Source organism: Lactiplantibacillus sp. ME-2, from assembly GCF_022549155.1.
GTDB lineage: Bacteria > Bacillota > Bacilli > Lactobacillales > Lactobacillaceae > Lactiplantibacillus > Lactiplantibacillus plantarum.
The window spans coordinates 1-49,883 of sequence record NZ_JAKZEQ010000026.1 but is presented as its reverse complement, the minus strand read 5'-3'; the positions used below and the strand labels follow the sequence as shown (position 1 = coordinate 49,883).

The 49,883-nt window shown below is 45.3% G+C and carries 39 protein-coding genes and 1 pseudogene; 14 read left to right on the top strand and 26 right to left on the bottom strand.

The genetic code is table 11. The features are described from left to right. Nucleotides 1-270: 270 nt before the first annotated feature. Nucleotides 271-495 (bottom strand): hypothetical protein, encoded by a 225-nt coding sequence (locus tag MMY95_RS10330; protein ID WP_003641655.1) that lies wholly within the window; start codon nt 493-495, stop codon nt 271-273. A 91-nt stretch (nt 496-586) separates the two neighbouring features. Next, nucleotides 587-787 carry a cold-shock protein gene (locus MMY95_RS10325; RefSeq protein WP_003643615.1) on the bottom strand — a complete coding sequence of 67 codons (201 nt, stop codon included), beginning with the start codon at nt 785-787 and terminating at the stop codon, nt 587-589. A 197-nt stretch (nt 788-984) separates the two neighbouring features. Between MMY95_RS10325 and MMY95_RS10320 the strand changes: the two genes are divergently transcribed. The 4 genes from MMY95_RS10320 (at nt 985) to pgmB (ending at nt 5,232) form a co-directional block, all read left to right on the top strand. After that, on the top strand, nt 985-1,140 hold the full coding sequence (locus MMY95_RS10320) for a pyridoxamine 5'-phosphate oxidase family protein (RefSeq protein WP_236722129.1): 156 nt from the start codon (nt 985-987) through the stop codon (nt 1,138-1,140). Between the two features lie 85 nt (nt 1,141-1,225). Then, a complete protein-coding gene (locus tag MMY95_RS10315; protein ID WP_229103174.1) occupies nt 1,226-1,435 on the top strand; it encodes a hypothetical protein in 210 nt (69 codons plus the stop codon). A gap of 387 nt (nt 1,436-1,822) precedes the next feature. Beyond that, nucleotides 1,823-4,543, top strand: coding sequence for a glycosyl hydrolase family 65 protein (locus MMY95_RS10310; RefSeq protein WP_241277633.1), 2,721 nt, complete (start codon nt 1,823-1,825; stop codon nt 4,541-4,543). A 17-nt stretch (nt 4,544-4,560) separates the two neighbouring features. After that, nucleotides 4,561-5,232, top strand: a complete 672-nt coding sequence (gene pgmB, locus MMY95_RS10305; protein ID WP_003641651.1) for a beta-phosphoglucomutase — start codon at nt 4,561-4,563, stop codon at nt 5,230-5,232. 151 nt (nt 5,233-5,383) lie between these two features. On the opposite strand, the gene MMY95_RS10300 is transcribed toward pgmB, so the two are convergent. From MMY95_RS10300 to dnaA, 24 genes are all read right to left on the bottom strand, one after another. After that, a complete protein-coding gene (locus MMY95_RS10300) occupies nt 5,384-6,151 on the bottom strand; it encodes a Cof-type HAD-IIB family hydrolase (RefSeq protein ID WP_003641650.1) in 768 nt (255 codons plus the stop codon). A gap of 332 nt (nt 6,152-6,483) precedes the next feature. Beyond that, the gene (locus MMY95_RS10295) at nt 6,484-8,301 is read right to left on the bottom strand and encodes a glycoside hydrolase family 13 protein (protein WP_003643613.1); all 1,818 of its coding nucleotides are present in this window, start codon (nt 8,299-8,301) and stop codon (nt 6,484-6,486) included. 17 nt (nt 8,302-8,318) lie between these two features. After that, nucleotides 8,319-10,715, bottom strand: coding sequence for a glycogen/starch/alpha-glucan phosphorylase (locus MMY95_RS10290; protein WP_241277632.1), 2,397 nt, complete (start codon nt 10,713-10,715; stop codon nt 8,319-8,321). Between the two features lie 19 nt (nt 10,716-10,734). Then, the gene (gene glgA / locus MMY95_RS10285; RefSeq protein ID WP_016511086.1) at nt 10,735-12,174 is read right to left on the bottom strand and encodes a glycogen synthase GlgA; all 1,440 of its coding nucleotides are present in this window, start codon (nt 12,172-12,174) and stop codon (nt 10,735-10,737) included. Beyond that, nucleotides 12,167-13,339 (bottom strand): glucose-1-phosphate adenylyltransferase subunit GlgD, encoded by a 1,173-nt coding sequence (gene glgD, locus MMY95_RS10280; protein ID WP_003641646.1) that lies wholly within the window; start codon nt 13,337-13,339, stop codon nt 12,167-12,169. Before glgD ends, glgA begins: the two co-directional genes overlap by 8 nt. Next, nucleotides 13,336-14,475: a glucose-1-phosphate adenylyltransferase gene (locus MMY95_RS10275; protein WP_241277631.1), complete on the bottom strand. Its 1,140-nt coding sequence runs from the start codon at nt 14,473-14,475 to the stop codon at nt 13,336-13,338. The genes glgD and MMY95_RS10275 overlap by 4 nt, the downstream gene beginning before the upstream one ends. Continuing rightward, complete coding sequence (gene glgB / locus MMY95_RS10270; RefSeq protein WP_033609716.1) at nt 14,465-16,348, bottom strand: 1,4-alpha-glucan branching protein GlgB; 1,884 nt, start codon at nt 16,346-16,348, stop codon at nt 14,465-14,467. The genes MMY95_RS10275 and glgB overlap by 11 nt, the downstream gene beginning before the upstream one ends. A 351-nt stretch (nt 16,349-16,699) precedes the next feature. Then, nucleotides 16,700-18,316, bottom strand: a complete 1,617-nt coding sequence (locus MMY95_RS10265) for a peptide ABC transporter substrate-binding protein (RefSeq protein WP_104795456.1) — start codon at nt 18,314-18,316, stop codon at nt 16,700-16,702. A gap of 33 nt (nt 18,317-18,349) precedes the next feature. Next, the gene (locus MMY95_RS15970; RefSeq protein WP_016526821.1) at nt 18,350-18,478 is read right to left on the bottom strand and encodes a hypothetical protein; all 129 of its coding nucleotides are present in this window, start codon (nt 18,476-18,478) and stop codon (nt 18,350-18,352) included. A 299-nt stretch (nt 18,479-18,777) separates the two neighbouring features. Next, nucleotides 18,778-20,016, bottom strand: a complete 1,239-nt coding sequence (locus MMY95_RS10260) for a glutamate-5-semialdehyde dehydrogenase (protein ID WP_012778280.1) — start codon at nt 20,014-20,016, stop codon at nt 18,778-18,780. Between the two features lie 18 nt (nt 20,017-20,034). Beyond that, nucleotides 20,035-20,832, bottom strand: coding sequence for a glutamate 5-kinase (proB, locus tag MMY95_RS10255; RefSeq protein ID WP_003643611.1), 798 nt, complete (start codon nt 20,830-20,832; stop codon nt 20,035-20,037). A 21-nt stretch (nt 20,833-20,853) separates the two neighbouring features. Further along, nucleotides 20,854-22,077 carry an MFS transporter gene (locus MMY95_RS10250; protein WP_003641639.1) on the bottom strand — a complete coding sequence of 408 codons (1,224 nt, stop codon included), beginning with the start codon at nt 22,075-22,077 and terminating at the stop codon, nt 20,854-20,856. A 221-nt stretch (nt 22,078-22,298) separates the two neighbouring features. Next, on the bottom strand, nt 22,299-23,723 hold the full coding sequence (dnaB, locus tag MMY95_RS10245) for a replicative DNA helicase (protein ID WP_003641638.1): 1,425 nt from the start codon (nt 23,721-23,723) through the stop codon (nt 22,299-22,301). Between the two features lie 15 nt (nt 23,724-23,738). Then, nucleotides 23,739-24,191 (bottom strand): 50S ribosomal protein L9, encoded by a 453-nt coding sequence (rplI, locus tag MMY95_RS10240; RefSeq protein WP_003641637.1) that lies wholly within the window; start codon nt 24,189-24,191, stop codon nt 23,739-23,741. Nucleotides 24,192-24,203: 12 nt separating this feature from the next. Further along, nucleotides 24,204-26,216, bottom strand: a complete 2,013-nt coding sequence (locus MMY95_RS10235; protein WP_003643610.1) for a DHH family phosphoesterase — start codon at nt 26,214-26,216, stop codon at nt 24,204-24,206. 180 nt (nt 26,217-26,396) lie between these two features. Beyond that, nucleotides 26,397-26,633 carry a 30S ribosomal protein S18 gene (gene rpsR / locus MMY95_RS10230; RefSeq protein WP_003641635.1) on the bottom strand — a complete coding sequence of 79 codons (237 nt, stop codon included), beginning with the start codon at nt 26,631-26,633 and terminating at the stop codon, nt 26,397-26,399. 38 nt (nt 26,634-26,671) lie between these two features. Then, nucleotides 26,672-27,253, bottom strand: coding sequence for a single-stranded DNA-binding protein (gene ssb, locus MMY95_RS10225; protein WP_003646183.1), 582 nt, complete (start codon nt 27,251-27,253; stop codon nt 26,672-26,674). Between the two features lie 36 nt (nt 27,254-27,289). Further along, nucleotides 27,290-27,589, bottom strand: coding sequence for a 30S ribosomal protein S6 (rpsF, locus tag MMY95_RS10220; protein ID WP_003637271.1), 300 nt, complete (start codon nt 27,587-27,589; stop codon nt 27,290-27,292). A gap of 621 nt (nt 27,590-28,210) precedes the next feature. Then, entirely contained in the window at nt 28,211-30,772 is a 2,562-nt protein-coding gene (gene gyrA, locus MMY95_RS10215) for a DNA gyrase subunit A (protein WP_277602003.1), read from the bottom strand. A gap of 164 nt (nt 30,773-30,936) precedes the next feature. Next, nucleotides 30,937-32,883, bottom strand: coding sequence for a DNA topoisomerase (ATP-hydrolyzing) subunit B (gyrB, locus tag MMY95_RS10210; protein WP_003641632.1), 1,947 nt, complete (start codon nt 32,881-32,883; stop codon nt 30,937-30,939). Further along, nucleotides 32,880-34,004, bottom strand: a complete 1,125-nt coding sequence (recF, locus tag MMY95_RS10205) for a DNA replication/repair protein RecF (RefSeq protein WP_003641631.1) — start codon at nt 34,002-34,004, stop codon at nt 32,880-32,882. The genes gyrB and recF overlap by 4 nt, the downstream gene beginning before the upstream one ends. After that, complete coding sequence (yaaA, locus tag MMY95_RS10200) at nt 34,005-34,238, bottom strand: S4 domain-containing protein YaaA (RefSeq protein ID WP_003641630.1); 234 nt, start codon at nt 34,236-34,238, stop codon at nt 34,005-34,007. Nucleotides 34,239-34,762: 524 nt separating this feature from the next. Next, complete coding sequence (gene dnaN / locus MMY95_RS10195; RefSeq protein WP_003641629.1) at nt 34,763-35,902, bottom strand: DNA polymerase III subunit beta; 1,140 nt, start codon at nt 35,900-35,902, stop codon at nt 34,763-34,765. A 177-nt stretch (nt 35,903-36,079) separates the two neighbouring features. After that, entirely contained in the window at nt 36,080-37,447 is a 1,368-nt protein-coding gene (dnaA, locus tag MMY95_RS10190; RefSeq protein WP_003641628.1) for a chromosomal replication initiator protein DnaA, read from the bottom strand. Between the two features lie 505 nt (nt 37,448-37,952). Here dnaA and rpmH point away from each other — a divergent pair. The 10 genes and pseudogenes from rpmH to MMY95_RS10140 all read left to right on the top strand — a co-directional run. Then, nucleotides 37,953-38,087, top strand: coding sequence for a 50S ribosomal protein L34 (gene rpmH, locus MMY95_RS10185; protein WP_003640225.1), 135 nt, complete (start codon nt 37,953-37,955; stop codon nt 38,085-38,087). Between the two features lie 110 nt (nt 38,088-38,197). Further along, nucleotides 38,198-38,542 (top strand): ribonuclease P protein component, encoded by a 345-nt coding sequence (gene rnpA / locus MMY95_RS10180; protein ID WP_003640224.1) that lies wholly within the window; start codon nt 38,198-38,200, stop codon nt 38,540-38,542. Nucleotides 38,543-38,557: 15 nt separating this feature from the next. Then, the gene (gene yidC / locus MMY95_RS10175; RefSeq protein WP_003641627.1) at nt 38,558-39,391 is read left to right on the top strand and encodes a membrane protein insertase YidC; all 834 of its coding nucleotides are present in this window, start codon (nt 38,558-38,560) and stop codon (nt 39,389-39,391) included. A gap of 714 nt (nt 39,392-40,105) precedes the next feature. Further along, the gene (locus tag MMY95_RS10170; protein WP_241277630.1) at nt 40,106-41,743 is read left to right on the top strand and encodes a peptide ABC transporter substrate-binding protein; all 1,638 of its coding nucleotides are present in this window, start codon (nt 40,106-40,108) and stop codon (nt 41,741-41,743) included. 132 nt (nt 41,744-41,875) lie between these two features. After that, nucleotides 41,876-43,129, top strand: coding sequence for an amidohydrolase family protein (locus tag MMY95_RS10165; protein ID WP_003646187.1), 1,254 nt, complete (start codon nt 41,876-41,878; stop codon nt 43,127-43,129). A gap of 485 nt (nt 43,130-43,614) precedes the next feature. Next, nucleotides 43,615-44,583 (top strand): RNA-binding cell elongation regulator Jag/EloR, encoded by a 969-nt coding sequence (gene jag, locus MMY95_RS10160; protein WP_003646188.1) that lies wholly within the window; start codon nt 43,615-43,617, stop codon nt 44,581-44,583. Between the two features lie 231 nt (nt 44,584-44,814). Next, complete coding sequence (gene mnmE, locus MMY95_RS10155) at nt 44,815-46,206, top strand: tRNA uridine-5-carboxymethylaminomethyl(34) synthesis GTPase MnmE (protein ID WP_003641622.1); 1,392 nt, start codon at nt 44,815-44,817, stop codon at nt 46,204-46,206. An 18-nt stretch (nt 46,207-46,224) separates the two neighbouring features. Continuing rightward, entirely contained in the window at nt 46,225-48,135 is a 1,911-nt protein-coding gene (gene mnmG / locus MMY95_RS10150) for a tRNA uridine-5-carboxymethylaminomethyl(34) synthesis enzyme MnmG (RefSeq protein ID WP_241277629.1), read from the top strand. Between the two features lie 255 nt (nt 48,136-48,390). Further along, complete coding sequence (locus MMY95_RS10145) at nt 48,391-49,128, top strand: WxL domain-containing protein (protein ID WP_003641620.1); 738 nt, start codon at nt 48,391-48,393, stop codon at nt 49,126-49,128. Nucleotides 49,129-49,310: 182 nt separating this feature from the next. Then, nucleotides 49,311-49,829 (top strand): annotated as a pseudogene (locus MMY95_RS10140) (DUF916 domain-containing protein); the annotation flags it as partial. Nucleotides 49,830-49,883: the final 54 nt, after the last annotated feature.

The following is a 49,883-nucleotide window of genomic DNA, read 5'->3' as shown; positions in this document are numbered from 1 at the left end:
AAGCCAAGGGTAAAAAGCTTCACGTGAAACACCGCATAAGCACTGGTTTAATAGCGTTTATGTTTCAGTTGGGTTCAAACCCCTGACTGCCCATCATATAACCACACTAATCAGTTTTCACGCCGTGATAATCCACCGTGAAAGCTGATTTTTTTATTCCTACAAAAAAGCCTCAGGAAGCACAACGCAAAGTGCGTATGACGTCCCTGGGGCTTTTTCTAACGATCTAATGTTTACCATCAGCGTAGCTAAGTAACTCAATTGCTAGGGTTATTCTTGATCAATATGGAAATAACCTTCAGGAGCTGCACTCGGCTGTGCTTGATGCCAATGTTGGCTACTACTTCCATATTTAGTTGGTTGTGGATCCGGTCCCATTGCAACAAAGCGCCGGCCCAATGCGTCCATAAAAATAACGACCCGCTGATATTCACGCGCAGGTGCAACTAACGTACAATTCTCATGCTTAATGCCGTAAACATCTACAAAATCCATTCCGACCACTTAGCTTTCTTGTTTAGCTGACAACCCGTCACTTCAAATAAAAACCGAACCAGTTAATGATAATGGTTCGGCCCAACAGTTACTATTGTGGTTGAACGTTCGTTGCTTGGGGGCCACGATCGCCCTGTTCTTCATCATAAGTTACTTTTTGACCTTCATCTAAGGTTTTAAAGCCATCAGTTTGAATCGCTGAAAAATGAACAAAGACATCGGTACCGTCTTCACCCGTAATAAAACCAAACCCTTTATCCGCATTGAACCATTTTACTGTACCATTCTTCATTATTAGATAAGTCCTCTCAGAACTGACTGCAGTAACAACATCGTTAACCTTGGGAGCGCCAATCAATCATAACGTTCCACGCGTTAAGTGGCTTAAGTATATCACATCCCTAGTTTTTAATCGCTGAAAACGGTGTGCATAACGTATGACTTTCCCCCATGATTCCTGCATACTGAGGTGTAAAGGGGTGACTAAGTATGCAACACACGACTCGTCAGGCAGCCCTACATATGATCCAAACCGCCCCCGTCTTCACGTTAGCAACTGTTGATGCGGACGGCTTTCCGACCATGGTAGCGCTCAGTCCCTTACCTATCAAACGGAGCCTAGAAGAACTTTACTTCTATAACTAGTCGTCAAACTTCAACAACGCAGAACATTCAAAACTGGCGTCAAGCTAGTTTATTCTATTACCAACTGTCAGACTATGCGTCAATTATGCTTCGGGGAAAACTCTCATTAGTCGGTACCAACGTTTTTGAACAAGATTGGCGGGCTGAACTAACGGACTTTCAGCAGCAACTAAATTACAAAGACCCCGTCATTCTCAGGTTTCAGACAAGTTCAATCAAGATTCGCCAGATGATGACGATCGACCATCTCGAACTCGTTGATCAGCCCACTGACGGCCCCGCTCACTTAGATTAGCCGTTACAAATTGGGCCTTCTCAGAAAGACACAACCGAAGCGCCACGACTAGATTCTACGCAAATTCTAGTTGTGGCGCTTCGTGCTTTGGTCACCCAACAACTAGCATGGCTCGAAGCGTGATATCACTTTCAAACCAGTTATTAATGCAAGCACGTCCGACTATTCCGGACGTGCATCAAAGACCAAGTATCATCAGCACAAGCCAGAACACTTTGTTCATTCACCTTCGAAAACAACGCCACTTTCAACCTCGTCAGCCCCTACTTTCATCACCAATATTTGCGAGTCTTGTAAAAAGAGACTAGGCTGTAGTTATGGTTAATATTTTTATATTTAGGATTACTTATTGCAATTTTTAATGACCGAACTAAGGAGTGTGGACTTATGAAACTTATTAGATTGCGAATTGAAAATGACGCGATGGATATCGCTTATCATCCAGTATCGGGGCAAGCCGCAACGGCCCATTACCTGATTGCCTATAATTCTGACCAAACAATTGGTGAAAATCTAGAGAACATCAAGGTTCGCTTAGCCGGACTTCAATTCGATGCTGCTATTCTTGAAAACGGACTGTCCTATCCATTCTCAGACACAATCGTCGGTGTCAACTATGATCGCATTGATGTCGGGCTAGCTTTGACTAATTTGCTTAATATCCCAGTCGTTAGCCAAGCTGCCGTTGATCAACTTGGACTAGTAGCCGCAGTTAAAGCTAAAAGTGCCTATTTAAAATGGCATTTGGATTACTACGGCCAATACCACGGTGTCCGTAATAATGGTCAAGAAGCCATGTTGACCATTGGTAACGGTTATTTTGGTCTACGGGGCACCTTTTTGGAAAGTCACGCCGACAAGGACAATTATCCTGGGACATACGTTGCCGGGGTCTATGATCAAACCACCACGACTGTTCATGACCACCAAGTGAAGAATGAAGATTTAGTCAATTTACCGAACGCTCAGTTCATGACTTTCGGTATTGATCATCAGACTCCCTTTACACTCAACAAACATGATTTACAAGATGCTTATCGGAGCCTTGATTTGAAAACGGGACTCTTGACGACCACTAAATTGATTCAGCTCGCTTCCGGACATCAACTCAGAATCCGGTCGCAGAAAGTCGCCAACATGCGTGATTGGCACCGTTACAGCATTCGTTACCAAGTCACCCCACTCAACTTTGCGGGTAGTCTACAAATCTATACCGAAATCGACGGTAGCGTCGTGAATAGCAACGTTAGCCGCTATAACGTCTTCGATCAGCATCATCTGAAGACTATGGGCATCGAAACGGCTGCTAATACCGTCTACCTTTCTGGTCAGACCAAATCATCACATATCAATTACACGATTGGGGCCAAACTAACTAGCCCAGACGTTCCTGCAATTGAGAACTTTAATAGCACGCAACAACCTCAGGGCGTTCAGCAAACCGTTTCACTGGCGGTAGAAGCTGGTAAAACGTATACCTTCGATAAGAACGTCGTTATTGCAGCTAGTAATGACCATAGTGATCCCCAGTTGACCCACGTCCAAGCCGAGCTCGACCAGTCCAGTTTTGACAATACGGTAACCACTAGCAAGGACTATTGGGAAGCGACTTGGCGAGCCACAGATATTAAGATCCGTGGCGATATTACAAGCCAACGCTTACTGCGCGTCAATATTTACCACAGTTTCGTTTCTGCTGCCGCAATTGAAAGCGGCCAATTAGACGCTTCCGTTGGTGCTCGGGGGCTCCACGGAGAAGCTTACCGGGGACACGTCTTTTGGGACGAAATGTTCATTTTACCATTCTACACGTTGCACCGACCGGAACTAGCCAAACAACTCTTAGCTTATCGTTACCGGCGACTACCAATGGCGCGTAAAAATGCCGAAGCAGAAGGCTACGCGGGAGCCATGTACCCCTGGCAATCAGCATCCAAGGGTGATGAACAATCTCAATTCACTCACTTAAATCCCATTACTAAAACCTGGGATCCAGATAATAGCCGGCTCCAGCGACACGTCTCGTTAGATATTGCCTACAACGTCTGGTTTTACTACCACGTTACTCAGGACCGTGATTTCTTAACTCATTACGGTATGGAAATGTTGCTATCGATCGCAGCCTTTTGGATCAGTAAAGCAGATTATGACCAAGCTAATGGCCGTTATAACATTAGTGGGGTCATGGGACCAGATGAATTCCATGAAAACTATCCAAACAGCACGACCGCTGGATTGAAGAATAACGCCTATACCAATATCATGGTTGCGTGGCTCTTTGACACGATTACCACGCTTCGGGCGCAGATGCCCCAAGCTGCTTTTCAAGCGGCAGCTCAGGCCGCACAATTTGACTCAACGGCTGAGCAAGCGTTAACGACGATCAGTCATCAATTAACACTTGAAATCAACCGTCGGGGAATCATTGCTCAATTTGAGGGGTACTTCAACCTACCGACGCTTGACTTTCAAGCTTACCGGCAAAAGTACGGTGACATCGCCCGGATGGACCGGATCTTGAAAGCAGAGTCTAAGACACCCGATGCTTACCAAGTGGCCAAACAAGCAGACGCCTTGATGGCCTTTTATAACTTCGATGTCACAACTGTTCAGAAGATTATTGAAAAAATGGGATATCAACTTCCTAAAGAGTATCTGACCCATAACATTCAATACTATTTAGCGCGCACAACGCATGGTTCCACTCTCTCGCGGATCGTTTACGCCGTTTTGAATCAGCTTGACGATAATGACGATGACGCCTGGAAGCTTTTCTCAGAGGCCCTCGCATCCGACTATTACGACATTCAAGGTGGGACGACCGCTGAAGGGATTCACCTCGGCGTCATGTGTGCGACCTTAAACCTGACGACACGGAACTTTGGCGGGGTCAATCCACTAGGTGCCCACTTACAGGTGAACCCACGGCTACCTGAACACTGGCAAACATTGAAATTCAAGCATCTCTTTCGGGGTGTTCACTATGTTTTCGTTATCGATCATCAACGGGTAACCGTCACTGCGGACCAACCCAGCACGATTATGATTGGAAAACAGCATTACCAATTACAAGCTAAGAAACCACTTTCCGTCACTTATACCGATTAATCTAGGAGGCAATCAACATGGTTAAATTTGCAGCAATCAAGGGATTTGTCTTTGACCTCGATGGCGTTATCACGGACACATCTACTTTTCATAGCCAAGCTTGGCACCAGATCGCCGATAAAGTCGGGGTCAGTTGGAATGATCAATTAGCTGACGCGCTCAAAGGTATCAGTCGGATGGATTCACTCAACCTCATTCTAGCTCAAGGGCACCGAGAAAATGACTTCACACCGGCCCAAAAACAAGCGCTAGCTACGGAAAAGAACACCAATTATTTGCAGCTCGTTAACCAAATGACCCCAGCCAACATTCTACCAGGCATCACCGCCTTTTTGACTGAATTAACAACGGCTGGCTACGCATTGTCACTCGCTTCAGCATCAAAAAATGCTCCGCTTGTGCTACGTAAACTCGGTCTTAGTGACTACTTTACGAAGGCCGTCGACCCCGCTAGTCTCAAACACGGTAAACCTGATCCCGAGATTTTTCGGCGCGGTGCTGAGATTTTAGGCCTTAATCCAGCTGACTGTATTGGTGTCGAGGACGCGGCGGCTGGCGTACAATCGATCAAAGGCGCTGGCGAAACTGCCATCGGTATTGGTGACCCGACCGTTTTAGCGGCGGCAGATATCAATTTTACCGATACGACTCAGCTCACACTCGCCAATATTAAGGCACAACTAAACTAACGTATTTCCATTAAACTCATCACAAAACAAACCGGATTTGGCGACCACGTCATGGTTACCAAATCCGGTTTGTTTTGTTTAAGCCAGTCGCTAATCTCACCAGTTGGACTGCTCACTGGAAGCTTATAATTATCAGACTAGCTGTCAATTCTCAAATCAAATCAAAATGTTGCAATCCTTGGGCAATCCCGCCGTGCATGTTGTCAGCGGTCACGTACCGCGCGAGTTGTTTGACCTGCGGATGACCATTGCCCATTGCAATCGGTGTCTGGATCATTCGGAACATCTCAATATCATTTAATTGATCACCAAACGCATAGGTCGGTACCTTAGTTAAATGCGCCTTGGTTAAGATATCCTGAATTCCAACCGCCTTGGAGACGCCCCATTGCATAGTGTCCAGCGCACGCGGATTATTACGAACAAAATGTAGTCGGCCTCGATATCGCTGCCGATATTGCGCCGCATTCAACGGATCAAACGTCAGTAAGAAATTAATATGTTGATGTTCATAAAAGTGCGGTGCGACCCGGGCCGTCTGTCTGAGTGCCCGATAATTACTGGTTGTCAATGCATCACGATGGCTTAACGCAAAACCGGCGTTATTATAATAAGCTAGCGCATTCTGTTGGCGATTGGCAAAATGAGTAATATCGGTCAAAAGCTCCTTATCCAGTTCGTGCGCACTCAAAAACTGCCCTTGATACGCGACGTAACTCCCATTCGCACTGACGATTGAATCGATCCCCGTCGTTGTCATCACGTCTTGAACTTCGAATACATTGCGACCCGTGGCAATGACGGGTAGGACGTGGTTAGCTCGTAATTGCTGGATTGCCCGCACACTGCTGGCCGCAACCGTCTTATCGTCCTGCATTAACGTTCCATCCAAATCAAAAAACACTACTGCTTGGTACAACCAATTACCCCCTAATTAATCAGTCACTGGCCAATAACCAGCGCCACCAATACACTAATTACCTTCGTGATGACGTCTATTTAAAACCATCCGAAAAGGTGCTTTAGTGTTTACCTTTATTATAAGCACCTCGTCTGAACAACGCAGACATTCTGCTTATAAGCGCACAAAAATGCGTGGCCAATCAAGGAAAGCCACGCACTAATGTGCCTACGTCTCATTAAGGATCGATGAGTACTTCGTAATACATAATCAATAGCGGGGTGCTATTAAAAAGTACAATTATACTATACGGCTGAACCGTACTAACAATCATCAAGTTCCTGTAAAATTTAGGTAAAGTTTTCAATAAGGCGCAACTGTTCACCACCCAGCGTCTGCGTCACAAGGCAGCGTTGAATCGCTTGTGCTAATTTTATGGGCACACCACTCAACTTTAAATCGTGACTCGTCATGGTTCGCGGTTCAGTAGTCACATTGACAATCACCATCACGGTTTGATCAGCCTGCCAATAAAGGTAGCCAATGCCATAATCTGCCAAGTAAAACGGCACAAAGTGGGCTGTGTTTAACCACGGGTGCCGTTGACGCCAATTCGCCCAGTCAGCGACAAACTGAACTTGCGCCTGATCTGCGTCCTGCCACGGATAAAACGCACGGTTATCAGGGTCTTTCCCCCCCATCATCAACGCCTCATCACCGTAATACAGGCACGGTACACCTGGAAGCGTCAAGAGTAGTTGGACGGCCAAACGTAGGCGTTGGCGATCTTCGGCTAACATAGTCAGGATTCTGGGCGTATCATGGCTACCGATGTTATTGAAGTTAAAGCGAAACGTCGTAGCGGGATAATTTTCCTTGAGGGTCATTAGTTCACGCCACCATTCGGCCGGTGTTAGCGTGCCGTTTAAAACGTGAATAATCAAGCGGCGGAGCGGATAATTCATGACAGCCTGTAAGCCGCCGCCCTCTAAGTAGTGCCGGCGCATCCCATACGCTAATTTATGAGAGGCATCCTCCCAAACTTCACCGATCAAAACCTTATCCGGATAACGGTCAAGGGTCCGTCGAATTCCAGCAATGAAATCGTCTGGCAACTCATCCGCGACATCTAGGCGCCAGCCATCCACACCGCGTTGCGTCCAATAATCAATGACCGAATCGGGTTTACCAAAGATAAAATCGCGGTATGTTGGATCGTCTTTATCAACTGTCGGCAGATCACGGATGCCCCACCAGCTATCGTAATCGTGGGGATAATGAATGAATGTGAACCACGGGTAGTACGGACTCGTGGTCGACTGAGTTGCCCCAACCGTCGGGTAATGGCCCGCCTGATTGAAATACTTAGAATCCACACCAACATGGTTAAAAACACCGTCTAAGATCAGTCGCATACCGGCCCGGTGTACGGCCGCGACCAGGTTATCAAAGTCCGTCAAATCGCCGACGACCGGATCAATCTTCAGATAGTCACCCGTATCATACCGATGATTACTGCTGGCCTCAAAGATCGGCGTCAGATAAATAATTGTCACACCGAGTCGCTGTAAATATGGAATCTTAGCACTAATACCGCGCAAATTACCACCGTAAAAATCCCAGCGTAAAATCGCCCGGTGTTCATCACGCACGTATAGTGGGCGATCCGTTAGTTGACCATAAATAAAGCTATTTGGCTTGGGCGCATTAACGTGGCCATCCGCGTTGCCATTATTGAAGCGGTCAACAAAGATCTGATAAGCAACCCCTTCACGATACCATTGTGGCAATGTTTCTACTGCTTTCAAGATTGTCAATTGATACATTTGAACATGCTCGCGCAAGACGTATTGAACGCCCGGGCCACCATAACCACCATCAACGCAACCATAATAAGCGGTCATGGTCGCCGTTTCAATCCGAAAATAGTAGAAGTACAGGCCAACCTGGGTCGGTATAAACGTGGCCGTATACATTGTGGGACTGATTGGATGTAACGGTAAGGCCTGTTCATCATCCCACTGACCATCATGAGCCACGCATAAATCAATCTGCTTAACCGGCGTTACTGTCTGAACACTGATTGTGAATTGAACGGGTGTCTGGCGGGTCACGGCACCAAAGGGCGTCTTATACGTGGGTAAAAATGAGTTATACGTTACCTGCATCCGTCACCCTTCCTTTCTTAATTCAGTCGTTCGTGGGACACTTGCCAAATATCGTCAGCATACCGCGCCACTGCTAAGTCCGCGGCAAAGTGTCCAGAAGCGGCAATGTTGGCTAACGAGCGCTGTTGCCAAGTGGGTTGATTTTGAAAATCACGACTGATCTGCTGTTGTTGGGTGACATAAGCCCGGTAATCGGCTAAGACAAAGAATTCATCGTTATACCGCAGTAATGAATCATAGATTTCCCGACCAACCGTTGGAATTCCCGGAATCGTGCCATCAATCAAACTATCTAAGAGCCGTTTTAATTCAGGATCAGCATCGTAAAAGTCAGCGGCGTGATAGTTGCCGCGATGGTAATAGTCGTACACTTCATTGACCTTAAGCCCAAACGGATATTCATTTTCAGCACCCGCCGCTTGCATAATGTCAATATTCGCGCCGTCATACGTTGCCAATGATAATGCACCGTTGGCCATCAGTTTCATGTTACTAGTCCCCGACGCTTCTTTGGAGGCCGTTGAAATCTGCTCGCTAACGTCGGCGGCGGGAATGATCAGTTCGGCAATGGAGACCCCGTAGTTCGGAATAAAGACGATCTTTAACCGATCACCAATCGCCGGGTCCTGATTCACCATGTCAGCGACGACATTAATAAGTTTGATAATCGCCTTGGCATAGTGATAACTAGGAGCCGCCTTGGCACCGAAAATGTGTACTCGCGGCACGACTGGCTGTTGCGGATGATCCTTAATGGCAAAATACTCGCGCAAGATTTCAAAGACGTGTAGGAGTTGCCGCTTATAAGCATGCAACCGTTTGATTTGAACATCGTAAATCGCGTCGGTGCGAATCTTGATCCCCATAGTACGCTGAACGTACGCGGCTAAAGCTTGCTTGTTAGTCAGTTTAACTTGACCTAACTGATACAAAAAGTGGTCATCTTGTTGATACGGCAGTAGCGTCTGTAATAAATCTGGTTGCCGCCGCCAGTCCGAACCAATCGTCTGATCAATCAGTTGCGCTAGTGGTTGGTTCGCCAATTGAACCCACCGCCGGGTTGCAATGCCATTCGTCTTATTATTAAACCGCTCCGGATAAACTTGATACAGGCCCCGTAACACATCCGTTTTCAGTAATTCCGTATGCAGTGGCGCGACACCGTTCACACTGTGACTCCCAATCACAGCTAGGTAGGCCATCCGTACTTGTCCGTTGCCTAAAGGCGCCGTCTGATCAACGAGCGCTTTGCCAAAAATCGGCGTTTGTTGTTCCCGGTAGCGCCGGTCGATTTCCGCAATAATCTGATAAATCCGAGGTAGCAGGTTTTTAAACATATCGATTGGCCAAGTCTCGAGGGCCTCTTGTAAAATCGTATGGTTCGTGTAACTCATGACTTGCGTCGTTAACGTCCACGCAACTTCCCATGAACAGTGATGTTCATCCATTAATAGCCGCATCATCTCAGGGATCACCAGCGTCGGGTGCGTATCGTTAATGTGAATCGCGACCTTTTTGCCTAACAATTTGATGCCATGGTGCGTCGCACAAAAATCACGCACGATACTTTGAACACCCGCAGAAGAGAAAAAGTATTCTTGGCGTAAACGCAGTTGTTGCCCGGCCGAGTTAGAATCGTCAGGATACAAGACCTTGGTAATCTCACTGATTCGATCACGCTGATCCTGCGAAGAATAGGTCGCACTGGGTGGTAACTCCGCGGACCACAAACGCAAGGTGTTCGTAATATCGTTGTGATACCCGACGATACCAACGTCGTAAGGAACCGCTAGCACGTCTTCCGTATTTTCAGATTGCGGTTGTAAACTACCATCCGCTTGCGGTTGTAACCACACATTGCCGCCGAACTGGACAATGCAGCTCTTGTTATCGCGCCGGGTCTCCCACACGTTGCCATGATGGAGCCAATCATCGGGTAATTCTACTTGATAGCCATCCATGAAAACTTGTTTGAACAAGCCGTAACGATAGCGGATGCCGTTACCGTTGCCGGCAATTTTCAAACTAGCCATCGCGTCCATATAACAGGCTGCCAACCGACCTAATCCTCCGTTACCAAGCGCCGGATCAGGTTCAGCCTGACTGATTGTCTCAAAGTCTAAGCCTAATTCCGTTAGCCCTTTTTTTACCGTCGTCAATAAGTTGAGATTCAACAAATTAGAAGCGAGTAAGCGTCCCGGCAAGAACTCGATGGAAAAATAATAGACTTGTTTCTGATGATGATCGCGGTAAAATTTAGCTGTTCGTGTCCAACTCTGACTGTTATAGCGCCGAACTAGCTGTCCCAGTGCAATAAATTGCCCAATCGTCGAGGTGTCACTCAGCGATGTTGAATACAAGGTCTCAATTTCACTTAGAAAGTCCTTTTTAAATTGCGCACACGTTAATTTCAAATTCACACCCCCATCAAACCTAACGCATTAGCTTCTGATAAGTCGCACGGTACTGCTGTGCAGAATGTTCCCAGCCAAAATCACAAGTCATTGCTTGGTGCTGCAGCTGCCGCCAAACCAGTGGATGCTGCCGATATAAGGTCACGGCTAGAACCATAATTTTACGTAGAACCGCTGGCTGGTAGTCGTCAAAGCTAAAGCCGGTTCCCTGATCGGTATAGCGATTGTACGGAATGACCGTGTCCCGCAACCCACCGACCGCGTGCACGATCGGTAACGTCCCGTAATGCATCGCCATCATCTGCGACAAGCCACACGGTTCAAAGGCAGAAGGCATAAGAAAGATATCACTGGCCGCATAGATTTGCTGAGCTAGCTGCGTATCAAATTGAATCGCGGCGACCACCTTTTGCGGATACGCCGACTGATAGGTGCGTAACGCGCGTTCCAATGCTGGGTCACCCGTTCCCAAAACAATGAGTTGCACATCTTGTTGCTGCAAGAATGGATTCAATGCATCCAGCAAGAGGTCGATACCCTTTTGCTTCGTTAACCGAGAAACGACTGCCAATACCGGCACGTTTTTGACAGGCAACCCTAATCGGCGCTGTAAAGCACGTTTATTCTGACGCTTAGGTTTCAAATTCTTAGCCGAATAATTCGCCGTTAGTGCCAGGTCGGTTGCGGGATCGTATAATTGCATATCAATGCCATTAAGAATCCCACTCAGTTTGTACCGATTGGCCCGCAGTACCCCGTCGAGACGTTCCCCAAAAGCTGGTGTTTGAATCTCTTGTGCGTAGGTCGGTGACACCGTATTAACGGCATCTGCAAAGTTAATACCGCCCTTCAGCCAGTTCACTTGATCGTAAAACGCCACGCCGGCTTCGGTGTAGGTCTCAGTTCCGATTCGAAAGAGACTATCCAAAATAATCGGATCGTAGACACCTTGAAACTGTAAGTTATGAATCGTCAGCACCGTTTTAATATCACGATACGCTTCGATCCAATAGTACTTTTCAGCTAGCAAGACAGGAATAAACGCTGTATGCCAATCATTGAGTTGTAAAATATCAGGGATATAATCGATCCGCTCCATCATTTCACAAACGGCCATTTGAAAGAAGGCAAAGCGTTCACCATCATCCCAATAACCATATAATCCTTCACGGCCAAAATAATCTAAATTATCAATTAGATAATACTGAACGTGCGCGACTGTCAGAGTTTTAATACCGCAATACATCGCATGTTCACCCACTTGAACAGTAAAATGCGTCACTGGCACTAACTGCTGCTGATATTCGGTCGGCATCTGGTGAGGGTAATACGGAATCACTACACGCGTCTCAATTCCTTCCGCTTGCAAGGCGCGCGGTAACGCCATACTAACATCGCCTAAGCCACCAGTCTTATAAAAAGGGGCCGCTTCTGCCGCCGCGAATAATACCCTAGTCATGCACAGCCACCTCCGCTTGTTGAAAAACGTGCTGCCCTTTGCTGATGACTAACGGTGTCGTTGAAGTTCCTTTAAGCACTAGGTTGGGCCCGATTACGGCGTCTTTATCGATAATGACGTTTTCTAACTTACAACCGGCACCGATCCGGGCCCCCTGCATAATGATGGCATTTTTAACTTGGCTATCACGATTAATCAGTACATCCCGAAAGATGACGGAGTGGTCAAGTTGCCCTTCAATATAGCCCCCAGTACCACATAAACTATCACGACACTGTGAACCAGTCGCAAAGAACGTCGGGATTTCATTTTTGACCTTGGTGTAAATACGGCGCGAACTGTAGAATAACGCTCGGAAATTAGCTTCATCCAAAACGGCCATATTGGCCGCAAAGTAGCTGTTGATATCATGAATATTCGCCTGAAAGCCCGTATATTCAAAAGCATTAGCGTTATGTTGGATGACTGCTTGCCGCATCAATTCCTCTAGGCTGATCATGTCACCCCGTTGATTGGCCGACTGCAATAATTCGATTAAATCGACCGTACTCATCAAGTAAATAGCCATGCTCTTGGCAACTTGTTTCGTCTTCGGGCTAATCTTGGCCTTGCTCATCGGAACGACCGCCGTTGCTTCTCCCTTAGCAGTCAATTGTAAGATTGTATTTTCGGGAATCAAACTAGCTGGATCAACGCGCTTATAAACCGCCGTCACGGGACTGTTACGTTCCTCGTGATACCGTAGTAGCGCCTTTAAATCAATATTACCAACATTGCGAGTACTCATCACTACCGAGTACTCACTCTGGCTGCATTTCAGAAACTGAATCGAATTATCATAGTAATGGTGCAGTAATGCGGCCTTCTTTTCTGGCGCCACTAATTTCAAGTCATTGTATGGGGACAAGAATAGGCCGCCGCGAATTGTGTTCAGGCTCCAGTCACGCCCACTACGCAAATGATCAGCCACGGAACGCCCTGACCGCGGGACCGTCACCATCACATTTTGAATCCCCGCATTGATGACACTCGATAATTGAAAATCAACCAACCGATAACGACCACCAAAGGGTAACATTCCAACTGGCCGAACTGCAGTCAATGGTTGTAACGCGTCACTTGGTTCCAGTAAATTAATAATGGCACTCACTTGTTCACGTCTCATGGTTGTTCCACCCCCATCGTTTCGTGATACCCAACAACTGCAATCTTATCAGTCGTACCAATAATCTGGGCATCATCACCAATCACTGCATCTTCGCCAATCAATGCGTGGTCAATCACCACATTTTTTCCAATCGTTGCACCGGGCATAATCATACTGTCAACCACGCGACTACCCATCCCAACTGACACGCGTTGCGATAAGATTGAATGATCAATTTCGCCCGCAACGTAACAACTATCAACGACCATGGCATTATTGACCTGGCTCGTTTCCGTCAAAAACATCGGTGGTAGCACCTCTGCTTTAGAGTAAATCCGCCAGTAACGATCGCCGATATTTAACCGGTTATGGGGCGATAGGAATTCCATATTGGCTTGCCACAGACTCTTAATCGTTCCAACATCTCGCCAGTAACCCTTAAAAGCATAAGCGTAAACGGATTCATTATTGGCTAAGTATGATGGAATGACATTTTTACCAAAGTCTTCAAGTGACTTATCGGTAGCATAACTCTTAACTAAGTAATCCCGCAAAGTCGGCCAATTGAAGATATAAATGCTCATCGAGGCTTTATCACTCTTAGGATGTGCCGGTTTTTCCTCAAACTCAATGATTCGATCCGTCGCATCCGTATTCATCATGCCAAAGCGTTTGGCTTCTTCGTTAGTCACGTGGATCACCCCAACGGTCAACGAAGCCTTCTTCTCCTGATGATATTTCAGCATAGCGTCATAATCCATCTTATAAATATGATCGCCAGATAAGACGAGCAGGTACTTGGGGTCTTGTTGATCAATATATTCGATATTTTGATAAATGGCGTGCGCCGTCCCTTGAAAGAACTTCTCACCTTCACTAGACGAGTATGGTTGTAAAACCGTCACCCCACCATTTAAGCTATCAAAGCCCCAGCTCGCACCGCTACCAATATGTGCATTCAGTTCTAGGGGTTGATATTGCGTGATAACCCCAACGGTATTCACACCCGAGTTAGCACAGTTGCTGAGTGTAAAATCAATAATTCGATAACGACCGCCGAATGGCACGGCGGGCTTAGCCGTATCCTTCGTCAACTTACCAAGCCGGGTGCCCTGACCGCCCGCTAAAATAATACCTAACATTTCATCTTGCATGCTTAACTCCCCCTATCACTTTAACTGGTCGAATCAACAATGCACCCATCGCCGGCAAGGTCACGGTAAAACTAGCTGGTTGCCCCCGATACGGCTTATCGACCGCCGTAAACGTTGTTTCTAGCTTTGTCCACGTGCCGCCAAAAGCCTGCGCTTCAGTGTTGAGTAACAACTCATAACGGCCACGATACGGTACGCCGATACGGTAATCTTGACGTTCAACAGGAACAAAATTGAAAGCAACGACCACAAAACTGTATTTCCGTTTGGCCTGCCGGATAAACCCCATGGTCGAACTGTCAGGATCATCGGTATGTGTATAAATAATCCCCGCAGGATCATCGTCCTGCTCCCACAACGGCCGATTGTGCCGATAGACCGCGTTCAGTTGCGTTGTGAACTGTTGCATCCGATGGTTGAGATCATCCTTTAAGTCAACCCATTCCAACGCACTCCAGTCCCGCCACTCTAGGAACTGCCCCCACTCTGAGCCCATAAAATTCAGTTGTTTTCCTGGGAAGGCAGCCATATAAGTTAGCATCGTCCGCAAATTTGCAAACTGATTATAGCGGTCCCCCGGCATTTTATGCATTAATGATTTCTTGCCGTGCACGACTTCATCATGTGAAAACGGTAGAATAAACCGTTCATCGAACATGTACACGAATGCAAATGTCAGTAGATTAAAGTGGTCGTGCCGATATAACGGATCCATCATGAAGAAATCCAGGGTATCGTGCATCCACCCCATGTTCCACTTATAGTTAAATCCCAATCCGCCATTGGCCACCGAACCCGTAACCTGCGGATAGGCGGACGACTCTTCCGCAATCATCAAGATATCGGGATGGTGGGTTAAGACCGTGGTGTTCAACTTTTGTAAAAAGGCGATGCCTTCTAAATTACGATTATCCCCATACTGATTAACCTGCCCTTCGCGCCCTTCATCATAGTCGCAATACAACATGTTAGAGACAGCATCCACTCGCAAGCCATCTAGATGACACTGGTCGAGCCAATATTCGGCGCTTGAAATCAGAAAACTCTGAACCTGTGTTTTACCGAGATCAAAATTCCATGCCCCCCAACGACGGTTATTCGCGCGCTCAGGATCAGCGTATTCAAATGTCGGCGTACCATCATACTGGTACAACGCATCATAATTGCGAATAAAGTGACCCGGTACCCAATCAACGAATACCCCGATATTCGCTTGGTGACACTGGTCAACAAAGCTGAGAAAACTGTCACGCTTGCCAAAACGACTGGTTGGCGCAAAATACCCTAATTGCTGATAACCCCAAGACGCATCTAACAAATGTTCCATCACGGGCATTAATTCAATGTGGGTATAGCCCCGTTGTTTTACATAGGGAATCAGTTCAGCGGCTAATTCCGCATAAGTGTAGTAGCTACCATCAAGATGACGGCGCCACGAACCTAAGTGCACCTCATAAATGTTAATTGGCCGATTGGCAGCGCGCGACTTCTTCCGGCGAGCTAGCCACAAACTATCGTGCCAACGCATCGTCATCGGCTCAACAACTACGGCCGCATCCCCCGGTTTTCGTTCGAACTGTTGTGCAAACGGGTCAATCTTTAGTTGCACTTGGCCAGTTGGTGTTGTGATCTGAAACTTGTATAACTGACCCGCATGAACGTTCGGAACTTGTCCTTGCCAAATCCCCGTCGCCCCTAATAACTTTAGTGCGCTTGGTTGCCAGTCATTAAAATCGCCAACAACCCCGACAGCCTTAGCATGCGGCGCCCAGACGCGAAATACCGCCCGACCAGATGCGCCCAAATGACAGCCTAAGTAATCCTGACTATTAAATCCTGCGCCGGTATTAAATAAGTAACTTGCATCATTCATTTCCGTAGTTTGTTTAACCAAAGCATCACACCCCCTATGTGATTAACTGAGCAGATTATAAAATTAATCTTATTATAAGAAGGTGACAGGGTGTTTGCCTATCCTTGATAAGGTCGCCTTACTTAGTGATCAAACAGGGCACAAACCCCTAAAAGATAACGATTATTATGACTAGTCACCCAGACCGCTGCAAACTGATTCAGGACAACTATTCACAGTTAAGCCCGTGGTTATCCGTTTTATTGCGCCGTTTGCCAAAACATCAAAAAAAGCCCGAAAAAACGCGTTTTTTCGGGCTAGTTGATTTATTCAATTACATTTCTATCAAATTAATAATATTTATCTGACTGATTACTTCCAGTAGGCATAGCGATAAAGGGCGTCTCGCAACAATGTGAAGTGAACCCCACCAACCTTGTTACTGATCAAGTGAGCAGCAGCAGTTTGATAAATCGGTGTGACCCCCTGTTGCTGAGCGACTAGCTTAGCCGCTTGCTGCATCGTCTGATATCGGGCCTTAGTTGACTGCTTATCGGCCGTAATCGTCGAGATTAATTGCTCATATTTCGCATTGTTAAACTTCCCAAAGTTGACAGAATTAGTTATCGAAGCCTTATTCAAGAAATCAACTGGATCTTGGAAATCACTCGACCACGACAACGTGGCAAAGTCAAAATCACCCTTGCTTAAAGTTGAAATCTCATTTGTCAGTGGTACTGACTTGACATTGACCGTGACACCACTAAGATTTTTCTCAATTGCAGCTTGAATATATTCTGCCACCGACTTATTAATATCATTATCGTTCGTCAATAATTGCAGTGTTAACTTTTGCTTTCCTAAGCTCGCCTGAGCCTTCTGCCAATACTGTTTAGCCTTTGCTGGACTGTATGGATACAAATTTCCGGTATCCGTATTAAAATCTTTCCCTGTTGTCGGGTTCTTGGTATTGCCAGCAGGAACTAATGACGTCGCCGCTACTGAGCCGTCTTTGAGAACGTTCTTAACCAATGACTGGCGATTCAAAGCGTAACTCACAGCACGCCGCAAGTCAGTATTCTGCAATGCTGAGCGCTTCTGGTTCCACAACATGAAGTAGAGTTGATTTAACTTCGTAACCTTCATCTGACTTTTTAGTGACCCTTGCTCAGCTGCCGATACTTGGGTGCCCGTAATCTGGGTGACTTGGACCTCATTGCTTTGGAAGAGGTTCTCGGCCGTACTGTTATTTTTGACCGTCTGCACCTTAATATTCTTGATTCGGACCTGTTTACGGTCATAATAATACGGGTTCTTCACATATTTCCACGTGTCATTCGTCCCATTCCAACTCTTCAAGACATAGGGACCATTAGAGAGCGTTCGCTGTGCCGATGTCCCATACTTATTCCCGTATTTCTCAGTAAATTGTTTGTTTAACGGATAGATCTCTGTGGCTAGCCGATAATTAAAATACGGCACGCGCTGTTGCAATGTAATTTGTAACTTATACTTACCCAACGCTTTAACGCCTAAGGTCTTCACCGCCTTCTTACCAGCCGTGATTGCTGTTGCATTCTTGATTTCAGCAACGTGTCCGACTTCCTGTGACTTGGTATTCGGATCGACCTGGCGTTGCACGGAATAAACAAAGTCAGCGGCCGTGACCTTTTTTCCATTCGACCACTTGGCATTGTGCCGCAAATTAAAGGTATAAGTCTTCCCATTATTAGTCGGTTTGACGACTTTCTTGGCAATTGCCGGCACGACTTTCCCCTTTTGATTAGTTGTATACAAGCCTTCCATAAACTGAGCAATAGCGGCCTGACTAGCGATATCGTCGGCCTTATTAGGATCAGCGGTCGCAATCGACTGGGTCGCCGTTACGTTCAACGTCTTCTGCTGACTACTCTGCTGGCTACCGCAGCCAGTTAAGAATAATCCTAGGGCTACAATACCAATACTGCTGATCCATATTCTTTTTTTCATGAATGATGACTCCTAACTTAACGATGATGTCGGTTACTGGCAACGATACTTCGATTGGCGCCGACAACAACACATCAACGGTAAGCCTCCGTTATCCGTGGTAAACCGGTAATTACCGGTTTTCACGACTACAATAACGTTTTGCAATCCTGCGTTCATCATCATGATTCCTCCCCTTAGATTAAAAACTAATTAAGATAAGATTAGCTTTTAAGTTTACATCTGTCAACTAAAAGTTTCGCTCAACATTCTAAGTCACCATGGTATTATGCCTTCACTATTCAGGCCGAAACCAGCTTGCTGCTTTTGAACCAAACGTATGGTACGCGAGCTTAAAACTAGACCGGCTATGGTGGGTTATCAAATCAAGAAGTCAAAAATCGGATAAACACTTGTCCCCCCAATCGGCAATAAAAAAATCGCTATTAGCCGATATAATGACTAATAACGATACTTGCTCATCAATGGCGAATCTGACCATTGCCATCAATGACATATTTATAAGATGTTAATTCCGCTAATCCCATCGGACCGCGAGCATGTAACTTCTGCGTTGAAATCCCGATTTCAGCGCCAAACCCAAATTCAAAGCCATCCGTAAACCGGGTGGAAGCATTGATATAAACACACGCTGCGTTGACCCGTTGCTGGAAGAGCTTCCCAGCTTGATAATTATCCGTCACAATAGCTTCGGAATGTTGGGTATTGTAACGATTGATGTGCGTAATGGCTGCTGCTTCTGAATCAACAACTTTCACTGCAATAATTAAATCATTATATTCCGTTCCCCAGTCCGCATCCGTTGCTGGAACCACATCAGGAACAATGGCTTGAGTTGCGGCATCCCCGCGTACTTCTACGCCTTGTTCACGAAGTGCCTGAATCATGCTAGGTAAATAATCGGCCGCAACCTCACGATGAATTAGAAGCTTTTCAGTGGCGTTGCAAACCGATGGTCGCTGAACTTTCCCATTGATCACGATATCGGTTGCCATTTGCAATTGCGCGTCTTTGTCCACATATACGTGACAATTACCGGCTCCCGTTTCAATAACGGGTACCGTTGCTTTAGCCAACACCGTTTGAATCAAACGGGCGCTCCCGCGTGGAATTAAGACGTCCACGTAATCAGTGAGCTGCATGAACTTAGCCGCAGTCGCATGCGACGTATCCGTAATCAGTTGAATCGCATTCTCATCGACCGCTTCGGCCCGTAATGCACCACGTAAGACTTGGACAAGTGCTTGATTAGAGTGAAGGGCTTCCTTACCACCACGTAAGATTACAGCGTTTCCGGTTTTAAAACACAGTGCTGATGCATCCACCGTCACATTGGGGCGCGCTTCAAAAATCATGCCGATAACACCTAGTGGTACCCGTTCCTTGGCAATCATCAACCCGGCCTCGTTGCGCCACGCGCGGTCCACATTTCCAATTGGATCTGGCAAACTCACGACCTGTTTGAGTCCGGTCGCCATATCCTGGATGCGGTCTGCTGTTAGCCGGAGCCGGTCAACAAACTTAACTGGTACTTGCGGGTTCTCTAAATCCTGCGCATTAGCTGCCAATATCTCATCTTGATGGCTCGTTAACGCCGTTGCCATTGCGGTCAACACTTGATTTTTTTGCGCCGTTGAAAGTAACCCCAGCGTATAGCTAGCTTGTTGAGCCTGCTGACCCAACTGTTCTAAATCTACCATTTTGATAACCTCCCCAACTTAACCGAATAGCGTTCCGACTGGTTCGCCTGCTAAAATTTGAAAAATAATTGTGGGATCCGCACCATTGGCTAAAATCATTTGACCATTCGCATCGATCATCCGTTCTGCCGCTTTTAGCTTAGTGACCATCCCACCAGTACCAAACCGACTGCCACTACCGCCAGCTAGCTTATAAGTATGTTGATCAACCTTCTCAATGTGCCCTAATAACTGGGCTCGGGCATCCGCATTGGGATTACCATCATAAAAGCCATCGATGTCGGATAGCATGATTAACAAATCCGCCCCGATATTCGTGGCCACGATTGCGGATAGTTGATCGTTATCACCGAACTTTGTTTCATGATCCAATTCATCGACCGCGACCGTATCATTTTCATTAACAATTGGGACCACGTTTTGTTTTAATAGCGCCTCAAATGTATTCAACACATTATGGTGACTCTTAGGATAAACAAAGATATCACGTGTTAATAACAACTGGCCAATTTTTTGTTCATAAATGGCGAAACGTTCTTTGTAAATCGAAATCAATTCAGTTTGCCCAATCGCCGCAATCGCCTGTTGTTCAGGAATTGCTTTTGGACGTTGCTTGAGTCCCATATAATTCAAGCCAACACCAATAGCCCCTGACGAAACCAAGACAACTTCACGCCCACGGTGTCGCATTGCGCTAATAACAAAGGCTAATTGATCGATTGCCCGTAAGTTGATCGATCCATCTGGATAAACTAGCGTGCTTGTCCCGACTTTAATCACGACTCGTTTAGCCTTTAGTTTTCGTATCACTTTCACTACTGCCACCAACTTCTCTAATTATTTTGTTTCACGTGAAACATCGGTCTGAACGTCCGTCTTCATATAATTAACGGCCTTGCGTAAATTAAAGTGAACGACACCGATATTAACTGCCAACACGATCAATAAAACCACAAATGCCAACAAAAACAGCACCTTATAAGACCAATTATCGATAATCACACCACCAAATAACGGCCCTAGCGAGCGCCCTAACGCACAAAAGGCTTGTACTAGTCCTTGGTAACGCCCCTTAGCACTAACTGGTGATAACTGACTCACTAGTGTTGGCATGGCTGGTGACCAAGTTGCTTCACCAATCGTCAATAAAATCATGGCAAAGATAAAGTGTGGGTAATCATGCGCAATCACAAGTGATAGAAATGATAAGCCCACGAATAGCATGCCGAAGAAAAATTGATTATATAAATTTTTAATCCGATTCCCCAGCAAACTTAAAATACTCTGAATAAGGACTAGTAAGCCCGCGTTGATTGTCCATAGAAAACTGTAATTCCGCAGCGGCATCCCCAAATTCGTCATGTAGACGGATAAATTGCTGACCCACTGTTCGTATAGCAACCAGATAATGAATAAACTAATAAAGAAGGTCCAGACAATGTGAAAATTGGCCCGTGGCAAGTGCACATCTTGTCCTTGGCGCGGATCAACCCCGGTCACGTTCGACGAATCCACATTGTATTCAAATAATGCAATAATCAAGAAAATCACGAAGAGGCTCGTGGTCATCGAGAATAGCAAGGCCATCCCCATGCTATACACGATACCAACCAGCATCGTGCCGAAGACAACTCCGAGATTGGCAGCGAGATACATCAACGTAAACGTTCGCCGCACTTTATCGCGGGGGACACTGGCAGCCAAAGCATTAAACATCGTATTTAGCCAGCCACTAGCAAACCCGGTCACGACTAACAACATCGGATACCACGGCCATCCATGAAAAAAGATCAGAGCAAAGTTCGCGAGGCCATTCAACGTGATTCCCATCAGTAACAGGTGATAAGGATTACCTCGATCAAATATACGCCCACCAATCGTACTTGCCAAAACGTTGGCAACTGAATTGAGCATCAGGACAATTCCAGTCTCCGTCAACGACTTACCTAACACATTGTGCATGTAGATCGTCGTTAACGGCCAAATGAAACTCATACCAATGTTATTCATAAACTGCCCGGCAATTAGCCACGGCGTTTTAATGAGTTGCTTTTGTGCCACGCCATCACCACCATTATTAAATCTGTCTACTTTTCATCATAGCAAAGTTTATTTAAAATAACAGGGACATTTATCTCACTAACTCATTATTATCACGGCCAAATTGGTGCATCAGCCCAACCAATTGGCGGAAAACAAGTAGCCTCGGCACGTGATAAACAAAAAATTCCTCTTAATTAGTTTAAGAGGAATTTGATAACAAATTTATTGATCGACTGCAATTAAGCTTGGGGATCCTGCGCATAAGAGACTGAGGAGAACTTATTAAATGGTTTCACAAATAATAGTTTGACCGTTCCCCGCGCCCCAGCACGGTTCTTTTCGATAATCACTTCAACTTCACCAACATCCTCAGAAGCATCTTCGTCCCGCGGATCGCCGCCATTAAAGTCACCACCGCCACCAAAATTACCGCCATCATCATCGTCGCCGCCTTCGCGATCATAATAATCTTCCCGGTATAGGAAGGCAACGATGTCAGCATCTTGTTCAATTGAACCCGATTCACGAATATCGGAAAGCACTGGCCGCTTATCTTGACGCTGTTCAACACCACGAGATAGCTGTGATAAGGCAATGACTGGAACACCTAGTTCCTTAGCCAGTTTCTTCATTTGCCGCGAAATTTCGGAAACTTCCTGTTGCCGACTTTCTGTGTTACTACCTTCGATCAGTTGCAAATAATCGACCACAATCAAGCCGAGGTTACCTTGCTCTTTCGCTAAGCGGCGACTTTTGGCCCGGATTTCTGACATCTTGATTCCGGGGGTATCGTCAATAAAAATACTAGCTTTAGACAAACTCCCCATGGCAACCACCAAGTGTTCCCACTCTTCTTCGTTCAGTTGCCCCGTCCGTAAATGCCCAGCGTCAATACTACCTTCTGCACACAGCATCCGGTTGACTAAGGATTCGGCACCCATTTCCAAACTGAAAATGGCCACTGTCGTATCCGTTTTAGTCGCCACATTTTGGGCAATATTCAGGACAAAGGCTGTCTTACCAACGGCTGGCCGGGCAGCCAAAATAATCAGATTATCCGGTTGTAAGCCGGCGGTCATTTTATCCAGCTCCGCAAAACCAGTCGGTAAACCGGTAATGTCATCATCATTTTGATACAAGCGGTCAATTTCTTCAATCGACGCGTTCAACACATCTGAAATCGACTTAAACCCACTCTGATTACGCTGTTCAGACACGTTCATAATGTCGCGTTCCGCGTCATCTAATAACGTGGTCACGTCATCATTTTCCGTATAGGCCTTTTGCGTAATCTCCGTGGCCGTCTTGATCAACCGCCGCACCGTCGCCTTTTGCGCCACAATCTTAGCATAGTAGCCAGCGTTAGCCGCAGTCGGTACGGACCCAGCTAATTCAGCAATGTAACTCATCCCACCAACATCATCCAATTGATTTTGGGCCGTTAATAAATCACTAACGGTCACCGCATCAATAGCCTCGTCACGGTCATTTAAAGTCACCATGCTGGCAAAAATGATCTGATGTGCGCGCCGATAGAAATCTTGCGCTTCGACAAACTCCATCGCTTCCACGAGGGCATCACTGTTTAAGAAAATAGCCCCCAAGACTGCCTTTTCAGCTTCAATATTTTGTGGTGGGGTTTGATCCAGCACATCGTTGTTCATTTGTGATCCGTCCTTTTACTTTTCGACAACGTGCACGCGAATTTTCGCCGTTACTTCTGGATGTAACTTAACAGGCACGTTTGTGTAACCTAATACCCGAATTGGTTCTGGTAATTCGATCTTACGTTTATCAAGCTTAACTTGGTATTGGTCAGCTAACGCCGTTGCAATTTGTTTGCTAGGAATTGACCCAAACAACCGACCATCAGTACCAGCTTTGGCCTTCAATTCAACAACCGTTTCATCAGCTTCCAAAACTGTCTTGACTTGCTTAGCTTCGGCTAATTCCTCAGCGGCACGTGCTGCTTCAGACTTCTGTTCAGCCTTCAACGTATTGATTGCCGCTTTAGTGGCTTCCTTGGCCAATCCCTTTTTAATTAAAAAGTTCTGTGCGTAACCATCCGGGACATTCTTGATTTGGCCCCGCTTGCCCTTACCACGGACATCATTCAAAAAAATAACTTGCATTTAGACTCACTCCTAATTAGATTCTGTGGTCGGCTCATCAGTTGCCGTTAACAAATCAATCAACGATTGTTTGACGGCTTCAACTGACTGCCCTTCAATCTGGGTTGCAGCATTCGATAAATGACCGCCACCACCCAATTTTTCCATATAAACTTGTACGTTGATCTCGCCAAGTGATCGTGCCGAAATTCCGACCCGTCCATCTTCACGACGTGTAATCACGAATGATGCGTCGACACCAGACATAGATAATAGTGAATCAGCAGCTTGAGCCGCCGTTACTGGGTCATAGACCTGATCATCTTCACCAACACATAATGCCATATCCTGGTTAACAAATTCAACGGTTTCAATCAGATGATTGCGTTGTAGATAACTATCAACGTTCTCCTTCATAAATTGTTGAACGAGTAACGAGTCCGCACCGGCTGATCGTAGATAACTAGCAGCATCAAACGTCCGCGATCCTGATCGTAATGAAAATGACTTCGTATCGATAACGATTCCGGTCAACATTGCGGTCGCCTCAATCTTATTGATTGGTTCGGCATCGTGCGATTGATATTCAAACATCTCGGTAATCAGCTCACAAGTCGACGAAGCATACGGTTCAATATAAACCAAAACTGGGTTTTCTGGAAATTCTTCGCCCCGTCGATGATGATCAATAATCATAACGCGATTTTCGAGCCGCTCATAAAGGGCCTGTGACATTGAAATACTTGGCTTAGAATGGTCAGCCATAATCAATAAACTTTGGTCAGTGGCCTTCTCAAGTGCTTCTTCCGGCGAGATAATCGCTGACTCGATGTTCTCATCAGACTTCAACTGGTCCAGTAAACGCTGAATGTCTGAATGCACATTTTGCTCATCCAAGACGATCCAACACTGTTTACCATTCATTTCAGCAATTCGGCGAATCCCGAGACAGGCCCCAACGGCATCCATATCTGGTTGGCGGTGCCCCTGAACAAAGATCTGGTCAGATTGATTCATTAACTCTTGTAACGTCTGACTGATCATCCGGGCCCGTACCCGCGTCCGTTTTTCCATCGGGTTGGTTTTACCACCGTAGAAACGAGCAGGTTCGTCCTCAGACTTCACCACAACTTGGTCACCACCCCGCCCCAAGGCAAGGTCCATGTTACTCTGCGCTAAATCGGCCAAATTGTTCATGTTCCGTTCACCATAAGCAATCCCAATACTCAATGTTAGTGGGAAATTTTGCTTAGAAGTCGACTCCCGAATTCGATCTAAAATGCGAAACTTATTCTCTTCAACACGTCGTAAACTACTAGCATAGCCCAACAAGAAGAAGTGATCATCATCCAAGCGCTTCAGGTACATCCCAAACATCTGGGTCCACTTAGACAATTCATTGGTCACGTAATTGTTCAGGTTGGAAATATCCGTATCAGTCATCGACTGGGTGATTTCATCGTAATTATCCAAAAAGATTTGTCCAATCACGAGTTTTTCATCTTCGAATTGATCCGTCAGCTCAGCATACTTGGTCACATCCATCATATAGACCGTATTAGTGCTCTGCTGGACACGTACATCAAACTGGTAGTCTTGCCAACGAATCGTCGCGGGCTCGTCCAGATGAGCGTTCAGCGTCGCTGCCAGTGTTGGCTCAATATCTTCCAAGCGGTATCCTAAGACGTCCTTATCACCGAAATAGCGCTGAAGATAAGGATTGATCCATTCGATGGTCTGGTCGGAATTAAAAATCATTACTCCGATAGGCATCTGAATCAGTGCCTCTTGTTCGCCGCGCTTAATACGATACGACAAGTCTGAGATATATTCATTTGCACTCGAACTGAGCTCAATCAACGTATTATAAGATATCACCACAGCCATCACAATCAAGATGAGGACAACGGTCCCAAAAATCCAGTTCATTAAATAACCAGTGACGAGCATAATTAACGACAAGCTAAAAATAACCAACGCTAAGAGTCGTAACTGCTGATTTTGTAGGAAAAATGGAATTTTTTCACGCGAAAAGATCTTTTTCATATTAAAAATCCCTCAAGCCTTCTCAGTAATGACTATATTTTATCACAAACCACCGTCCGCTTCAGCGTTTCGTGTCAATCACCGTAAACGCTTCATTGAACGGCCACCACCCTATCTAGTCAAGTTAAGGGTAAATAAAAACCACAGAGCCGAAGTCTGTGGTTTTTGAATGACTAAAAATTAGTCTTCAGATACAAAGGCTAATAAGCCCATGATCCGTGCACGCTTGATGGCGATAGTTAAAGAACGTTGGTTCTTAGCACTAGTCCCCGTTACACGACGTGGCAAAATCTTCCCACGTTCTGAAATAAAGCGACGTAATAAGTCAGTATCTTTATAATCGATGTATTCGATATGGTTTGCGGCGATGAAGTCGACTTTACGACGACGACGGCCACCTCTTCTTTGTTGTGCCATTGATATTTCCCTCCTCGTTATCTGTCTAAGCAATTAGACTAGAATGGTAAATCATCATCCGAGATATCAATTTGATCGCCATTATTAGCGAATGGGTCAGCCTGATTATTGTTGTTAGCACTGCTTGATGGTGCCGCACTGCTAGCATTACCAGTATTACCATTACCAAATGGGTTATTGTTATTCGCTGATGATTGTTGAGGAGCCGCATTTTGGCCTTGATTACTATACCCATTATTATTGTTGTTGTAATTGTTATTACCACTACCACCATTGGCAGACTGATGACGTTCAGACTCTGCCCGTGATTCTAATAATGAGAAGTTTTCAACGACAACTTCTGTAACGTAAACACGTACCCCTTGTTGGTTTTCGTAGTTCCGGGTTTGAATCCGGCCATCGATACCAACAAGTGAACCTTTATGAGTAAAGTTCGCAAAATTTTCAGCAGCTTTACGCCAAATGACGCAACTAATGAAATCTGCTTCACGTTCCCCATTTTGATTCGTGAATTGACGGTTTACGGCAATAGTGAACGTCGCGACGGCGGCACCACCATTCGTGTAACGTAATTCCGGATCTCTTGTCAGTCGGCCAACAAGAATTGTACGGTTAATCATGCAGAAGCGCTCCTCTCTTAAAATTAATTTTGTCTATTAGTCTTCGCGTTTAACGATCATGTGACGTAAAATGTCATCATTGATCTTTGAAAGACGGTCGAATTCGTTTAAAGCAGCATCGTCAGTTGCTGTTAAGTTAACGATATGGTAAGTACCTTCGTTAAAGCCACCGATTTCGTATGCGAAACGACGCTTTGACCAGTCTTTTGAATCAATTACTTGCGCACCGTTATCAGTTAAGATTTTGTCGAAACGATCAACTAAGGCTGTCTTGGCAGCATCGTCGATGTCGGGACGTACGATGTAAGTAATTTCATATTTCTTTGATTCACTCATGAAATTTGCACCTCCTTATGGACTTCAGGCCCTTCTTTTTGAAGAGCAAGGAAAGTAATCTAGCTAATGCTAGATACTCACGAATTTAAAGTATAGCATCTAAATCAGTTTGTTGCAAGGGTTGAAGCGGCCGACTGTTACAAAAAGATCCTGAATCCGTTACACCAATCAATTACGTCAATTGAGCGATATTTCATTTTATTTCCCGGGAAATATTTCTTTTTTCTGAAATCCTCCCCTTCGCTTACATTTCCCCACACCCACACAGCATTAATTTAAACCAAGTCGACGTCAGAATAACACGCACTGCTGTAATCCTCTCAATCGCACAAGCCAGTTTTGACCGCGTAAATCTAAAATTGCTTACTTCATGTTGTCCTCTCCCAATTTATCGGCATTTCTGCCAATCACTGGAAGATGGCAGGACTAAGTGATGAGCCTCCAGCAGTCAAATTATTCTTCGCAGGAAGATTGTTTCTACCGGTTCAAAACAAGACTTTGGAGGCCAGAATAGGACCGATGACCGGTAAATCACACACGACCCGGTGCCATAATAATTCTTGACTCACATAAAAAACAAGCGTGGTCGACAATCTTGTCGACCACGCTTGTTTTATCAATTTATTCGTTTGAATCGTTTGAATCAGTTGTTGGTTCTGTCGTAGTGGCATCGGCGTTGACGGTTTGATCGTCAACTGGTGCCTCAGTCGTTGCATCCGTTGCGACAGTCTCATCAACTTCTGGCTCTGTATCAACCTTGGCCATCGTTGCGACTTGACCATCATCGCCTAACCGCATGAGACGAACACCTAAGGTTGCCCGACCAGTCTGAGAAACGGTTGCGATATTGAAGCGAATCATGACCCCTTGGTTCGTCATTACCATGATATCTTCTTGACCATCAACCGTCGTCAAACCAGCTAAATGACCATTCTTCTCAGTCACGTTAGCGGTCTTGATTCCTTTGCCACCACGCCCCTTAATTGGGTAATCGGCAGCTGGCGTTTGTTTCCCATAACCCTTTTCCGTGATGATGAAGACGTTGCTGTCGGGCTTCAAAACGTCAAAGCCAATCACAAAGTCATCATCGCGTAAGCGAATCCCGCGAACCCCAGAAGCCGTCCGGCCCATGGACCGCACTGTGGTTTCGTCGAAACTGACGGCATAACCGTCGTGCGTCCCGATGATTACATTTTGGTGACCATCCGTGATTGTAACCCCGATTAATTCATCATCATCCTTAAGCGTAATGGCCTTCAAACCATTGCTACGGATATTGGCAAATTCTTGAACTGGTGTCCGTTTGACAACCCCTTTAACGGTTGTAAAGAACAGGTAGTTATCAGAAGCGCTCGCATCGCCCGTGACATTAACGACCGCCTGAATTTTTTCACCAGAATTGACTCCCAGTAAATTGATGACCGGGATTCCTTTGGCCGTACGACCGTATTCAGGAATCTCGTAAGCCTTCATCCGGTAAACTTTACCCGCATTAGTGAAAAAGAGTAGGACATCATGGGTCGACGTCGTCAGGAGATGTTCAATAAAGTCATCATCATGGACGTCCATCCCTTGAATCCCACGACCACCACGGTGTTGCGACTTAAATTCAGTCGTTGGTAACCGTTTGATGTAGCCATTGTGAGTTAAGGTAACAGCCACTTCTTCTTCTTCGATCAAGTCTTCATCTTCAATACTGAGGACTTCACCGACCATCAATTCGGTCCGACGCTTATCACCAAACTTACGTTGAATTTCCATTAATTCTTCGTAAATAATTTGGTTGATACGATCCTTGCTAGCTAAGATTTCTTTGTAGTCAGCAATGGCTTTCAATAAGTCCTGGTATTCACTCTCGATCTTTTCACGTTCCAAACCAGTTAACCGGACTAACCGCATATCAAGAATGGCTTGTGCCTGCTTATCAGACAAGCCGTAATTATCCATCAATTGGTTCTTCGCAATTTCACTCGTTTGTGATTGACGAATAATCGCAATGATTTCATCAATGTGATCAAGGGCAATCCGTAAGCCTTCAAGAATATGGGCCCGTGCTTGGGCTTTCTTCAAGTCAAACTCAGTCCGACGCCGAATCACGTCTTCCTGGTGTTCCAGGTAATAGATTAAGATTTGCTTTAAGCTTAAGACTTTTGGAGCACCCTTAACGATGGCTAACATGTTAAAGCCAAAGTTAGTCTGCATCAATGTCATCTTGTAAAGGTTATTCAAGATAACCGAGGCGCTGGCATCCCGCCGAACATCAATGACGATCCGCATCCCTTCACGGTCACTTTCATCATTGATATCAGTGATACCTTCAATTTCCTTGTCTCGAGCTAAACCAGCAATCCGTTCGATCAATTTAGCTTTATTGACCATATATGGTAATTCGGTCACGATAATTCGTTGCTTACCATTCTTTTGGTCTTGAATATCGACCTTCGCACGAACAATAATGTTCCCACGACCAGTCTGGTAAGCCTTACGAATACCGGACTTTCCCATTACGATCCCGCCAGTTGGAAAATCTGGTCCAGGTAAGACTTCCATCAAGTCAGCAACTGTTGCATCAGGATTATCCATCAACAGGTGGATTGCTGAAATGACTTCCGCTAAGTTATGTGGCGGAATGTTTGTTGTCATCCCAACAGCAATCCCAGTGGCACCGTTAACGAGTAAGTTCGGGAAACGTGCTGGTAAGACTGCTGGTTCCCGTTCTGTATCATCATAGTTTGGTTGCCAATCAACGGTATCCTTGTTAATATCGCGGAGCATTTCAACCGCAATCTTACTCATCCGGGCTTCGGTATACCGCATCGCGGCAGCCCCGTCACCATCGACAGAACCGAAGTTCCCGTGACCATCCACTAACATGTAGCGATAGCTAAAGTCTTGGGCCATCCGCACCATTGACTCATAAATTGCGGAGTCACCATGGGGATGATACTTCCCCATAACATCCCCAACAATCCGGGCCGACTTCTTATACGGCTTATCCGGCGTCACACCTAATTCACTCATACCGTAAAGAATCCGCCGGTGCACTGGCTTTAACCCATCACGTACGTCCGGCAGTGCCCGTGCCACGATAACACTCATGGCATAGCTTAAGAATGACGTTCGCATGGTCTTCGAAAGGTTCACATCCGAAATACGATTGTTCGATAAATCTGAATCAGCCAAAATATTCGTCCTCCTTCATCCGTTTTGCCGCTATTAAAGCTTGATTAAGCTTTACATGTCTCAAGTAAAAGTCGCCATTAAGACAACCGTCGTGCCATTACGACCCTAAGTCTGATTAACAGCTTGCGCCTCAGTTCTTAGGTCAAAATGACTAAACTGACACACTAAACATCCAGATCCTGGACGAACTTGGCATTATCTTCAATAAATTCTCGCCGTGGTTTGACTTGGTCCCCCATCAACATCGAGAAGACCCCATCGGCATCCGCAGCGTCTTCATCACGAACCCGTAATAGGCGCCGCTTGTCTGGATCCATGGTCGTTTCCCATAATTGTTCCGCGTCCATTTCACCAAGCCCCTTGTACCGTTGAACAACTGGTTTCGGTGATGGTGCCAATTGCCCCATGACCTCACTCAATTCTTCATCTGAATCAATATACTTCACAAATTTACCTTGCCGGACTTGGTACAACGGTGGTTGAGCGATGTACACAAAGCCAGCGTCAACTAATGGCCGCATGTACCGGTAAAACAACGTCAATAACAAGGTCCGAATATGGGCCCCATCGACATCGGCATCAGTCATGATAATTAATTTGTGATAATTGGCTTTGCTCAAGTCGAAGTCACCACCGAAGCCAGTTCCCATTGCCGTAAACAATGACCGGATTTCTTCATTGGCTAAAATCTTATCAATGCTGGCCTTTTCAACGTTCAAAATTTTACCCCGAATCGGTAAAATCGCTTGCGTCAACCGGGAACGTCCCTGCTTAGCCGACCCACCGGCAGAATCCCCTTCGACAATGAACAACTCACTAATTTCAGGGTCTTTACTACTGTTGTCCGCCAACTTACCTGGTAAATTACTAATTTCCAAGCCACTCTTTTTTCGCGTAACTTCCCGCGCACGCTTAGCAGCGACCCGGGCCTTGGAAGCAAGTAACCCTTTATCGACCACTTTACGGGCAACACTTGGGTTTTCCATCAAGTACTTGCTAAAGTGTTCTGAGAATAACCGGTCAACTGCTGCCCGAGCATCGGAATTACCAAGTTTCGTCTTCGTTTGACCTTCAAATTGAGGATCCGGATGCTTGACGCTGACAACAGCTGTCATCCCTTCACGAACATCTTCGCCAGATAGGTTCGCATCGCTTTCCTTCAACAAGTTATTCTTACGAGCATAGTCGTTGATGACCCGCGTCAAAGCACGTTTGAAACCTTCTTCATGCGTCCCACCTTCGTACGTATGAATATTGTTGGTGAAGGTCATCAAATTACTGTGGTAGTCGTCAGTATATTGCAACGCAACTTCTACCGTAATCCCATTCTGTTCCCCTTCCACATAAATCGGTTCTGGAAATAGAACGGTCTTATTCTTATCTAGATATTCAACATAGTGACGAATCCCACCTTCGTAGAGAAAGTCATCTTCAGTGGGTTCATCAGGGCGATTATCCCGAATCGTGATCCGTAATCCCTTATTTAAGAAAGCGAGTTCGCGAATCCGAGTCGTCAAAATATTAATGTCATAGGTGGTCGTTTCCCGGAAAATATCAGGATCCGGAACAAAATGAACCGCCGTACCATGAGCATCATCAGGCGCATCACCAATGATCTTCATCGGTGTTTTAACCTTTCCACGTTCAAAGTCCATGTAATAAACATGACCATTCCGAGTTACTTTGACGTCCAGGGTCGATGATAAGGCGTTAACAACGGAAGCCCCGACCCCGTGAAGACCACCAGAGACTTTATAACCGCCACCACCGAATTTACCACCGGCATGTAAAATCGTATAAACCGTTTCAAGCGCTGGTTTACCCGTTTTTTCTTGAATATCAACAGGAATCCCACGACCGTTATCAGTAACCGTAATACTATTATCCTTTTCAACGGTCACGTGGATCACGTTTGCAAACCCTGCTAGGGCTTCATCAATTCCGTTATCAACAATTTCCCAAACTAAGTGGTGGAGTCCTTGGCTACTCGTCGTACCGATATACATTCCGGGACGTTTCCGGACAGCTTCTAAACCTTCCAAAACTTGAATTTGACTAGCATCATATTCGCGAGCCTGTTCAAGTTTGGTTTCTTTTTCGTTTTCGGTCAATGCGGTTCCTCCTCATGTAAAGTGCCATGGCTAACTTCAAATACTTTTGGCGCATTAATTAATTTGCGGGCCACCCCGTCAAGACTTGGCGTGGTTAAAAAGGTCTGCACTTTATCTTGGATCGCTGTCAGCAGATGAGTCTGCCGTGCAGCGTCTAATTCTGATAAGACATCGTCTAATAATAAGACCGGGTACTCGCCCGTCTCAGCTTTCATCAGATCAATTTCAGCAAGCTTAACGGACAAAGCAGTTGTACGTTGTTGGCCTTGGGAGCCAAAAGTCTGCACATTTTTGCCGTTAACACCAAATTGTAAATCATCGCGATGAGGACCTAATAAAGTCGTTCCTTGAAAAATTTCTTTGGCTTGTTGTTGCTGATATAAGGCCTGTAGCGTTTGATAAATGTGATCGACCGACGTCTGGTCGGCAGTTGGCACTTGAGTGACATAGTGAAACGTTAATTGTTCCTGTTCTTGCGTAATCTCGCTGTGAACAGCTTGCGCCCATTTCTCAAGTTGCTGCAACAGTTGTAGTCGTTTATGGATGATTTCCGCACCAAATGCAGCCAATTGATCCGACAAGACACCCAAATAAACCTTATCCTTGGCCTGCTGCCGATTTAATTGCCGTAAGTATTGATTACGTTGTTTTAAAATCGTGCGATACTGACTTAGGTTATAGAGGTATTTAGGGCTCATCTGACCAAATTCCATATCCATAAACCGACGGCGAACCGCGGGTGCCCCTTTAACGATGGATAAATCTTCAGGTGCAAACACGATCACGTTCAAATTTCCGACGTACTGGGATAATTTGGCTTGCTCAAGATGATTGACTTTCGCTCGCTTGCCCCGCCGCCCCAATTCAAGTTCCAGGGGGACAGCACCGGTACTTTTATGTAACCGGCCTTGCAACGTTGCCGTGGTGGTTTGCCACCGAATTAATTCCTTATCGTTAGCGGTGCGGTGACTACGCGTTAACGCCAACACATAAATGGCTTCCAACAGGTTCGTCTTTCCCTGCGCATTTTCACCTAATAGAACATTAACGCCCTGACTAAAATTAATGGTCAAATCCGCGTAGTTCCGAAAATCATGCAAGACTAAGTTTTCTAAGTACATCTAATCAGTCGTTTCTTGATTTGAGCGAATAAAAAATGACCCGTTGTCTTCAACTTCAATCGTATCGCCTGGATAAAGTTTCCGACCCCGCCGATCATCTGGTTCACCATTAACTAACACGGTTGTTTCTTTTAAGAACCACTTCGCCTGACCACCCGATCCAATGATGGCCGTTTCTTTTAAGAGTTGCCCCAACGTCATATATGGGGTTTTAATATCTATTGGCTGTTTCACAATGTCACCTGCCTATCTGATTACAAGCTATTAAACGACTGTCTGGCGTGCTACACACACTCCTAACAGGTTATATTATACTTGTTTTTTGATGAAAATTCAATTTATAACCGCACTCAGAGCCATTTTAAGACGATTTAGGGCTTTTTAATATCGGGATACTAGCCTAGGGGTAAATTTGCTGAAATTCCCTAATTTTGCGGATTTTAATAAAATATCTTGTTTTTTACCTATAAAAATTGGCTAAAGCCAGCATTCATTATCTGAAAGCGAGCGTTTGTAGCGAACGAGTGCAAGGACTGGGGTTCATCAGATGGTGGGATTTTAGTGGGGCAACATCGATAGTTAGCGTGACAATTCACCAGCAGCTAATATAATATGCATAAGTTAAAACTTCAAAAGTTACATCATCGCTATTGCCTATTCATTGCCCCATCTTTAGCTAGTTTTAGCCGTCATAAAAGGCCCGCATTTCACGGTGAAATGCGGGCCTTTTATTTAGAATTGTATATTTATTCAGCTAATTAAAACGTTCGAACTGGTGTAATCAACTGAATAAAGTTTTCGCCTTCTTCAGTTGGCACTAAAGTGAATGGGCGCAATGCCATCGTGAATGAGATTTTGATCATAGCTTGCCCAAACGAACGTAACGCTTCTTTCATGTAGTCTGGGTTAAACGAAATTTCAAGTTCGTCACCTGACAAATCAGTGGGCTGTAGTTGTTCCGTTACTTCCCCGACATCTGGTGAGTTACCGAAAATCGTAATCGTTTTGTCCGTTGGGTTAACGGAGAAGCGAACCACATTATTGCGACTTTCGTGTGATAACAGGGATGCCCGTTCAATTGCTGCTGAAAGTGCGGGTGCTGAAATTTCAACAGTCGTATTAGATTCTTTAGGAATCAGCCGTGACGTGTCGGGATAATTTCCTTCGAGTAAGCGAGAATAGAAGGACGTATTCCCCAGCACAAATAGGACTTGGTTTTCTGATAACCGCATCTGCACGTCAGGATTATTGTCGCCGATCATCCGAGATAATTCTGTCAAACTTTTACCAGGAATGATTACATCATAATTGGCATTATTGGCTTCTGGCAACTTGATCCGGCGTTGACTTAGGCGGTGTGAATCGGTTGCGACCGCTAAGAACTCACCGTTAGCTAAGATAAAATGAACCCCGGTCAGGATTGGCCGACTTTCCTGATTGGAAACAGCAATAACGGTCTGACCAATCAACTCTTTAAGTACATCCCCAGCTAACGTGATGGTATTAGTCGTATCAATTTCAGGTAAGTGTGGGTAGTTTTCAGGGTCTAAGCCGTTGATTGTAAAGGAAGCGGCTCCTGAAGTAATTTGTGTTTGAAAACCGTCGACCACGTTAACAGTCATGGTGTCTTCTGGTAATTTTTTTACGATTTCACTAAAGAAACGGGCAGGTAAAACGATTGAACCGGCATCTTCAACGACTAACGTATTGTTGTCATCACTTGCTGGAATGGTGGTTTCAATAGAAATATCAGCATCACTACCAGTTAAGGTAATAGCGTCAGTATTAACGTCAAGTTTAAGACCAGTCAAAATTGGAATGGTCGTTTTTGAAGAAATGGCCCGTTGGACGTTATTTAATTCTTTGATGAAGGCAGATCGATTGATCGTGAATTTCATAAGTTAATCCCCTCTTTATTCTAGCGACGGGCACTAGATATATATTAATAATAAAAGTTCGTAGTAATAGTAGAGCAGTGGGTACTGTGGAAAACCGAGTAAAGACTCGGCGTTATCAAGTTTTCCACATGTGTATAAGTTGTGGAAAACTTTTTGAGTTATCCTTTTTTATCCACACTAAGATTTGAGCTGGCCTGTCAAATCACCCACGGCTTTTTGTAATTCAGCATCAGTTTTGAGTGCCTTAGTGATTTTATCATGCGCATGGATCACAGTCGTATGGTCCTTACCACCAAACTCGTTACCGATGCGCGGAAGTGAACTTTCAGTCAGTTCGCGTGATAAATACATGGCAATTTGACGTGGAATCACGATTTGTTTATTGCGTTTCTTTCCCTTAAGGTCAGCCATTGTTACATGGAAGTACTTGGCGACTTTTTCCTGAATGACGGGAATCGAAACCTCTGATAGTTTACTGCTAAGGTGCAAACTCTTCAATGCATCCGCCACTAAACTGGTGGTAATCGGTGAATTATTCAGTCGTGAGTATGCCTGCACTCGTGCTAAGGCACCTTCGAGTTCTCGCACGTTTGAGTCGATCTGACCGGCGATATAACTTAACGTATCGTCAGGGATTTCGATCCCTTCAAGATCGGCTTTATTGCGCAAAATAGCAATCCGCGTCTCGAGATCAGGTGGGGTAATATCAACGGATAATCCCCACTTAAACCTAGAAACTAGGCGATCTTGGAGTTGCGGAATTTCGTTCGGTAAGCGATCGGATGTAAGCACGATTTGCTTATCATCTTCATATAAAGCATTAAATGTATGGAAGAACTCTTCTTGGGTTGCTTCCTTATTGGCAAAAAATTGAATGTCGTCGACTAATAACAGGTCAACGTTCCGATATTCTTCGCGGAACGCCTCCTGTTTTTTAGTTTGAATGGCATTAATTAATTCATTCGTAAAAGATTCGCTAGTCACATATTTAATGTTACTAGTCGGATCGGTTTCTAACAATTTGTTACCGATAGCGTGCATTAGGTGGGTTTTTCCCAGACCAACGCCCCCGTAGAAAAACAACGGATTATACATGGTGCCGGGTTCTTCCGACACAACTAACGCAGCGGCATGGGCCATTTGATTGCCTTTACCGATCACGAAAGTATCAAAAGTGTATTTCGGGTTGAGTTTCGTTTCCCGCATAAATGTGGGGGTAGTTGCGGTTGTTGGTTGTTGTCCCGCAACGTTACCGGTAGTCACTTGCGAGTCCTTGTCTCTCGTAAGTTGCTGACGTTCTTCTTCCGTTATCATGACCGGCCGAATCTGCTCGTTAGTCGCTTGCATCGCAATGTCCGTGAACTTTGCGGCCAAGTTTTTCTCCCAATAGTCACGATGAAGTTGTGTTGGGACTTCGATCGTCATTTGGGCTTTATCGAGTTGGAGTGGTTTTGCCGGTTCGACAAACGTTTGAAACGTGATCTTGGACAGATCTTGTTCCATAGAGAACTTAATGAGATTCCATAAGTCATTACGTTCCAGCACGTGGATACCCCTTTTCTTAAAAAACGTAATTCTATTTTAGCATGAACATATAGAGTTTTCCACAAGTGGACAAGTTAAAGTTAAGAGAATTCACAGGCTGGGATTTGAATATACACAGCTTGTCGAAAACTAGGAATTAATTTTATAAAACAGCACTTATCCACAAAAGCGAGTTCAAAACTAAAGCCGCAATAAAAGCGTTTATTGGAGTTATACACACAACAAATACGCCCTGTGGATAACTAAATAACAACCCGTTAATTTGTCGAAAAACTTGTGGGTAAATTGCGAATAACGGAAAGTCACTTTGCTATAATCCACAAATAAATTCGCAATTAAATAATTTTTTGACCTCGAATTACTACGGAGAAATTTAATTTACTGGTTTTCAAACAAATAAAAATATGCTATAGTAGTCAGGAAATGCGTTTAGATGTAAACTGCGTTTTGAAAATAACGACTTAATCGAATTGATTCATGTCATTATGGAGAAGGAGGTGTCATGATGAAGAGAACTTACCAACCAAAGAAGCGCCATCGTCAACGTGTACATGGTTTCCGCAAACGGATGAGCACCAGCAATGGCCGTAAAGTGTTAGCCCGTCGACGCCAACGAGGCAGAAAAGTATTGTCTGCATAGGCCACTGATAATCAGTGGCTTTTTCTTTACAGTCCTAGACCAGGTGTTTAGGGCTGTAAAGTTGTGTAGCAATTCGCTCAAGAGCTTGAGCGCACACATGGAGATGGATTATGCGAAAATCATATCGGGTAAAAAAAGAAACTGAGTTCCAACAAGTTTTTGAGACCCGCAACTCGTATGCCAATCGTCAATTTGTCATTTACGTTTTGGAAAAACCGGGGCAACCCCATTTCCGCGTCGGTATTTCGGTCGGTAAGAAGATCGGGAACGCCGTTGCGCGTAACTGGGTCAAACGCCGGATTCGGCAATCAATCACCGAGCTAAAGCCGCAGCTTAAGCAAGATGCAGACTTTCTCGTCATTGCCCGACCAACCGTTGCTGGTAAGTCGCAAGCCGAAACCAAAGCTTATCTAAGCCATGCGCTAAAGCTAGCGCACCTGCTGGACAATGATTAAAGTGAGGACATTCGTTTGAAAAAGTACAGAAAAATACTGGCAATGCTGGCCGTACTAGCGATCGTACTAGTTTTGAGTGGGTGTAGTAATACCCCAATCACGGATAAGAGCACCGGGTTTTGGGATGGCTTAATCATCTTGAACTTCTCACGGGCGATTATTTGGTTATCAAACTTGTTTGGTCATAGTTATGGTCTCGGGATCATCGTCTTTACGTTGATCATCCGGATCATTATCTTGCCATTGATGATCTTCCAAACCCGCAACATGGTAGCCATGCAAGAAGTCCAACCGCAGATGAAGGCTTTGCAAAAGAAGTATTCGTCACGCGATATGGAAACTCAGCAAAAGCTCCAAGCGGAAATGAAGAAGTTGTATGCCAAGCATGGTGTGCATCCAATGGCCAGCATGTTGCCATTACTAGTTCAGTTGCCTATTTTGATTGCGTTGTACCAAGCAATCTGGCGGACACAAGCCTTGAAGACCGGTTCGTTCTTATGGTTGCAATTAGGTAGCAAGGATCCGTACTACGTTTTGCCAATTCTAGCGGCGATCTTTACGTTTGCTAGTTCCTGGTTAGCGATGAAGTCGCAGCCAGAACAAAACGGGATGACAACGTCAATGACGTATTTGATGCCTGTGATTATTTTGATTACGGCCATTAACGTGCCATCAGCGTTGTCCTTGTACTGGGTGATTTCCAACGCGTTCCAAGTTGGTCAAACCTTGTTATTACAAAACCCATTCAAGATTAATCGCGAACGGGAAGCTAAGAAGCAAGCTGAACGTGATCGTAAGCGAACGCTTGAAAAAGCTAGAAAGCGCGCGATTCGTAATCATAAACGTTAAATACAAGTAGACCTGCCATGTGTGGTGGGTCTTTTTTGTTGGCTCTGTATCATCTTTACCAATCGGTCAATATGATTTGGACTGTGATGGCAGGATGCTAATGTGCGTTTATGTAAGGCCCCTGGACGGTCCGTGATGAGGAAATTGTAATGAACGATCAAATACTGGTAATAGTAATCATCCGGGGATCAAGGTGCCTATAAAAATAATTGTCTGCACCATTTTATCACATGTTTTTAATAGCGTGCCGCGGTTTGAGAGAGCTACTTTGTCAGTCGTAATTAGAACGGGCGATTAAAAACGTAATGACCCGGCGCATGAAAAAGTTCCAAAAAAAGATTTGACAAATTGAAAAATGACCGCTAAGATGTGAATCACATTAAAAAATAATTAGATTAAGCGAACGGCAGTCGAGGAGTCGGTTATCAGTCAGTTACAGCGAGTCGCGGATGATGAAAAGCGATCTGAACTGGTAGCTAAAAGTCGATTACTAGTGAGAAGTTGCGTGAAGCAATTTCCGGGTGTACCCGATAACGTACCAACATATCGTCAATAAATTTGGCCGTATGTAAGTGGTGAGTCTGACTGGCTCGCAAATGAGGTGGTACCGCGTGAAGACGTCCTTTTAAGCATAACAGCTTAGTAGGGCGTCTTTTTGTTTTGCGGGATGCCGGTTGATCTGATTAAAATCAAAACATAATGGAGGGATTAGAGATGCAAGCAAAGTATACATATAGCATTATAGGGGTGGTGAGCGCCTTATTATTAACCGGCTGCTTGGGGGCGGTCTCTAATTCTTCGAAAACGACCAGTACGGCTGATCAAAATAGGACGTTAGGCATCACGATTCCTGGCGAACCGATGACGACTGATCCAACAACTTCGATCGAAACCAACGGCGGTGCCGTAATTACACAGACTGGTGAAGGGATTTACCGCAAAAACGCGAATAATAAGATTGTTGCGGGGGTAGTCGAGAAGAAGGTCAATCCTACTGAAAACAAGACCCGGTATACGTTTACGATTCGCAAAAATGCACGCTGGCAAAATGGAACCAAGATCACTTCACAAGATTTCGTGACGGCGTTGCGGCGGCAAGCTAATCCAACAACGAAGTCTCAAAACTTGGATGCCATTAGTTACATCAAGAACTTTGATGCCGTTAATAAAGGAAAAATGGCCGTTAATAAATTAGGTGTGACGGCTATTAATAAGCGAACGTTTTCCATCAAGTTGAGCAAGCCGGTGCCTTATATGAATTATGAGTTTACGAGCTTTTACCCACTCAATACGGCGGCAGTCCAGAAATACGGGTTTAAGTTAGGGAGTAACTCAGCGACGACGGTAGCAAACGGTGCCTACGTTATTAAGGGCTGGAAAGGCTCTAATGATAGTTGGTATTACGTTAAGAATAAGTACTACTGGAATGCCAAGAACGTTAAGATCAAGCGCATCAAAGTCACGGTCACTAAGGATGATAATACGGCGCAGAACCTCTTCAACGCCGGAACGGCCCAAGTGACCAACATTTCGGGGCAGTACGTGAAGAATAATGCCAATAATAGTCAAATGACGGTCACTAAAACTGGCCGGAATAATTACATTTATTTCAATAGTAAGAAGTCCGTAACTGCCAATGAGAATTTCCGGCACGCGCTAAGCCTGGTCATTAATCAAAAAACACTAGCAAAAGATGTCTTGCAAGACGGCTCGCAAGCCGCGACGAACATTGTTCCGAAAAACTACGCGAGTGATCCGACTACTGGTGAGGATTTTGTTAAGGAAGTTGGGAACTTATCACCGACTAATATCAAGCAAGCTAAGCAGTATTGGCAGAAGGCCCAAAAGGAACTCGGCAAGCAAAATGTGACTTTGAATTTTCTATGCGACGATACGGATACTGAGAAGAAACTCGCTGAATACGTCCAGGGCGTGGCCGAAAAGTATTTGAAAGGCGTGACGATCAAGATCGTTGCGGTTCCACACGCGACCCACGTATCACGTGATTTTACGGGGAACTTTGACCTCGTCACAGTCGGTTGGGGGCCGGATTATCCGGATGCCCAAAACTTTTTGGATGGGATGCAGAGCTCGAATAGCATCAACTTTACTCAGTGGAAAGATGCGAAGTACGATGCGTTGATGGCCAAGGTATCTAATACGGCGAAATACACGGCCGCGCAACGGTGGACTTATGAAAAGCAAGCTGATCGCCGGTTGATGAAACTCGATGCCGTGATTCCCACTTACCAAGCCTCTTCTGCATTTTTGGTCAGCAAGGATGTTGGTGGCTTGCAATGGGATGAATTTTCTGGAACGTCCAGTCAACTTCAATATGCTTATTGGAAATAAAAACTTGTCATGAAAGGTGGTGAGGCGTGGTGAATAGTCAGTTAGAGAACCAACAATGCAGTGATGAAAATGATGGTCCGTTACCGTTAATGAACGGTGTGCGACCTGCCAAAATGAAAGGAAGTCATTATTATGACCAAAACCAACTATATCAATGCCTCAATCTACAGTTCAGAAAAGCAAACTTTTATCGATAATCAATTCATGACTGTTGACGACGCAACCGGAAAAATCATCGCGGTCGGTACAGGAACCCCGGATACGATTGCTGAACAAACGACAGACATGCAAGGAAAGTATGTTATGCCGGGCATCATGAATGCCCATACACATATTACCAGTATTCCAACTTACTGGTGGCATGACGGCCAGGAAGACCGCCATCCGGAGTCACGTGAGTATAATACCATGTATGCGATTCACAATATGCAAGATATGGTAAACCATGGGGTAACCTATATTCGCAATGTTGGCGCCCAGTATGATATTGACGTTGCGATTTCAAAGATGCAACGAGAAGGAAAGATTGCGGGCCCTCGCGTGATGACATCTGGCCAGGCCTTTTCAATTACGGGTGGTCATGGTGCGGATGGCGGCCAAGAAGTCGATGGTGTGGATGCGGTCGTTCAAGGTGTTCGCCAGGCCCTTAAAATGGGCGTCGATAATATCAAGATGATGGTTACCGGTGGGGTACTTCGAAACGGCGAGACCCCAGATGATATTCAGTTTAATTTTGAAGAAGTTCAAGCAGCCGTTGCTGAGGCCCATCATAAAGGCAAGACGGTGGCGGCTCACGCGCAGGGGAATGCCGGGGTAAAAGAGGCGGTTCAAGCCGGCGTCGATACTGTCGAACACGCCTTTGATATTGATGATGAAACAATTGAGATGATGCGGCAACATGGCACTGTGATCGTACCAACGATGAACGCGATGTATGCTATTTATAAATATGGCGAGAAGACCGTTCCAGCATGGGCGCGTGAAAAGGTAATCGTCAACATCAAGAAGCATTTTGCAAGTATCACTAAAGCCGCGGCGGCTGGCATTCCCATCGCGATGGGGACGGATGCTGGAACGCCTTATAATGGCTTTGAGGATGAATCAGCATACGAAATGCAGCTCTATGTCGATAAGGCGGGCATGACTCCCGCACAAGCCATCGATACGGCCACAATCAACTGTGCCCGTGCGATGCATGTTGCGGATGAATACGGGACGATTTCTGCTGGTAAATTTGCAGATTTTATTGCAATGACCGCCAATCCAATCGAAGATATTCGGGTTATTCAGCAAGATAAGGATGTTTTCCAACATGGCATTCAAGTTCATCAAGCGGCTAAAACGGCCGGTGTTGATGAGCAAGTTCCTGTACGGCAGGTCGGGTAGTCCGTCTTATTGAGAATCAGGGCTAAGTGTGGGTAGTCTTGATTCGTCATATGACCAGTTAGTGTACTGACAGGTGAGCTGGTTCTGGCTTGAATTTGATAGTGGTTTGATTTAGTGGCCAATCAGTAGGTCAGATGCCGTGAATTAGTCGGCTAAAAATACTAGCATTATAAACCGATTTTCTAGTCATTACGGACGGGAAAATCGGTTTTATTGAGTTTAGAGCAGCTTTGATACGGCTCGCGAGTGGCAATTAGTAAATACGGCAAAGGGAGGCTGTGGGCCGCGTCTCTGAAACGCGCCATGAACAGGTTGGTTATTGACATAATAAGCACTAGATTTTGCTAGTCTGAGTTTTCAGGAGTAGTAGAACGGCCGAAGTCCTAATCGTTGTAAGGGTTCATTAAGTGTTCATACTCAGGTGTTCGCATGGCGAATGGTAATGCTATAATGAAAGCAGGATTTTTAACGAGGAGGATTCAAGCATGACAGTATTTGAAGGTAATACCGTCGCGGCCGCAATCGCGGCTGGTCTAAAACAACTGCACCGAACACGCGATCAAGTTGAAGTTGAAGTGATCGCTGAAGCAAAAAAAGGATTTCTGGGGCTAGGCAAACACCCCGCCCAAGTACGGCTAACGGTGGTGCCAGCCTCCGCAGCACCTGCAACGACGCCAACTTCCGCTACGGCGACAGCGCAACAGTCAGTAGCTACTGAATCAACGACAGCACCGACCATGCCGCGGCCTACCGTGCGGACACCAAAGTCAACGCCGACCAGACAAGCTAAAACTAGTCAGGCCACGACCAGTGCCACAAAACCAGCGACTAGCAAGGCGGAAGCAGTAGCTAAACCCGCTTCAATGGCGGTTACCACCGGCCCGGTTATCGCTGGTACCGACCAATCTAAACCAGTGACCACTAGTAAGACCAAATCAGCGACTGCTGACCAGAGTCAGACGCCGCGGACACCCGCTGAAATTGCAGCGCGCCAAGCAGCTAACGAGACCGCGGTGCGGGCGTTGTGCGATTACTTGCTTGCGGTGGTCAAAGAACTAGGTGTCACGGCGGATCTTGACGTCGACTTCGGCAACCGCTATGCGACATTGAATTTCGATACAACTAAGCAGGGTTTGCTGATTGGCAAACACGGTCGAACGATCAATGCACTGCAAGATTTGGCGCAAGTTTATATGAATCATCATGGCGCGTCACACGTTAACGTGGTGCTAGATGTGGATGATTATCGGGAGCGCCGGGCTGCGACACTTAAGCGGTTAGCCGAGAGTACGGCTCGAGAAGTGATTGCAACGGGCAAACAAGTTTTCTTGGACCCGATGCCATCGTTTGAACGGAAATTAATTCACGCTGAACTAGCGAATAATCACCATGTAACCACATTCTCAGAAGGCCGCGATCCGCACCGGGCCGTGGTTGTGGCGATTCGCAAATAGTTTATTCAAAGTAACGCAAACAGGCGTTTGACAAACTCCGGGTGAGCTATTATAGTAGGTGTTAATCATTCTTATCTTTTAGATAAAGTAGTCAAAGTGCTTTATCCACGCTTTAAGGTGGCGTGGACTAGGCGCTTTTTTTCTGCATTTTAGGACATATTATTAACTAATTGTAAGTAAATTTGGTATGGTATTAGGCGATGAAACGCTGACAAGAAAGGACATGATGGTATGCCAACGACCACAGAATTTGACACGATCGCGGCAATTTCAACGCCGCCTGGTGAGGGTGGTATTTCAATTATTCGGATTAGTGGGGACCAAACGTTTAACGTGGTGACCCAGATTTTTAAGGGTAAAGATCTCAGTCGAGTGCAATCACACACAATCAACTATGGACATATTGTTGATCCTGATACCCATCAGGAAGTCGACGAAGTCATGGCGACCGTAATGCGCGCGCCTAAAACCTATACGCGTGAAGACGTGGTTGAAATCAACTGTCACGGGGGACTCGTGGCAACTAATGAAATTTTACAATTGATCTTGAGTCACGGTGCGCGAATGGCGGAACCCGGTGAATTTACCAAGCGGGCATTCTTGAATGGTCGGCTGGACTTGTCACAGGCGGAAGCAGTTATGGATCTGATTCGTGCTAAGACGGATAAGTCCATGAAGGTCGCGTTAAACCAATTAGATGGTGATCTATCTAAGCTGATTCGACATTTACGGCAAGATATTTTGGACGTGTTAGCCCAAGTAGAGGTCAATATTGATTATCCAGAGTATGACGCGGTTGAAACAATGACCACCAAGATGCTGAAGGAGAAGGCTACCGAGGTCGCCCAAAGCATTAATCAACTGTTAGCGACGGCTAAGCAAGGTAAGGTCTTACGCGAAGGTTTGGCAACGGCGATCATTGGGCGTCCCAATGTCGGTAAATCTAGTCTGCTTAACCACCTTTTGCATGAAGACAAAGCTATTGTGACGGATGTTGCCGGGACGACCCGCGATGTGATCGAAGAATACGTCAATGTTCGTGGAGTGCCATTGAAACTCGTCGATACGGCAGGAATTCGGGACACTGAAGATAAGGTCGAAAAGATTGGGGTCGAGCGAAGTCGCAAAGCAATCGGGGCCGCCGATTTAGTCTTATTAGTGTTGGATAATAGCCAACCGTTGACGGCTGAAGACCGAGAGTTGTTGCAAGAGACTGACCAGTCAAAACGAATCGTTATCTTGAATAAGACTGATCTACCAGCCCGTCTTGATCAAGCTGAATTGGCGCAACTAGTCGATTTGAGTGACGTTTTAAGTATGTCAGTCTTGGAACAAAGTGGCGTCACGCAACTTGAACAACGGATTGCCAAGATGTTCTTCAATGAAGGTATCGAAAGTAGTCAAAATAACGTGATGGTGACCAATGCGCGTCACATCGGTTTGTTGAATCAAGCCAAACAAGCGTTGCAAGATGTTCAAACGGGACTTGCGGCTGGTATGCCAGTTGATTTGGTTCAAATCGATATGACCCGTTGCTGGGAATTTCTCGGTCAAATTACCGGGGATAGCTATGAAGATGAATTATTAGACCAGCTATTTAGTCAGTTCTGTCTGGGTAAGTAGTGGTAGGAGGAAATTGGAATGACAGAAGTAAAGCAGTACCCAGGCCGCGACTATGATGTTATCGTCGTTGGTGCTGGTCATGCCGGTTCTGAAGCAGCATTGGCCGCTGCCCGAATGGGTAACCGGACACTCTTAATGACGATCAACCTAGACATGGTGGCCTTTATGCCATGTAATCCATCGGTTGGTGGTCCGGCTAAAGGAATTGTCGTCCGTGAGATTGATGCTTTGGGCGGTGAAATGGGCCGTAACATTGATAAGACTTACGTTCAGATGCGGATGCTTAATACGGGTAAAGGCCCAGCTGTTCGAGCTTTACGGGCTCAAGCTGATAAGCATGCTTACCATGCGGAAATGAAACACACGATTGAACGGGAACCTAATCTGACGTTACGGCAAGGAATTGTCGATGGCTTAATTGTTGAAGATGGGGTCTGCAAGGGCGTTATCACGAATACGGGAGCGCGCTATAGTGCCAAGAGTGTCGTTTTGACGACTGGGACGGCGGCTCGTGGCAAGATTATCATTGGTGAACTAATGTATTCTTCGGGTCCAAATAATTCGCAACCAGCGATGAAGTTATCTGGTGATCTGGAACGACTTGGATTTAACTTGGAACGGTTTAAGACCGGTACACCACCACGAGTCGATGGTAATACGATCGACTACAGTGTTACGGAAGAACAACCTGGTGATCCTGAACCACATCATTTTAGTTTTGAAACGAAGGATGCTGACTACATTGATCTAAAGCATCAATTATCTTGCTGGTTAACTTATACGAATGAGACGACTCATAAGATCATTCGTGAAAATCTTGATCGAGCACCAATGTTTACAGGCGTGATTGAAGGGGTCGGACCACGGTACTGCCCATCGATCGAAGATAAGATCGTGCGATTCGCTGATAAGAAGCGGCACCAATTATTCTTGGAACCAGAAGGCCGTAATACGGATGAATGGTATGTTCAGGGCCTTTCAACGTCGATGCCGGAAGAAGTTCAACAGCGGATTTTACATTCCATTAAGGGTCTTGAAGACGCTGAAATGATGCGCCCAGGTTATGCCATCGAATACGACGTGGTGGCGCCTTACCAGTTAAAGGCAACCTTGGAAACAAAGTTGGTCAAGAATCTCTATACTGCTGGTCAAACGAATGGGACTTCTGGGTATGAAGAAGCCGCTGGGCAAGGATTAATTGCCGGTATCAACGCTGGTTTGCGTGCCCTTGATCGTGGCCAATTCACTTTGAAGCGTAGTGATGCTTATATTGGAGTCATGATTGATGACTTAGTTACTAAGGGCACCAATGAACCCTATCGGTTACTAACGAGTCGGGCTGAATACCGGTTGATCTTACGGCATGATAATGCTGATTTGCGGTTAACGGATAAGGGCCGCGAGTTAGGATTGATTGATGATGAACGGTATGCGGCATTTGAGGCGAAACGCCAAGCAATTAAGAATGAACTTGACCGTTTAGGCAAAATCAGAATCAAGCCTAATGATGAGGTCAATGCTTTCTTACGTGCTCATAATTCTGGTGAGCTTAAGGATGGTGTGTTGGCGGCAGATTTCTTAAAGCGGCCAGAAGTACAATATGCTGATTTAATGAAATTTATCCCGGCAGCACCCGAACTACTAGAACGGCATATTATTGAGCAAGTTGAAATTCAGATCAAGTATGCCGGTTATATTCAAAAAGCAGAGGAACGTGTTGATCGGTTGAAAAAGATGGAAGCTAAAAAGATTCCGGATCGGATCGATTATGATGCGATCGACGGATTAGCGACTGAGGCTCATCAGAAGCTAAAGAAGATTCAGCCGACAACGATTGCACAAGCTTCACGGATCAGTGGAGTTAATCCCGCGGATATTGCAATTCTGAGTGTTTATATTCAACAGGGGCGAATCGCTAAAGTTCAATAATCATCAGTAGTAGGTTATGACTGGTGTGTTCAGTTGATATTAACGAATGATGAAAGAAAAAATTAATATTTTTAACGATAAAGCACAATTCCAACTTGGAATTGTGCTTTTTTAGTGAGCTTACTTTTTAATTAGTACACGTTTCATTAAAAAAACAACAACACTTTAATTAATGATGACTAAATTAAATTAAGGTATTATACTTCAGAACTAGTAAACATTGTTTACAGTGTTTACAAAATAAAGGGGGAGTTATTGTTGGTAAGAGTTAGTAAGTTAGTCAGTGGTATTTTAGTGGCAAGTAGTTTATTAGTGAGTTCGGGTGTCATCGCTCAGGCAGATACGCCCGCTGCTCCCAACGCAGATAGTACGGCCAATACGACTGGTACGACTGATATTCAGGCGATGTTTAAAGGTAATAGTAGTCCGGTATCACCAGTTAATCCGGATAATCCCAATAAGCCTGATAATAGCGGTGATAGTGGTAACGGTGCTAAAGCCGGTGGCGGCTTATCGCTGATCTACGTTTCTAATAAATTAGATTTTGGAAGCCATGAGATCGATGTTTTAAATCCAGAAACGTACACTGCCGCAGAAACTGATTCGGATTTATCAGGTTTATGGAACAAAAAAGCAGTCACAGAAGTATCTGATGTCCGAGGAAGTAATGCTGGTTGGACACTGGCCGTTGCCGGGAGTAGTTTGACTGGTACAGACGGTTCTGTAATGAAAGGGGCAACGCTTCAGCTACCAAAAGGTACGGTAACTAATTCTGGTGCAACTAATAATGGCGTGCAGTCCACTGAGGCTCTTAACGTGTTAGATGGTAATTCGGCGACAGTATTATCGGCAGCGAAAGATCATGGTGCTGGTGTAACTGTTGATCAAATTGATCCAAGTAATGTTAAGTTAACGGTGCCGGCAAACACGGCTAAAGCGCAGGGGTACCAAACAACTTTGAACTGGAGTTTGAGTGATACACCAGCAAGTTAGTTAGAATATAACCAAGAGGGGAAGCTAAAGCAGATGGCGATGGCTAACGGTTATTATGGATAAAGTAATCGTTGATGTAATCGCGAGCAGTGGCTTCCCTTTTATTAAATGATAGTTTTAAAAGATGCGTCATAATATGGGGTGTGTTGAGATTGAAAGTGGTTATCCAATTCATAAGACTAATGGGTGTGAGTCTTGGATTTAGTATTTTAATCGGACAGACAGGAGTGTCGGCTAATCGGCAACAATCGGTCCACAACAACAATGTCGGTTTTAGTGTTGCCGCTGAGATACCAAAAAATCAGATTCATAAACAAAATTCTTTTTTTGATTTGAAAATGGCAAGCGGTCAACAGCAGACGTTACGGACAGACATTTACAATGTCACTAATAAGGATATTAAGGTTCGAACGGCTATTCATACCGCGTATACGAATACTAATGGGACGATTGAATATATTAATCCGGCCAAATCGTACGATCAGTCGTTAAAATACCGAGTCAGTGATTTAGCCACAATTCAGGGTGAGCGGACAATAACGATTCCGGCTGAAGGCTCCAAAACGGTCGCAATCAAGGTGAAGTTACCTAAGCAGCCAGTAAATGGCGTCTTGTTGGGTGGATGGTATTTTAAACGGGTTGATGACAAGGTAACAGGAGTAACGGAGAAAAGTATCAACGTTAAGAATGAGTATTCGTACGCGCGTTTTATAATTAAGTTAGCCACCCAGCCAAAATGGTAAAAAAAAGACACC

Bases quoted from the DNA above. Each gene is read 5' to 3' on its own strand.
- MMY95_RS10320 (WP_236722129.1), top strand. From the start codon at position 985: ATGCAACACACGACTCGTCAGGCAGCCCTACATATGATCCAAACCGCC.
- jag (WP_003646188.1), top strand. From the start codon at position 43,615: ATGACAGTATTTGAAGGTAATACCGTCGCGGCCGCAATCGCGGCTGGT.
- MMY95_RS10170 (WP_241277630.1), top strand. From the start codon at position 40,106: ATGCAAGCAAAGTATACATATAGCATTATAGGGGTGGTGAGCGCCTTA.
- dnaB (WP_003641638.1), bottom strand. From the start codon at position 23,723: ATGAACAACGATGTGCTGGATCAAACCCCACCACAAAATATTGAAGCT.
- rpsF (WP_003637271.1), bottom strand. From the start codon at position 27,589: ATGAGTGAATCAAAGAAATATGAAATTACTTACATCGTACGTCCCGAC.
- MMY95_RS10330 (WP_003641655.1), bottom strand. From the start codon at position 495: ATGGATTTTGTAGATGTTTACGGCATTAAGCATGAGAATTGTACGTTA.
- dnaN (WP_003641629.1), bottom strand. From the start codon at position 35,902: ATGAAATTCACGATCAATCGATCTGCCTTCATCAAAGAATTAAATAAC.
- pgmB (WP_003641651.1), top strand. From the start codon at position 4,561: ATGGTTAAATTTGCAGCAATCAAGGGATTTGTCTTTGACCTCGATGGC.
- MMY95_RS10310 (WP_241277633.1), top strand. From the start codon at position 1,823: ATGAAACTTATTAGATTGCGAATTGAAAATGACGCGATGGATATCGCT.
- MMY95_RS10235 (WP_003643610.1), bottom strand. From the start codon at position 26,216: ATGAAAAAGATCTTTTCGCGTGAAAAAATTCCATTTTTCCTACAAAAT.
- glgB (WP_033609716.1), bottom strand. From the start codon at position 16,348: ATGAATGATGCAAGTTACTTATTTAATACCGGCGCAGGATTTAATAGT.
- MMY95_RS15970 (WP_016526821.1), bottom strand. From the start codon at position 18,478: ATGATGAACGCAGGATTGCAAAACGTTATTGTAGTCGTGAAAACCGGT.
- rnpA (WP_003640224.1), top strand. From the start codon at position 38,198: ATGCGAAAATCATATCGGGTAAAAAAAGAAACTGAGTTCCAACAAGTT.
- ssb (WP_003646183.1), bottom strand. From the start codon at position 27,253: ATGATTAACCGTACAATTCTTGTTGGCCGACTGACAAGAGATCCGGAA.
- mnmE (WP_003641622.1), top strand. From the start codon at position 44,815: ATGCCAACGACCACAGAATTTGACACGATCGCGGCAATTTCAACGCCG.
- MMY95_RS10315 (WP_229103174.1), top strand. From the start codon at position 1,226: ATGCTTCGGGGAAAACTCTCATTAGTCGGTACCAACGTTTTTGAACAA.
- glgD (WP_003641646.1), bottom strand. From the start codon at position 13,339: ATGAGACGTGAACAAGTGAGTGCCATTATTAATTTACTGGAACCAAGT.
- rplI (WP_003641637.1), bottom strand. From the start codon at position 24,191: ATGCAAGTTATTTTTTTGAATGATGTCCGTGGTAAGGGCAAGCGGGGC.
- MMY95_RS10295 (WP_003643613.1), bottom strand. From the start codon at position 8,301: ATGCAGGTAACGTATAACTCATTTTTACCCACGTATAAGACGCCCTTT.
- MMY95_RS10275 (WP_241277631.1), bottom strand. From the start codon at position 14,475: ATGCAAGATGAAATGTTAGGTATTATTTTAGCGGGCGGTCAGGGCACC.
- MMY95_RS10165 (WP_003646187.1), top strand. From the start codon at position 41,876: ATGACCAAAACCAACTATATCAATGCCTCAATCTACAGTTCAGAAAAG.
- recF (WP_003641631.1), bottom strand. From the start codon at position 34,004: ATGTACTTAGAAAACTTAGTCTTGCATGATTTTCGGAACTACGCGGAT.
- rpsR (WP_003641635.1), bottom strand. From the start codon at position 26,633: ATGGCACAACAAAGAAGAGGTGGCCGTCGTCGTCGTAAAGTCGACTTC.
- MMY95_RS10265 (WP_104795456.1), bottom strand. From the start codon at position 18,316: ATGAAAAAAAGAATATGGATCAGCAGTATTGGTATTGTAGCCCTAGGA.
- rpmH (WP_003640225.1), top strand. From the start codon at position 37,953: ATGAAGAGAACTTACCAACCAAAGAAGCGCCATCGTCAACGTGTACAT.
- glgA (WP_016511086.1), bottom strand. From the start codon at position 12,174: ATGACTAGGGTATTATTCGCGGCGGCAGAAGCGGCCCCTTTTTATAAG.
- MMY95_RS10325 (WP_003643615.1), bottom strand. From the start codon at position 787: ATGAAGAATGGTACAGTAAAATGGTTCAATGCGGATAAAGGGTTTGGT.
- mnmG (WP_241277629.1), top strand. From the start codon at position 46,225: ATGACAGAAGTAAAGCAGTACCCAGGCCGCGACTATGATGTTATCGTC.
- MMY95_RS10260 (WP_012778280.1), bottom strand. From the start codon at position 20,016: ATGGTAGATTTAGAACAGTTGGGTCAGCAGGCTCAACAAGCTAGCTAT.